The sequence below is a fragment of the Rathayibacter sp. AY1C6 genome (assembly GCF_002931535.1).
In the GTDB taxonomy this organism is placed as follows: Bacteria; Actinomycetota; Actinomycetes; order Actinomycetales; family Microbacteriaceae; genus Rathayibacter.
The window spans coordinates 1-55,094 of record NZ_PSWC01000019.1; the positions used below are offsets into that span (position 1 = coordinate 1).

A 55,094-nucleotide genomic window follows, 5' to 3' on the forward strand; every position below is an offset into this window, starting at 1 on the left:
GGCTCATGGGGGACCGTTCTCGAGGGGGAGGACGGTGGGGGAGCCGTCGGTGCTGACGCTAGGGGAGCGGCGCCCCGGATGACCCCGAACGGGTGACCCCAGAACGGGCTGGATGTGCGCGACGGCAGCGGATCCGGTCGTCCGGCGGGCGGAACCGACTGGAAGGCGAGCGTCCTCTCAGCCGCCTGCCACCGGCACGATCCGCAGCCGGCTCATCGCCCAGACCAGCGCCCCCGACGCGAGGAACGCGACCGCGATCCCGACGACGAACACCGACACCTGCCCGTACCCGGTCGCGGGATCCAGGAACGGATAGGGCACCCAGCCGTCCGTTGCTCCGCGGATCAGCACCACGACGAGCCAGACGATCGGGTAGACCACGACCAGCCAGAGCCTGCGCCACGGCAGCGGAGGGCGATCCGCGAGCAGCAGCCAGTCGAGCAGTCCGTAGACGGGGAACAGCACGTGCATGACGGTGTTGGCCCACGGCAGCGCCACTCCGCCCGCCACATCGGTGAGGAGGGTGTTGTAGACGAGGCCGACGACGATGATGTACCCGGTGAAGGCGCCCCTCACCAGCACGAGCCCGCCGGGCGCGGGACGGCGGCGGAGCGCGAGCACGGCGGTGGCTCCGAGCACGACGGCCAGCACGATGTTGCTCTGGATGGTGAAGAAGCCGAAGAAGTTGAACGGGTTCAGCGGCGTCCGAGAGGCGGTGTCGACGGCCGTCGCGATCACGGCCACCAGAACGGCGGCGGCCACGAGGAGGCGGAGGAGCGCGACCGGCACGCGGGCCGACTCCGCCCGGGAGGAGGGAGCGGGCGGCGTCATCGCTCGAGCGTAGCGCCGGAGCGCCTACCCTGTCCCCGTGCTCACGATCGGTGTCGACCTCGCTGCGGAGCCGGTGCGCACCGCTCTCGCCGCCCTCGAGTTCTCCGGCGGCCGGGCCGTCGTCCGCTCGCTCGTACTCGGCGCCGAGGACGCGACGATCGTCGATGCGTCACGGGACGCGGCGGTCATCGGGATCGACTGCGCGTTCGGCTGGCCGGTGGAGTTCGCGGCGTTCGTCTCCGCGCACACGCGACGGGAGGTCTCGCCGCGGACGCTCGCGGGACGCGACTGGCGCCGCCGCCTCGCGTACCGCGAGACGGACCGGGTGGCGCGCGAGGTCACCGGCCGCTGGCCGCTCAGCGTCTCGACCGACCGGCTCGGGATGACCGCGATGCGCTGCGCGGAGCTGCTCGACGCCTTCGCCGCGAGCGGGGAGGACGTCGACCGCTCCGGGCGCGGACGGCTCGTCGAGGCGTACCCGGCGGCGGCGCTGCGGCTCTGGGGAGTGGACACCACGGGGTACAAGACGCGACCGGAGGCCGTGGCGCTCGCCGTGGAGTCGCTGCGACGGGCCGCGCCCTGGCTCGATGTGCCGGCGCCCGCGCTCGCGCTGATGATCCGCTCCGACGACGCGTTCGACGCCGTCGTCGCCGCTCTCAACGCCCGCGCCCACGCCCTGGGCGCGACCCTGCCGGTGCCTCCCGAACTGCAGGAGGCGGCGGAGGCCGAGGGGTGGATCGCGGTGCCGACCGGATCGCTCGCGGAGCTCGCGGGCTGATCCGGCCGTCCCGACGGCTGCGCGCTCAGGCCGGGATCTTCGCCCCCAGCAGGCCGGCGGCGACCTCGGCGGCCCGCTCGGCCTCCTCGACGGTCGAGAAGGGTCCGGTGGGGACGAGGGAGGGCGCGGTGGTCAGTCGGGCGTCGATCTCGAGTCGGAACCGGGGCAGCTCCGCCCCGGGAACGACGACGATCCTGACTCCGTTCCGGCTCCATCGCGCGGGTTGGATAGAAGAAATCTGTGTCATGGTGCTCTCCGCTTTCGCGATCATCCGCACGGGTGGCTGACGCCTCGACCGTGCACGCTTCACGCTACGTCCGGTGCCCGTCTCTCCGAACGGGCTTGACCTCTCAGGCTCGTCGGGCGTAGCGGGTCACTGCAGCCGGTCGAGGGTGTCGCTGATCCGCCGCAGGCACTCGATGAGGACCGACACCTGCGCGGTGTCCAGGTCGGCGAGCACCTCGCCCTCGGCGGCGACGAGATTGCGCATCGCCTCGTCGACCCGCTTCGTGCCCCGCGGGGTGAGCGAGACGATCTTGCTGCGCGAGTCGGCGGCGTTCTGCTCGCGGACCACGAGCCCGCGAGCCCCGAGGCGGTCGACGCGGCTGGCCAGGTTGCCGCTGGACAGCGCGAGGTGCGTGGCCAGGGCCGAGGGCGTCATCCCGCCCTCTCCGCGCTGCCGCAGCAGCGAGAGGAGCTCGAACTCCCACGGGGCGAGATCGCTGACGGCGAAGGACTGCCGCCGCACCTCCTGCACGCGCGGGCTGAGGCGGCGGAGGCGGGAGACGACGTCCAGAGGCGCGAGATCGAGGTCGGGCAGGGCCCCGGCCCACGCGTCGATCACCAGATCGACATCGTCGTCTTCGCGCATGCCCCGATTATCCCCGGACGGCGCGGGCGCCGACGACGGGTGGTCCGGGGAGGCCGGCGGGCCTAGCCTGTGCGGACGACGGGCGGACCGGTCAGGCGCGGGCGGCCCGGACGTAGGCGACGATCGCGTTGGCGTGGCCGTGGCCCAGGCCGTGCTCGGTCTTCAGCCAGGTGACGACCTGCATGTGCGGCTCGGAGCGCAGACGCTCGTCGGCGAGGTCCAGCCAGTCCTGGACGGGACGGTCGTAGGTCTTCTCGATGCTCGGGAAGTACGAGGCCGGTCCCTTCGGCTTCGCACCGTCGGCGGGCGGTTCGGGAGCGAGCACGCGGTCGGTCATGCGGTCACGATAGCGAGCCGCGGTCAGGTCGTGTAGGCCGAGGGGTCGAACCGGCCGAGCTCCTCGCGGAAGGCGAAGGCGAAGTCGGGCCAGAGCAGGGTGAGTCGCCGGTTGTCGTCCAGGTACCAGCTCTCGCAGCCGCCGTTGGTCCAGACGGTGTCGGCGCTGAGGGCGTCGAGGCGGGCGACGGAGGCGGCCTCGGCCTCGGCGGTGACCTCGAGCCGGTCGGCGCCGGAGACGGCGAGGTGGTCGAGCGCGGCGAGCACGTAGTCGATCTGCGTCTCGATCATGTGCACTGCGGAGTTGTGGCCGAGGCTCGCGTTGGGGCCGTTGACGACGAAGAGGCTCGGGAACCCGTGGACCGCGGTCGACTCGTACGCGACCATGCCGTCGGCCCAGCGGTCGGCGAGGAGGACGCCGCCGCGGCCGCGGATGCGCCGGGCGAAGGGCGGCCGCGTGGAGTGGAAGCCGGTCGCGAAGACGAGCACGTCGACCCTGTGCGGGACGCCGTCGTCGCCGAGCGCGGCGCCCTCCTCGATGCGCCGGAGCGGACCGGGGACGACGCGGACGTGCGGCTGCGCGAGAGCGGGGTAGTAGTCGTCCGAGAGGAGCACGCGCTTGCAGCCGATCTCGTAGTCCGGAGTCAGCACGGCGCGGAGCGCGGGATCGATGATCTGCGCCTCGAGGTGGCCGAGCGCCTCCGCCCGCAGCCGATCGATGGCGTCGGGCACGGCGACGCGGCCGGCGAAGCCGAGCTCGGCGCGCCAGAACAGCTCCTCGCGGAGCCTCGCCAGGGCCCCGGGCGCGCGGGAGAGGGCTCGGCGCTCCTCCGGCGGGTACGGGCGGTTCCGGCGGGGGACGACATACGGGGCCGAGCGCTGGAAGAGCACCACCTCGGCGGCGCGCTCGGCGAGGTGCGGCACGATCTGCACGGCGGAGGCGCCCGAGCCGACGATGCCGATGCGCTTCCCGTCGAGGTCGACGTCGTCCCGCCAGCGTGCGGAGTGGAAGGCGGGACCCGCGAACGAACCCAGGCCCGGGACGGCCGGGAGGCGGGGCTCGGAGAGGCGCCCCGCGCAGACGAGGAGGACCGCGGCGGAGTAGTCGCCCCGGGAGGTGCGCACCCGCCAGCGGTGCGCCTCCTCGTCGAAGACCGCCTCGAGCACCTCGGTCCCCAGCCGGAGCCGCGGCGTCAGGCCCTCCTTCTCGACGACGCGCTCGAGGTAGGCCTGGATCTCGGCCCCGGGGGCGTAGAACGCCGACCAGTCGGCCTCGGGGGCGAAGGAGTAGGAGTAGAGGTGCGAGGGGATGTCGCAGGAGACCCCGGGGTAGACGTTGTCCCGCCAGGTCCCGCCGATCCGCTCGGCGCGCTCCAGCACGACGAACGAGGTCCCGCCGCGGCGCTCCAGGCGGACCGCGGCTCCGAGGCCGGCGAACCCGGCGCCGATCACGACGACGTCGACGTCCATCAGACCGTCGTCCTCGCCAGGACGCTGCCCGCCGGGTCGCGGTGCGGATCGGCGAGGAAGTGCTCGAGGACGGCGAGGAGCTCGGCGGGCCGCTCGGCGAGCACCGCGTGACCGGAGTCGAGGACGGCGTAGCGGGCGTCGTCGATCGCGCCGAGCAGGGACTCGGCGCCCTCGACGCCGGCGACGGCATCGGCGGAGCAGCCGACCACGAGGGCGGGAACCCGGCAGTCCGAGGCGGCCGCAGCGACGTCGGCCTGGGCGGAGGCGGCGAGCATCCTGGCGGCGTCGGCGCCCCACGGGGAGGAGGCGGTGGCCGAGCGGACGGCGAGGAGCCGAGCGGCCTCCTCCTGCGCGTCGGGCGGCAGCATCGGCCAGAGGCGCGCCGTGCGGAGGAGGCGCTCCGTCGGGCGCAGCCATCCGGCCACGAGGGCGAGGGCGCGCACCCGCCGATCGCCCGCGGCGAGGGCCACGGCGGCTCCGAGCGAGTGGCCGATCAGGACGGCCTCCTCGGCGCCGAGCGCGTCCAGGGAGGCGCGGACCGCGGCGGGTCCGTCGAGCCAGGGGTCGCCGAGATCGGCGAGCTCGAGCGCGGCGACGCGGTGGCGCCGCGCCAGCATCGGCAGCAGCAGCCCGGTGTCGCTCCGCGCGCCCCGGCCGACGCCGGTCAGCAGCAGGACCGCGCGCGGGCTCTCGGCGCCCGCGGTCAGCAGCCGCACGGTGGCGCTGTCCGACTCGATCCGCTCCTCCCGGACCAGCTCGGCCTGGCGCCGCAGGTACTCGGAGCGGGTCATGACGCCCGGCGGGTCCCGCGGACCGGGAGGCGCATCCGCTGCGGACCCGCCGCTGCGACGGGCTCCGCCCGCAGCGCCCTCTCCGGCGCGACCACGCCGTACGTCGTGGTGCGCTGGCGCCAGCCGCGGCCGATCTCGCCGCTCAGCCGGGCGACGGTCGCGATGTCGAGCGAGCGGTAGGCCTCCGCTCCGGCCTCGGGCCGCAGGGCGCCGTCGAGCAGCAGGCCGCCGAGGTCGTCCGCCCCGCCGCGGAGGAGGACCTGCGCCGCGTGCAGTCCGAGCTTGGTCCAGGCGGTCTGCACGTGGGCGATCCGGCCGTGGAGGACGAGCCGTGCGACGGCGTGCACGGCGCGGGTCTCGCGGAGGGTCGGCCCGCCCCGGCTCGCGCGCACCACGGCGGGAGGCGCCTCCGCGGGGACGAAGGGCATCGCGATGAACTCGGTGAAGCCGCCCGTCTCGTCCTGGATCGCCGCGAGCGTGCGCAGGTGCGCGAGCTGCTGCTCGGGGGTCTCGACGTGTCCGTAGACCATGGTCGAGGTGGAGCGGAGGCCGCTGCGGTGCGCGGCCGTGATCGCCTCGCGCCACTCGGCCACGGTCGGGTCCGTCCCCTCGCTCAGGACGGCGCGGACGTCGTCGTCGAGGATGCGGGCGGCGGTCCCCGGGACGGAGTCCACGCCGGCCTCGCGCAGAGCGTCGAGCATCGCGGGCAGGGTTCGGCCCGTGCGCCGGGCGACCTCGAGGATCTCGCCGGGCCGGTAGGCGTGCAGGTGCAGCGAGGGCTGCCGCTCCTTCAGCGTGCGGACGATCAGCAGCAGATCGTCGCCCGGGTGCTCCGGTCCGATCGCGCCCTGGAGGCAGAGCTCGGTGGCGCCGAGCGCGACCGCCTCGTCGGCGAGCTCCTCCAGCCGCTCGACGGTCAGCCCGCCGTCTCCCCAGAGGGAGGTGTCGATGTTGCGGTTGACGACGATCGAGACCTCGTCGCCGGCGGCGTCGTGCCGGAGGTCGTCCGCCAGAGCGGAGAGGGCGTCGAGGTCGTCGCCGTCGGCTGCGAGCAGGGCGAGGTAGTCGGCGTCCTCGAGACCGGCGGGGTCCGTCTCCGCCCGGGCGAGCACGGCGCCGAGGGCGGGCGCGACCGGTCGGGGCAGGGCGTCGAGCGAGTCGCGGTAGGGCCGGGGGAGGACCGCTGCCGCCTCGTCGGCGAGCCAGGTCCCGCGGTCGGCGAGCGCCTCGACGTAGGGAGCGACGCGCGGATCGATCCAGGTGGCCGAGTCGCGGAGGTACTGCGGGTGGGCGGTCAGCCGCTCGTGCAGCCGGTAGCCGGCCGCCGCGGTGAGCCGCGCGAGGTCGTCGATGTTCGGCCAGGGGCGCTCCGGATTCACGTGATCCGCCGTGAGCGGGCTGACACCGCCCCAGTCGTCGACCCCGGCGCGCAGCAGCAGCCCGAGCTCCTGCGCGTCGGTGAGGTTCGGCGGCGCCTGGATCGTCGCCTCGGCGCCCAGCACGAGGCGCGCGACCGCGACGTTGGCCACGTACTCCTGCAGCTCGAGGTCGACCTCGTTCTGCATGGCCGTCCGCGGCTTCGCGCGGAAGTTCTGAACGATGCACTCCTGCACGTGGCCCCACCGCTCGTGGGACTCGCGGATCGCGAAGAGGGCGTCCACCCGCTCCGCCGCGTTCTCGCCGATGCCCAGCAGCACGCCGGTGGTGAAGGGGATGCGGCTGCGTCCCGCGTCCTCGAGCACGCGCAGGCGCAGCGCCGGGTCCTTGTCCGGGGAGCCGTAGTGCACGCCGCCCTTCTCGGACCAGAGGCGCTCGGCGGTCGTCTCGAGCATCATGCCCATCGAGGGCGCGACCGGGCGGAGCCGCTGCAGCTCGGCCCATGACATCACGCCGGGGTTCAGGTGCGTGACCATGCCCGTCTCGCTCATCACCAGGACGGCCATCGCGCGCACGTACTCGAGCGTCGAGGCGTAGCCGTGCTCGGCGAGCCAGGCGCGGGCGACCGGCCACCGGTCCTCCGGGCGGTCGCCGAGCGTGAACAGGGCCTCCTTGCAGCCGAGCGCGGCACCGGCGCGGGCGACCTCGAGGATCTCCTCCGGCTCCATGAAGGTCGACTCGCGCTTGGCCGCGAGCCCGCCCGGTGTCTCCACGAAGACGCAGTAGTGGCACCGGTCGCGGCAGAGCTTGGTCAGCGGGACGAAGACCTTCCGAGAGTAGGTGACGACGCCGGGCCGTCCGCGGCGGGCGAGTCCGTCGTCGCGCAGGCGGCCGGCGGCCTCCAGCAGCAGGTCGAGGTCGTCGCCGCGCGCGCCGAGGAGCTCTTCTGCGGTCTCGCGCGTCAGCGCCTCGCCGTGGTCGAGCCGGGCGAGCAGGGTGGCCGTGGTCATGCGGGAGCGGCCCTTCCGAAGGGAGTCGTGGCGGAGGCGGAGGTCAGAGCGCGCGCAGCCGCGGCGCGAGGTCGCGCTCGAAGGCGTCGAAGAAGCGCTGCTGGTCGTCGCCCGGGGCGTGGAAGACCAGGTGGGTGAAGCCCGCGTCGACGTAGGGCTTGATCTGCGCGACCGTCTCCTCGGGGTCGGAGCCGACGATCCAGCGCTTCGCGACCTGCTCGATCGGCAGCTCGTCGGCGGCGCGCTCCATGTCGACCGGATCGGTCAGCGAGTGCTTCTGCTCCGGCGACAGCGAGAGCGGCGCCCAGAAGCGCGTGTTCTCGAGCGCGAGCGCCGGATCGGGATCGTAGGAGAGCTTGATCTCGATCATGCGGTCGATGGTCGAGGAGTCGCGATCGGCCGCCGCGGCGCCCTCCTCGACGGCGGGGAGCAGCTTCTCGGTGTAGAGCTCCATGCCCTTACCCGATGTGCAGATGAAGCCGTCGCCCGCGCGGCCGGCGTACTTCGCGACGACGGGGCCGCCCGCCGCGATGTAGACCGGCACGCCGCTCTCGGGCTTGTCGTAGATCGACGCCTCGTGCGTGGAGTAGTACTCGCCGTCGAAGGTGACGCGGTCGCCCGCCCAGAGCGCGCGCATCAGCCGCACGGCCTCGCGCAGGCGGGCGAAGCGCTCCTTGAAGTCCGGCCAGGTCTGCTCGCCCGCGCCCTGGTAGCCGGTGGCGACCTCGTTCAGCGCCTCGCCGGTGCCGACGCCGAGCATGATCCGCTCGGGGTAGAGCACGCCGAGCGTGCCGAACGCCTGGGCGATGACGGCGGGGTTGTAGCGGTAGTGCGGGGTCATCACGGAGGTGCCGAGGGTGATGGTGGAGGTGCGCTCACCGGCCGCGGCGAGCCAGGCGAGGGAGAACGGCGCGTGCCCGCCCGTGTGCCGCCACGGCTGGAAGTGGTCCGATACGACCGCGGTCTCGAAGCCGTGCCGCTCGGCGCCGACCGCGAGCTCGACGAGCTCCCGGGCGCCGAACTGCTCCGCCGATGCCTTGTACCCGAGCGTGATCGTCATCTGCAGCCTTCGTGAGAGGTGGGACGGCCCCCGGAGCGGGAGCGGCCCCTCCATTCTGCGCCCGCCGCGGCGCCCGGCGGGACGGGTGGACGCACCCGGGGGAGGCGTGCCCCGATCCCGTGCTGGGGAGGAGCGTCAGGCCGGCGGAGCGGCGATGTTCACCATCCAGCCGACGCCGTAGCGGTCGACCAGCATCCCGAAGCGGTCGCCCCAGGGCGAGACGACCAGCGGCTCGACGACCGTGCCGCCCTCGGCCAGGCCGTCCCAGTAGCCGCTCAGCTCGGCGTCGTCGTCGCCGAAGAGCGCGATCGTGATGCGGGCGCCGCTCTCGGCCGGGCTCGAGGAGGGGGAGTCGGAGCCCATCAGGATCATTCCGCTCGGCGTGACGAGCTGGGCGTGCATGATCCGGTCCTGGTCGGCCGGATCCGCGCTCATCTCGAAGTCGCCGAAGCGGCTGGAGCTGAGCTCGCCGCCGAGGACGTCCCGGTAGAACTCCATCGCCTCCTGCGCGGAGCCGTCGAAGCCGATGTAGGGGCTCAGTGAAGTGGGCACGGCACGCCTTTCCGTCGAGGTGCGCCCAGTATCTCCGCGTCCCGACGCGAGCACCAGGGGCGTCCTGCAGAAGGTCCGCCCCCGGCCCTCAGAGCTCGTCGCGGGTGGGCGGGTTCGCGCCGGAGCGGGAGGTCGTGATGCCGGCGACGTGCGCGGCGTGACGGCCGATCGCGTGCAGGGCGGGGCCGTCGAGGAGCATCCCGTTCGCGGCGCCGAGGCCCTGGCGGAACGCCTCGTCGAGGATCGCGCCCATCGCGGAGTCGCCGGCGCCGATCGTGTCCGCCACCACGATCCGGGCGGCGGGCACGGTCACCCGCGTCATGGCCGAGGCCAGCAGCAGTCCCTCCGCGCCGCGGGTGACGACCGCGAGCTGCGACCCGAGGGAGAGCAGCCTGCTGAGGACCTCGTCGAGCTGCATCGTCGGGTAGAGCCACTCCGCGTCCTCGTCGCTGAGCTTCACGACCTCGCACGCGGCGGCGATCCGCTCGAAGCGCGCGAGCGCCTCGGCGTGCGCGCCGACCAGAGCCGGACGGATGTTCGCGTCGACGCTCGCCGTCACTCCGGCGGGCAGAGCCTCGAGGAGCCCGAGCACGGCGGATCCGCCCGGCTCGAGGAAGATCGCGATGGAGCCGGTGTGGACGTGGGAGGCGCCCTCCGGGTCCGCCGCCGGCGGGTTCCAGGAGAGGTCGAAGACGTAGCGGGCCGACCCGTCCGCGGCGAGGACCGCCCGAGCGGTGCTGGTGCGCTCCGAGTCGCCGTGCCGGACCTCCACTCCGGAGGCCTCGAGGTGGGCGCTGATGCGGCGGCCGCGCTCGTCGTCGGCGATGTCGGTGACGAGGGTCGCGGGCCGCCCGAGGCGGGCGAGCGTGAGGGCGACGTTGGCCGGGGAGCCGCCGACGTGCTCCGTGGCGCTGCCGTCTCGCTCGACGATGTCGATCAGCGCCTCGCCGATGACCAGGGTGCGGGAAGCCGGGCTGACGCGCTCGTCTGTGGAGGACATGCCGACATCATGCCGGGTGACGGGGTCGCCCCGCGACGCGTGGGGCCGACCGGCGCAAGCGGCTCGCGTCCCGACCGCGGTCTCAGCCCCGGTCGCGCAGGTCCGCCAGCACCGCGTCCACGGTCGTGATCTCGATCAGCGGCGCGTACAGGGACATGGCGTCGAGCGCGCGCTGGTGGTCGGCCTCGGAGGCGCCCGCGCAGGCGTCCGCGGCGACCCTGACCCGCACTCCGGCGTCCGCGGCCGCCAGCGCCGTCGAGAGCACGCAGCAGTCGGTCGAGATGCCGGTGAGCACGAGCTCGCGGGAGTCGTCGAGCTCGGCCTCGAGCTCGGGCCCCCACTTGCCGAAGGTCGTGGCGGTGATCGTGCGGTGGCCCTCGAACCCGGCCACGAGCTCGTAGAGCCGGTCGCTCTCGGGGACGAGCGCGAACGGCCACTCGCGGTAGTAGGGGATCCACGCGCCGGCGGGCCGCTCCGGGGCGACGAAGCGGGTGGTCACGATCCGCTCGCCGAACGCCGGGAGGAGCCGGCGGGTCCCCTCGGCCGCGCGCTCGAATCCGCCGGATCCCCACGGCGACTCGGCGTCGGCGAAGACGTGCTGCAGGTCGATCGCGACGAGCAGGCTCACGCCGAGGCCTCCTGGCGGCGGACGGCCCCACGCGAGAGGGCGAGCGTCCCTGCGAAGCCGATCACGAGCGCCACGAGGACGCCGAGATTGGCGCCGGCCCAGTCGCCTCCTCGGCCGCCGAGCGGGCCGAGGAGGTAGCCCTCCCACTCGAACCCGGGGGAGTAGTTGACCACCAGGCCCCAGCCGACGACCGCGCCGATCAGCACGAGGGCCACGGGGACCGCCGAGACGCTGCCGTAGCGGCCGCGGGAGTCGTACAGGGCCTCCTGGTCGTAGTCGCGCCGGCGGAGGAGGAGGTCGGCGAGGAACACGCCGAGCCAGGCCGCGATCGGCACGCCGAGGGTGATCAGGAAGCCCTGGAACGGGCCGAGGAAGTCGCCCGCGACGAACACGACGTAGACCGCTCCGAGGACCATCAGCACGCCGTCGATCCCGGCGGCCACCGGCCGCGAGACCTTGAGCCCCGTGCTGAGCAGCGCCAGGCCCGAGGAGTAGATGTCCATCACGGCCCCGCCGATCAGGCCGAGCAGCGCGACGACGATGAAGGGGAGCAGGAACCAGGTCGGCAGGATCCCGGCGAGCGCTCCGATCGGGTCCGCGGCGATCGCGTCCGAGAGCTCCTGCGAGGAGCCGGCCAGTAGCAGGCCGACGACCACCAGCACGACGGGCGCGACCGCTCCGCCGATCGTCGTCCACGCGATCACTCCGCTCGTGCGGGCACCGCGGGGGAGGTAGCGGGAGTAGTCGGCCGCGGCGTTCACCCAGCCCAGCCCGAAGCCGGTCATCATGAACACGAGCCCGCCGATGACCGCGGCGGCCGAGCCCGCGGGCAGGGCGCCGACGGCAGCGAGGTCGATCCGGTCGAGGACGAGCACGACGTAGACCACGGTCAGCACGGCGGTCGCGACGGTGATCGCGAGCTGGAGCCGCATGATCAGGCGGAAGCCCGCGATCCCGGCGATCACGATGAGCGCGGCGACCACGATCAGCGCGACCACCTTGGTGAGCACGCCCCCGTCCCAGCCGAACTCCTCGAACACCGTCGCCGTCGCGAGCACCGCGAGGGAGGCCAGCACCGTCTCCCAGCCCACCGTGAGCAGCCAGGAGATCACCGAGACGAGGCGGTTGCCGTCGACCCCGAAGGCCGCCCGGCTGAGCACCATCGTCGGGGCGGAGCCGCGCTTGCCGGCGACGGCGACCAGACCGCAGAAGAGGAACGAGACGACGATCCCGATCACGCTGACGAGCGTCGCCTGCCCGAAGGAGAGGCCGAAGCCGAGGAGGAAGGAGCCGTAGCTCAGCCCCAGCACGGACACGTTCGCGGCGAACCACGGCCAGAACAGGTCGCGAGGGCGGCCGTGCCGCTCCGACTCCTGGATCGTGTCGAGGCCGTTGAGCTCGATGCCGCTTGCGGGGCGGGTGCTCGGACGATCGGGGGAGGTCATCGCGTCCTCGTTCTCACGGGTGCCGGCCCTGCGCCGGAGCTGTGACGAACCTACAGCGCCCCGCGCTCGAACAGCAGCCGGAGCGATTCGAGGTCGTCCGCGACCCGCGCGCAGTCCTCGTCCCAGTCGTCGAGGCTCATCCCGGGGCGCCGCCGCACGGTGAAGGCCACCTCGGCGCCGTCCCCGTTCACGAGCACCCGGAGCGGATTGTCCACCACCGTCCCGTCGGGGAGCGTGACCTGGTGGTCCGCGACGCCGAACGGGTTCTGCGGGGCGAAGCGCACCTCGACCCGGCCCATCGGCGAGTCGGCGAACCAGCGTCCGTCGACCTCTTCGAGCGCGGCGGAGGCGAGGCCCGCGGCCCACCGCGGGAGGTTCGCCGGGTCGGAGACGAAGGCGTACACCTCCGCGGCCGGAGCCTCGATCACGACGCCCACGGGGCGCGATTCGTACAGGGTCATCCGCTCGTCCTTCCTCTGCAGCCGGTCAGTGCTCGTCGCCGAAGCTGGCGACCAGCAGCGCGGCCAGCGCCGTCCGCTCCAGCATGCCCTCGATGCCGATCGCCTCGCTGCGCGCGTGCGCACCCTCGCCCGGGGCGCCGAGCCCGTCGAGGACCGGCAGGCCCAGCGCGGCGACGAGGTTGCCGTCGCTCGCCCCGCCGACCGCGATCTCGCGGAGGGGGACGTCGATCCGCTTCGCGACCCGCTCGGCCCTGCGGTAGAGCGCGGCGACGGAGGCGGTCCGCTCGAAGACGGGCCGCTCCCAGGAGCCGCGCACCTCCAGCCGGATGCGCGGGTCGGCGGCGGCGAGCGCGTCGAGCTCGGCCTCGACACGGGCGGCCTCGGCGGATCCGCGGATCCGCGCCTCCAGCTCCAGGCGCACGCGGGCCGTCGTCACGTTGACCCGCGAGCCGCCGGAGACCACTCCGATGTTGACCGAGGTGCCCTCCTCCTCCCGCGCGATCGCCAGCACCCGCGGGATCAGCGAGCCGAGCTCGTGGATCGCGCTCGCCCCCTTCTCCGGCTCGACCCCGGCGTGCGCCTCGACCCCGACCACGTCGATCACGAAGCGCCCGATGCCCTTGCGCGCCGTCTTGACCGCGTCGCCGATCGCGCCCTCGAACACCAGGACCGCGTCGGCGCCCGCGCACTGCCGCTCCAGGAACGGGCGGGAGGCGGCGCTGCCGATCTCCTCGTCCCCGCTCATCACCAGGCGGACGGCCGGATGCGGGACGCCGGCGTGGCGGAGCGCGGCCACCAGCCACACCATCTGCACCAGCCCGGCCTTCATGTCGTAGCTGCCCGGTCCGCTCAGGCGGTCGCCGTCGACGGCGAAGGGCCAGGAGCGGGTCGTGCCCAGGGGCCACACCGTGTCGTAGTGGCCGAGCAGCGCCACGAACGGACGCGTGCCCCGGTGCGGTCTCGCGCCGCCGCTCGCCGGGACGGTCCAGCTGGTCGCGGTCGGCGCGTCCTGCGCACGCCGGTGCTGCACGTCGGCGTCGTGCCCGAGCCGCTCTCCCACCCAGTGCACCAGGAAGGCGTGCAGCTCGCCGAGCGCCTCGAGGGAGTCGCTGGGGCTCTCGATCATCACGAGGTGCCGGACGTCGTCGAGCATCCGCGAGCGGTTGTCGCGGAGGAAGGAGCGCACGCGGGCGGCGTCGTCGGCATCGGGGAAGGTCATCGACTCCGGAGTACCAGAGTGCGGCCGCTCGCGCGAACCGGCTGAACCGTTCGGGCCCCCGTTACGTTGGTGCAGGAAGAGGTGGAGATGTCCGAGGATCAGGCCCAGATGCTGCGTGCGCTGCACGACGAGCACGCCAGCGCGCTCTGGCGGTTCGTGCTGCGCCTGACCGGCGACCGCCAGATGGCGGAGGACGTCGTGCAGGAGGCGCTGCTGCGCGCCTGGAAGCACCCCGAGATCCTCGCCCAGGGCGAGGCCGCCGCCCGCTCCTGGCTCTACACCGTGGCCCGGAACCTCGTCATCGACGACCGCCGCAGCGCCCGCTACGCCCGGGAGCTGGGCACGGACGAGGTCCCCGAGCGCCCGACCGCCGACCGCACCGACCAGGTGCTCGACGCCTGGCTGCTCTCGGACGCGCTCAGCGGACTGAGCCACGACCACCGCGCCGTCATCGTGCACGCCTACTACGGCGGCCGCACGGTCACCGAGATCGCCGCGCTGCTGGGGATCGCCCCGGGCACCGTCAAGTCGCGGATGCACTACGGGATGCGGGCCCTCAAGCTCGCACTGCAGGAGCGGGGGGTGACGGAGCTGTGAACCGCGACCCCTCCTCCGACGACCGGCACGACGACCCCTTCCGCGACTGGGACGCCGCGTACCTCCTCGGATCCCTGACCGCTGCCGACCGCCGCGAGTACGAGCTGCACCTGCGCGCCTGCCCCGGCTGCCGCGAGTCCCTCGCCGAGTTCGTCCCGCTGCCGGGCCTGCTGGCCCACCTGCCCCAGGACGAGGCGATGCGCCTGGTCGAGGAGCCGGAGGCGGCCGGCGATCCGGCTCCGGCGGCACTGCTGACCCGCCTCGCCGCGGCCACCGACTCCGTCCGCCGCCGGACGCGGCTGCGCATCGCGGGCCTGGTGCTCGCCGCCGCGGGCGTCTCGGCCGCCGCCGCCGTCGCCCTGCCGCTCGCGATCGGCCCGTCCCTCGCCCCCGTCGAGACCGTCGGCTCGACCGTCTCGCTCGCCGCGGCTCCGGGCGTCCCCGTCGAGGCCTCCGTGCGGTTCGTGCCGCAGCAGTGGGGCACGCGGATCGACATGGACTGCAGCTGGGCCGACACGGCCGAGCAGTACGCGGGCTCGGCCGGCTACGTCCTCTACGTCACGGACACCTCGGGCGGCACCGAGGCCGTCGGATCGTGGACGAGCGCGCCGGGGACGACGATGGAGCCCAGCCTCGCCACCGGGCTCCCGCTGTCCGAGATCGCCTCGGTCGAGGTGCGGCTGCAGGGAACGGACACCGTCGTGCTCACCGGCCGCCCCTGAGCGGGCCGCCGGATTCCCAGGTGCGCGCTCGGCGGACTGAGTAGCTTCTCAGTCATGACGATCGCGACCCTCGCCCTCGCCCCCGCCTCCGTGGCGACCGCCTCCTCCTCCGACAGCATCGACGAGCTCTCCGGACTCGTCGGCGTCGCCGCGCGGGTGATCGCCGCGCTCGGAGAGGCGGGCGTCGGCCTGCTGACGCTGATCGAGACGGTGTTCCCGCCGATCCCGAGCGAGCTCGTGCTGCCGCTGGCCGGCTTCCTCGCCCAGCAGGGCCGGATGAACCTGGTGCTGGTCGTGATCACGGCGACCCTCGGCGCCTACCTCGGCGGCCTGATCCTCTACGCGCTCGGCCACCGCATCGGCACGGAGCGCTCGATCCGCCTGCTCTCCAAGCTCCCGCTGGTCGACCGCGAGGACTTCGAGAAGGCGGTCGGCTGGTTCCGCCGGCACGGCACCTGGGCGGTCCTCTTCGGTCGCCTCATCCCGGGCGTGCGCAGCCTCATCTCGCTCCCCGCGGGGGCCGAGCGGATGAACCTGCTGCTGTTCTCGGGACTGACGATCCTCGGCTCCGGCGTCTGGAACGGCCTGCTGATCGGCCTCGGCGCAGCTCTGGGCACGCAGTACGAGCTCGTCGACCAGTACGCGGGCGTGCTCGACGCGATCATCTACAGCGCGTTCGGCGTGCTGCTGCTCGCGCTCGTTGTGCGCCGCGTGCGGCGGCACCGTGCCGCGGCGCGCACCGGATCGCGCCACTGACCTGCGTCCTCGGGCGGGCGGGCGCAAGGCCCCGCGCCACCCCGCCCCGGTGCCCTAACGTTCGAGGGGTCCGCACTCCCCGACGCGAAGGAACGCCATGTCCGAGACCGCCGCGCCCACGATGTCCCGCACCTCCGTCGAGCGCTGGTGGATCATCGCCGTCTCGCTGATCGCGATCGTGCTCGGCGTCATCGCCGTCCTGATCCCCGGTCCGACGCTGCTGACCGTCGCCATCGTCTTCGGCATCCACCTGATCGCCGCGGGCGTCTTCCGCCTGCTGCTGGCCTTCACCGCCTCGCGGCTCGATGCCCGGGTGCGCTGGCTCGCGGGCCTGCTCGGCGCCCTGATCCTGGTCGCGGGCATCCTGTGCCTGTCGAACCCGTTCGAGTCGCTGAGCGTCCTGGGCCTCGTGATCGGCGCGGGCTGGATCCTCGACGGCGTCTCGAGCATCACCAGCGGCCGCACCGTCGCCGGCCCCGCGTGGCTGCCGATCGCGGCAGGGATCGCCTCGGTCATCGCGGGCGTCCTGACGATCATCATGCCCGTGCTGGCGCTGGCCTCCTTCGTCACGGTCGCGGCCATCCTGCTGATCGTCGTGGGCGTCTCGGGCCTGCTCCTGCTCCCGGGCCGCACGAAGCGCCCCGAGAGCGCCGAGGCGTAGACCGCGCGGATGGCCGATCCCGATCTCGTCCCCGAGCTGCTCGTCGCCGACCTCGACCGGAGCCTGGGATTCTGGTGCGGTCCCTGCGGGTTCCGGATCCACTACGCCCGGCCCGAGGAGGGCTTCGCGTACCTGGTCCTCGGCTCCGCGCACGTGATGCTCGAAGAGGCGGGGCGGGGCCGCAACTGGATCGCTGCACCGCTGGAGCGCCCGCTCGGTCGGGGAATGAACCTGCAGCTGCACGTCGACGACGCCGACCGGACGGCAGCGGCGCTCGCCGAGGCCGGGACGCCGCTGTTCTCACCGCTCGAGACCCGCTGGTACCGGGTCGGAGCGGAGGAGGCGGGCGTCCGTCAGCTGGTGGTGGCCGATCCGGACGGGTACCTGCTGCGGTTCCAGTCGTCGCTCGGACGCCGACCGGCTCGAGCGGACGTCCCCGTCGCTCCCTGACCGGCCGACCGCCCCACCATCCGCTCGGCTCAGGACGTCATGCCAGCGAGTGACGACCGAGACACCGCGCGGCTGGTTGCCTCGGAGACATGACGCAGCACCCCGCCACCGCGACCCTCCCGCAGGTCTCGGCCGCCGCCCTCTCCGAGCCCGCGATCGAGCAGGCCGCCTCGGCGGAGCACGAGCCCCTCGTCCGTCCGGCGGACCTGGTGTCGGCGCTCACGGGCGTCGCGCTCTGCTTCTTCTCCCTCTTCGTCTACGCCATCGCGCACTGGCAGTACTTCGGCACGGACGTCGACGAGGTGAGCGTCCTCGGCTGGCTCGCGCCGCTGATCGCCGGCGTCGCCTGCCTGCTGTCGGCCGTCGTGTCCGTCGGGGTCCGCGCCTCCGGGCGCCGCGCCGAGCGGACCGCGGCATGATCCCCGTCCTCGCCGGGCCCGGCCTCGAGGCCGCGGAGCAGCTCCTCGTCCGCGCCGGATGCCTCCGCCCCGAGCACCCGTGGGCGGCCGGTGCCGCCACGGAGGCCGCGCCGCGGATCGACTTCGCCGTCCTCGCCGAGCAGGCGTGCCTCCTCGACCTCTCGGAGGAGGCGGTCGCCCGCATCGCCGTGTCGCTCGCCACCGGCCGTCCCGTCGATCTGCGGAGCGCCTTCGGGCATCTCGCGCGCGACCACGCCCGGCTCGTCATGACCGCGGTCGCCGCTGCCGCCGGGCACGACCGCGTGAGCAGCCGGATCCGCGTGGTCGGCGACGAGCGCCGGGTCGAGACGGCGCCGCCCCTGGCCGTCTGGCCCTCCTGAGCCCCCCGCCCGCCCCGATCGGGCGGGCGCGCTCGCCGATCCGACCCTGGGCTCCGCGTTCCTCCGATGCTCCGGCCCGGTGAGCCGTACGGAGGTGCCGTGCCGCCGACCCGCGTCGCTACGGCCTTTCGGAGGTGCCCGGTTTAGGGTGTCCGTGTGCAACGAGTCGACGATTTCCCAGGAGCCGGACCGGTGGCGACCTCACCCGAATCCGGTGACCAGGGGGAGGCGTCCGCGCATCGGCTCTCCCCGACGGCGACCTCTCCCGTGCAGGTGACGAGCGGCGAGGCCGGCTACCAGGGCGGCAACGTGGCCGATCCGGTGTGGCAGTCGTGGCGCGACGAGCTCGCCAAGGTCGGCGGTCCGTCGCCCCTGCTCCACTTCGTGGACTCGCCCCGGACGCGCATCGAGCTCTCGACCACGCACCCCGGCGGGCTGCCCCCGTTCATCTCGGGCAAGACGACGCTCCTCTCCTCGCTCATCCGCGACGAGCTCGCCCTGCGCACCGCGAAGAACGCCGCGGGTGCGATCACCGACAAGGGGATCGAGCTGCGCTCGGTCCGCGGCATCGAGGGCGTCCACCTCGCCATCGGCCTCGCCCAGTGGCGCGCCGGCGACACGGAGTTCACCGCACCCGTGCTCCTGCGCCCGCTCGCCATCCGCCGCTACGGCCGCGACTTCGAGCTCAAGCTCAAGGGCCAGCCCTACTTCAACCCGCAGCTCGCGCGTGCCCTCAAGCAGCAGTTCGGCATCACGATCGACCCCGAGCAGTTCGTCGAGCTGGCCGTGCAGAACGGCGTCTTCAAGCCGCAGCCGGTCATCGACCAGCTGCGCGGCCTGACCTCGCACCTGCCGTGGTTCGCCGTGCACCCGCGCCTCGTGGTCTCGAGCTTCGCCGACGTGGCGGGCGACATGCTCCGCGACGCCCGGATGCTCGAGCACCCCGTCCTCGACGCCGTCGTCGGGAACCCGGCCGCCAAGCGGGCGCTGCAGCAGTCGCAGAAGGTGGCGTCGATCATCCCGCAGGACGAGCGTCCTCCGGCGACCGACAACCTCCTCCTCGACGCGGACGCCGAGCAGGAGCAGGTGATCGCGAACATCGCGGCCGGCAACTCGCTCGTCGTGAAGACCCTCCCCGGCACGGGCGGCACCCAGACCATCGTCAACGCGATCGGCGCCCTGGCCGCCCAGCACAAGCGCGTGCTGGTCGTCAGCGCCCGCCGGTCGAGCCTCGACAGCATCCACCAGCGCCTGCTCTCGGCGGGCCTGGGCGGCATCGCGGTCGGGCCCCGCACGCTCCGCCGCGACCTCATCCAGTCGATCGGCCGCAACGAGAAGGCGGCGCGCCCCTCCGTCAGCGAGATCGACGACGCCCTGCTCCGGCTGCGGAAGGTGCTGCTCGACTACCGCGGCGCGCTCTCCCGGCGCGACGAGAGCTTCGGCGTCTCGGCGCTGCAGGCCCTCGAGGAGCTCGCCCGCCTCTCGCAGCTGCGGACGCCCCCGTCGACCGCCGCCCGCCTCGACCGCCGCTCCGTCACCGCTCTCGCGCACAGCCGCCCCGAGGCGACCCGGATGCTGATCGAGTCGGCGCGCCTGGGCGAATTCCGCTACGGCCCGGGCGACTCGCCCTGGTACGGGGCCCAGTTCGACTCCACCGCCGACGCCGAGATCGCCCACGAGCTGGCCAAGCGCCTGCACCTGCGCGACCTGCCGCGCCTGCTCGACCGCGCCCAGGACGTCATCGGCCAGACGCGGATGCGCCCGTTCGAGTCGGTCGCCGAGCTCGGCATCTACCTGCGCCTGCTGCAGGACGTCCGCGAGACGCTGGACAAGTTCCAGCCGGCCGTCTTCGACCGCTCGATCCAGGACCTCATCGTCGCCACCTCGCCGCGCCGCGAGGCAGCCGAGATGTCGTCCACCAACCGCCGGCGCCTGAAGAAGCTCGCCCGCGAGTACCTGCGTCCCGGCGCGCACGTCACCGACCTGAACGCGGCGCTCCGCCGGGTGCAGCAGCAGCGGACGCTGTGGCAGCGCTACGCGGTCGCCGGCACGATCCCCGAGGTCCCGGTCGGCGTCGCCGACGTGCAGGTGGCCTACCAGCAGGTGACCGACCAGCTGAGCCGTCTCGACGAGCCGCTCGGCCGACGCGGGACGAACCTGCAGCTCGCCTCGCTCCCTCTCGCCGAGCTGGCCTCGATGGTGTCCGGCCTCGCCGAGGACAGCGAGGTGCTCGCCAACCTCCAGGAGCGGACGACCCTCCTCGCCACCCTGCGCGACTGGGGCCTGGACCCGCTGCTCACCGACCTCTCGCGCCGCCACGTGCCGGCCGAGCTGGTCGCGGGCGAGCTGGACCTGGCCTGGTGGCGCTCGGCGCTCGAGATCATGCTGACCGACGAGCGTGCGCTGCTCGGCGGCAACACGAGCGTGCTCGACCGGCTCGAGGCCGACTTCAAGCTCGTCGACGAGGCGCACGCCGCCTCGAGCGCCGAGCTGCTGGCCTGGAAGCTCTCCGAGACCTGGAAGATCGGGCTCGTCGACTGGCCGCAGGAGCGCGACGCGCTGCGCGCGCTGCTGCGCACCGAGGCGGCGACGACCCCTCAGGAGCTGCAGAAGGCCGCTCCTCACCTCTCGCGCGTGCTCGCTCCGGCCTGGCTCGCCTCGCCGTACGAGGTGCACCGCATCGGCACCGAGACGACCTTCGACGCGGTGTTCCTCGTCGACGCCGGGGCGACCACGCTGGCCGAGAACGTCGGAGCGATCCGCCGGGCCAAGCAGGTCGTCGCGTTCGGCGACCCGGTCACGCAGACCCCCACTCCCTTCGGCCTGCGCGTCGACGAGACGCCGGAGTTCGGCTCCACCGCCTCGCGGACCGACGTGGAGGCGCTGCACGCCCAGTCGGCGCTCGCCCGACTCGGCGAGCTGCTCAACACCGTCACGCTCACCCGCAGCTACCGCGCGGGCGGCGAGGACCTGGCCGAGCTGGTCAACCGCCGCTTCTACGGCGGCCGCATCGACTCGCTGCCCTGGGCCGGCTCGTTCCTCGGACACGACTCGCTCCGCTTCCACTACATCGCGAGCGGGCACGGCATGCCCGAGAACGACTCCGGAGCCGTCGAGTCCGTCGACGCCGAGGTCGCGAAGGTGGTCGAGCTGGTGCTCGAGCACGCCGTGATCCGTCCGCGCGAGTCGCTGATGGTCATCACCGCGAGTCCTCGCCACGCCGTGCGGGTGCAGCAGGCGGTGCTGACGGCCTTCGCCAAGCGCACCGACCTGAGCGACTTCATCCTCGGCGACCGTCCCGAGCCCTTCGCCGTCGTGACGCTGGAGCAGTCGGTCGCGCAGAGCCGTGACCGCGTCATCTTCTCGATCGGCTACGGCCGGACGCCCCACGGCCGCCTGCTGTCGAACTTCGGCGCTCTCGCGGAGCCGGGCGGAGAGCGCCTGCTGGCGGTCGGGATGACCCGTGCCCGCCGCTCGATGGACATCGTCTCGTGCTTCCGCCCGGGCGACATCGACGAGTCGCGCATGCGCTACGGCATGGTCGCGCTCGCGCAGGTGCTGCAGGAGGCGGAGGACCGCGTCCAGCCGAGCGACCGCGACGACTATTCGGAGCCGATGCTGGTGGATCTCGCCGCGCGCCTCGAGCGCCGCGGACTCCGGGTCAACATCGGGCACAAGGGCAAGCTGGCCCTCGTCGCCGCGCACGGGACCCGTGCCGTGGTGGTCGAGACCGACCGCGACGTGAGCACGCAGAGCCTGCGCGTGTCGCTGCGCCTGCGTCCGGAGCTGCTGCGCCGGCTGGGCTGGCACTACCTGCGGGTGCACAACTTCGAGCTGTTCGCCGACCCCGAGGCCGTGGCCGCGCGGGTGGCCGGGCTGATCGGTGCGACCGCGGGGGAGGAGCAGACCCCTGTTCCCGCCGCCGGCGAGGCTCCTGCTGCTCCCGCCGCCGGCGAGGCTCCTGCTGCTCCCGCCGCCGGCGAGGCTCCTGCTGTTCCCGCCGCACCTGCCGCCGCCGCCGCTCCGGCATCGGGGGAGACGCAGCCCGTCGAGCCGCTGCCGCACGACTGATCGTGGCGCCGGATCCCGACGCCCCCGCGGGTGCCGACCGCCCGTTGCGGCGCACCCGCGGCGGCCGGCGGGCGACGCTCCCCGCGAAGCCCGGCACCGATCCGTCCCCGCACGACGCTCCGATCGCCGACCCCTCCGCACCGCCCGCGCGCCCCGACACCGGCCCGAACGACGCGCGCCTCCGCCAGGACGTCCCCCCGCACTACTGACGTCAGCCGGACCGGTCGGTGATCCGCGAGTCGAGACATGTCCCGTCGGCGACTTCGGACCTCCCCCCGGCGCGTCCCCGCTCGACGAGCGGATGGACGCGTGGAGACAGGGCCGGTCGGTCCCCGCCAGAGTTGCTCATGGTCCCGATCGGCGACCTCCCGAAGGTGCAGGTGCCGTCCGAGCCGCGTGCCAGCGTTTCGGACGCACCGTTCGCACAACGCTCTGCGAGCCGTTCCCCCATCGGGAAGACGACAGAGCGACTCAGTCGACGTGCTTGCCGGAGTTCGCGGTGGTGGCGGTGCCGTTGTTGGCGAGCAGGTCGCGGATGTCGGCGAGGAGCTCGAGCTCGGTGGGGGCCTTGTCCTCCGCGGCGGGGGCGTCGGCGGCCTTCTTGGCGAACGCGGCGTTCTTAAGGTGGTTGATCGGCAGGACGAACGCGAAGTAGAGGACGAAGGCGACGATCACGAACTGGATCAGGGCCGAGACGACCGAGCCGTAGGCGATGACGGTCGGGTCCTCGCCGTTCTCTCCCGGTCGGATGGTCCAGACCAGGGTCTCGAGGGAGGAGGCGTCGAAGATCACGCCGATGAGCGGGTTGAAGATCCCCGTCACGATCGCGTTGACGATGGTCGTGAAGGCGGCGCCGATGACCACGGCGACAGCCAGGTCGATGACGTTGCCGCGGAGGATGAACTCCTTGAAGCCGTTGATCATGATCGTTCCGTTTCTGCCGTGAGCGGTGGGTGGCGGGTCAGCTCCCGGAGGAGGAACCCGAGGAGGAGGACCCGGAGGAGCCCGAGGACGACGAGGAGGAGGACGATCCGGAGCCCGAGGACCCCGAGCCGGACGAGGAGCCGCTCGAGCCCGATGAACCCGAGGATCCGGAGGAGGAGCCGCCCGATCCCGAGGAGCCCGACGACGAGTCGGATGAGCCGGAGCCGGATGCGCCCGAGCCGGACGAGCCGGAACCCGAGGAGGAGGAGCCGCCCTCGCTCGACTTCCCGCCGGAGCGGGAGTCGGTGCGGTAGAAGCCCGAGCCGTTGAAGGTCACGCCGACCGCGCTGAACACCTTGCGCAGCGCCCCCTGGCAGCTCGGGCACTCGGTGAGCGTGTCGTCGGTGAACTTCTGCTGGATGTCGAAGGCGTTGCCGCACTGCGTGCAGCGGTAGGAGTAGGTGGGCACAGGGGGCTCCTCGGAGGCGGGTGGGGGAGAAGGAGGAAGGGGTCAGTGGCGCAGGTCGACGATGCCGGAGGGAGTGACGACTCCGTCGACGGCCTGGTCGTGGACCTCGCTGGGCACCCGGTCGACGAGCTCGCTGTCGAAGACGACGGCGTAGACCGGCGGGCACTTCTCCATCGAGCCGAGGGTCTTGTCGAAGTAGCCGCGCCCCCAGCCCATCCGCATCCCCTGCCGGTCGACGGTGGCGGCCGGGACGACGATGAGGTCGACGTCGTTGATCGCGATGGGGCCGAGCAGCTGCCCGACGGGCTCGGGCATGCCGAACAGGCCCTGGGTCTCGGTGTGGCCGTCGCCGACCGCCCAGTCGAGCAGGCCGTCCTGGCGCGAGACGGGGAAGAGGACGCGGATGCCGTGGCTCTCGGCCCAGCCCAGGAACGGCCGGGTGCTCGGCTCGTCCGGAGCGGAGAGGTAGCACGCGAGGGAGCGGGCCCCCACGCGGGTGGCGAGCTCGATCAGGTGGGCGGTGATCTGCTCCGCGGCCTGGTCGCGAGCGGTCGAGGTCTGCGTGCGGCGGCGCTCGCGCAGCTCGGCGCGCAGCGCCCGCTTCTCGTGCGTGATGTCGGCTGGCATGCGCTCAGTCTAGAACCGGGCCCCGCGCCGGCCTCCGCGCGGACGACCCTGAGGGACGCTCGTCCCGGACCGCCCCGGAACGGGGTCCGGCGCCTTCCGTCGCCGGTCCTGGCGCGAAACTCCCGCGACTTCCCCCGCCGCTAGGATGGCGCCCCATGGGCACTCGAATCCGCAAAGCAGTCATCCCCGCCGCAGGTCTCGGCACCCGCTTCCTGCCGGCGACGAAGGCCATCCCCAAGGAGATGCTGCCGGTCGTCGACAAGCCGGCGATCCAGTACGTGGTCGAGGAGGCTGCGGACGCCGGCCTCCAGGACGTGCTCGTGATCATCGGGCGCAACAAGAACGCGCTCGCCAACCACTTCGACTCGGTGCCCGAGCTCGAGCAGAACCTCTCCCAGAAGAAGGACGACAAGAAGCTCGAGCACGTCAAGTACGCCAGCGACCTCGCCGACGTGCACTTCGTCCGTCAGGGCGAGCCGAAGGGCCTCGGCCACGCGGTCTCCCGCGCGCAGCGCCACGTCGGCGACGAGCCCTTCGCCGTGCTCCTCGGCGACGACCTGATCGACGCCCGCGACCCGCTGCTCTCCCGCATGATCGACGTCGCCGAGCAGCGCGACACCACGGTGGTCGCGCTGCTCGAGGTCGACCCCGACCAGATCCACCTCTACGGCTGCGCGGCGGTCGAGGCGACCGACGAGGACGACGTGGTGCGGATCACCGGGCTGGTCGAGAAGCCCTCCAAGGAGGACGCCCCCTCGAACCTCGCGATCATCGGCCGCTACGTGCTGAAGCCCGACGTGTTCGGCGTGCTCGAGCACACCGCTCCGGGCAAGGGCGGCGAGATCCAGCTGACCGACGCGCTGGAGCGCATGGCGCAGGACCCGGCCGAGTTCGGCGGCGTCTACGGCGTCGTGTTCCGCGGCCGCCGCTACGACACCGGCGACAAGCTCGACTACATCAAGGCCATCGTGCAGCTCGCCTCCGACCGCGACGACCTCGGCAAGGACCTCAAGCCCTGGTTGAAGGACTTCGTCGCCGGCCTCTGAGCCCCGGCGAGCGCGCCTCCGGAACGGACGGGACCCCCTGCTGAGGCGGGGGATCCCGTCCGTTCCTCCGTTCCACGGAAGCACGGAACGCCCCGGAGTCCAGTCCCCCTCCCGCAGTGCGGTGGAGCAGTAGGGTCGCATCATGCCGCTCCCGATCCCGACGCTCACCGAGGGTCGTGTCACCGTCCGCCCCATCCGCGTGCGCGACGCCCGCCCTCTCGAGCGGGAGCTGATCGCGAACCGGTCGTGGCTGCGCCAGTGGGAGGCGTCCGACCCCCGGGGAGGCGCCGCGTTCGACGTGCGCGCCAGCATCCGCTCGCTGCAGCAGAACGCGCGGGCCGGCGGCGGAGTGCCGTTCCTCATCGACTGGGACGGCGAGCTCGCCGGGCAGCTCAACATCTCGAACATCGGGTACGGCTCGCTCTCCTCCGGGTCGATCGGCTACTGGGTGTCCGAGCGCTACGCCGGGCGGGGGATCACTCCGATCGCCGTGGCCCTCGCGGCCGACCACGCCTTCCTCGACCTGGGCCTGCACCGGATCGAGATCTGCATCCGCCCGGAGAACCGGCCGAGCCTGCGCGTGGTCGAGAAGCTCGGCTTCCGCTACGAGGGCCTGCGGCGGCGCTTCATCCACATCAACGGCGACTGGCGCGACCACTTCTGCTTCGCCCTCGTGGCGGAGGAGGTGCCCCGCGGCGTGCTCCGCCGCTACCTCGACGGGCAGGTCCCGTCGGAGGTCGGCGTGCCGACCGACGCGGACCTCCGCGCCTCGCGCCGCTCGGGTCTCTCCGGACCCTCCGATGGCGCCGGTGTCCCTCCGACGGGGCCCCGGCTGATCCGCGATCCGCACGGACACACCTACCCGTAATGACGGACGGGAGTGCCCGGTACTCCTAGCGTTGTCCGCATGAGTAGCGACTGGTTGGGCGGGGGCGTCGTCTGGGCGCTCGCCGCCGTTCTGTGGGTCGCCTACCTGATCCCCACGTGGATGCGCAGGCGGTCGTACAACGCGACCGAGCGCAACGCGGTGAGGCTGCAGCAGACGCTGCGGATCCTCGCCGAGACCGCGGAAGTGCCCGAGCACGTGCGTGCGGAGGCGACGGCCCGCGAGGTGGCGCTGCAGCAGCGCCGGCTCCGGGTGACCGAGACACGACGACGAGCCGAAGAGAAGGCACAGGCGATGGAGCTGGCACAGGCGGAGAAGGCGGCGCGCGACGCGCTGCGACGGGCGACCGCGAGCGCACGGCGGAGCACGCGGTCAGGGCCCTCGGTCCTGCGCTGGCGCCAGGGCGCCGCGCTGGCCGTGCTGGTCGGGGCGGTCGCCGCGCTGGTCGGGCTCGTGATGCTGCCCTTCGGCGGCACGGGTGCGGTGCCGCTCGTCGGCCTGCTCCTCGCCGTCGCGGGGCTCGGCACGCTGATCCTGCTGGCTCCGGGTCGCCGCCGCGCCGCCGCTCCGGCCGCAACAGCGATGACGGCCGCCGCGACCGAGCGCCGGCGCGCCGAGGTCTTCGAGGCCGAGCTCGCCGAGGAGGCGGCGGACGACGCCTCCGAGGAGCTCGCCGAGGACCGTGCGAGCTGGACGCCGCAGCCGCTCCCCAAGCCGCTCTACCTCTCCCGGGGCACGGTGGCCGCCTCCGCGATGGCGTCGATCGACGCCGTGGAGCGCCTGCGCACCGCCGCGGCGGAGGCGGAGCTCGCCCAGCGCGCCGCCGCGACCGCTCCCGAGGTGGCGCCGCTGCGCGTCCCGCGTGCCGCCGCTCCCGCTCCCGAGGCCCCGCGTCCCTCCTCCCGCTTCGCCGCGATGGGCGTCGTGGACGGCGTCGACGCGATCGACCTCGACCAGGCGCTGCAGCGCCGCCGCGGGGCCTGACGCGAGTGCGAGGCGCCTGCTCGTCCGTGCTAGTGTGGACGAGTTGTTCGGGCCGGTGACGGCTCGGAAGGCACGGGTCCGTGGCGCAGTTGGTAGCGCGCTTCGTTCGCAATGAAGAGGTCAGGGGTTCGAATCCCCTCGGATCCACCACAACGGAAGGCCCGCTCGAGAGAGCGGGCCTTCTGCTTTGTGCCGGCGGCCGGATCGGGAACCTCGCCTGTTCGGCGAGTCGACCGCCTCGCGGCCTCGACGCGCTCGTCGGCGGAGGAGTGGTCCGTTTGATCGGCACTCGGTACTAGGCGTCTCCGCCGATCCTGGCTCGACCGCCGAGGACGGCGACTCCTGTCGAGACTCCGGCGACTGCGACCATCGCGACGATGCCCAGTGCCCGGAGCACGAACGCCTTGTGCTCCGAATCCTTGAGCGCTTCGTCGTCGATCGCTTCTTTGAACAGCCGAAGGACCGAATAGCGGTCCGCCGCGCTCAGGGTGTCACGATCCAGTTCGCGGTTCAGGACGGCGCGGTACTCGGCGAAGGCCCTGTGAACCTTCTTCTGACTCTTCCAGTTGGCTCGAACGGCTGAACTCGCCTGATCTCGCACTTCACTGAACGAGTCGAGGACGAGATTCTTGAAATCCGGGAACTGCTCGACGACCTTCAGGGCGAGCTCCTCGCTCATGTTCGGCAGCTCGGATGCGAACGCGATGAACTTCTCTTTCGACAGATTCCTCCAGGAGTCGATGCCGATCCTCTGCTTGAGATCGTCCTCGTTCGAGTAGTCCATGCTGATCCCTCTTCCCTCCACGGCGACGGCCGATCGTCGCTTCAGAGTATCGAGGAGGAGCCGTCGGTCCACGTGCTCTCCGGGCGGGAGAGCGCGCGGGCCGGCCGTGCAGGTCCTGACGATCGGGCGCCCGAAGCTGTGGGCCGCTCGCCTCCGTGCGTCCTCCGTGTCCCCCATCCGGGCCGCGCCGGGCGGGAGCCGCCCTCCTCCGGTCCGTCGGGGGATCCGCGGCGACGTACGCTCGCCCCTCGTGCTCTCGCAGCACGCGAGGCACTCGAACGATGGACGACCAGGGGACGGGACGACATGGGGACCACAGCACACAGGGCACGGCGGAGAGCGGCAGGGGTCGGCGCGGGGGCGATCGCGCTCCTGGCGGGGCTCCTGGCGGCACCGCCGGCGCAGGCGTCCGGGACGCAGACGCTGCTCGCGCTCGGCGACTCGATCACGCGCGCGGCCACGACCTGCGGGGTGAACCGCGACTGCGTCGAGAACTCCTGGGCGACGGGATCGGCGCCCGCGGTCGACTCGATCGCGAACCGGATGGCGGCGGCGGATCCGCGGACGGCGGTCCGCGCGGTGAACTACGCGAAGTCGGGCGCGGTCATCAGCGGAGTCGAGTCGCGGATCGACGCCGCGGTCGCGGCCGGGGAGGAGCCGGACGTGGTCACGCTGCTGATCGGCGGCAACGACCTCTGCTCGCTGAGCCTCTCGCCCGACTCCCGCGACGGCTACGCGATGACGCCCGCGGCCTCCTTCGCCGCGTCGGCGACCCGGATCCTGCGCTCGATCGGCGAGGAGTGGCCGGAGGCGACGGTGCTCGTCGGCTCGGTCCCGGACATCGAGTCGGAGTGGGAGGCCGTGAAGCCGACGCCGGGCGCCGCGATCTGGGCCTGGGGCGGGGTCTGCCGGACCCAGCGCGGAGTCGACGCCACGACCGGAGCCCCGCTGACCGGCTCGGCCTACACCGCCTCGCTCGCGGCGGCGGAGGACCGGGAGGCCGACTTCAACGAGGCACTCGAATCGGCCTGCGCATCCGCCGCGAACGACTGCGTCTGGGACGGCGGCGCCCTCACGGCGGCTCCGATCTCGCTCGATCAGCTCTCGACGGACGTCGACTACTTCCACCCGAACGTCGCCGGCCAGGGGATGATCGCGGAGGAGCTGTGGACGGCCTGGGGCCTCGGCGACGAACCGGCTCCGGCTCCGACTCCGACTCCCACGTCGGCGCCCACCGCGGCTCCTGCTCCGGCACCCGCAGGCTCGCCCGCGCCGTCGCGCGACACCACGGCTCCGAAGATCGTCATCACCGCGCCGACGAGCGGATCGACGGTGCGCGGCTCTGTCACCCTGGTCGCCACCGCCAAGGACGACGTCGGCACGACGAAGCTGAGCTTCTGGAGCGGAGCCACGCGGCTGGGCGACGCGACGAGGGCGTCGGACGGCACGTGGCGCCTGACCGTCTCGGCCTCCTCCTACCCGGCCGGGCGGTACGCGATCGTCGCGCACGCCTACGACGCCGCAGGGAACCTCGGGCGGAGCTCTTCGATCACCCTCAAGCGCTGAGCGGCTGAGGGGGCCGTCCGTCACCGGCCCCCTCAGCCCCGCGCGACGAGCAGCACGTCGGGACGATCCCAGTTCTCGACGGTCTGCAGCACCCAGAAGATCCCGAAGAGGGCGAGCGCGACGGCCTCGCCGAGCAGGAGCCACTGCTCGCCGAGAAGTTCCGCTCCCCGCCCCGTGAGAAGCAGGAGCACCAGCGCCGCATCGACCGCGGCGATCAGCACCGCGAGAACGGCGTAGCAGCGGGAGTAGAAGCGCGGCGTCCCCGGCCCGCTCGCTCCCTCCTCGCGCACCGCGACGGCGTGCAGACCCGCGGTGACGGCGATGAGGAGGAAGAAGACGCCGGCGGCGGCGTAGTGGCCGAGCCGCAGGAACGACGGGAGCGTGCTCCAGGCCGCCAGGACGATCAGGAGGGCGGCGGCGATCGCGGTGCGGACGAGCGCCCAGCGGTCGAGGACCCCGTCGAGGGCGAGCAGGATCACGGAGGCGACGAGGACGGCCGCGGCCGTGACCAGGTAGGCGGGCAGGGAGGCGGCGACCTCACCCGCGGCCGTCGCGGGAAGGCACGACGCCCCTCCCGCCGGGCACACCGCTCCCTGGAGGCGCTGCAGCTCCTCCGAGGCGAGGGGCACCGGCACGATCGCGATGACCGGCGCCGTCATGCCCGCCAGCAGCAGGAGGAAGCGCCGCACGCTTCTCCCGGCGAGGACGACCAGCGCGACGCCGACCGCGAAGAGCGCCCCGGTGAAGAGGGAGCGGACCGGGGTGTAGTACGAGGCGCTGATCGAGCGCAGCGGGCCTCCGACGACGAGCTGGTGGACGAGGCCGGCCGTGAGGAGCACCACGGCCGCCACCAGGGAGAGGCGGACGTAGCGGTAGGTGCGGAGGGAGGAGACGGCACCGCCCCCGCCCAGCGCGTCGCCGCGGGCCACCCGGCTACTCCGCGCGCAGGCCGGAGGAGGCGAGGGCGAAGTCGACGTCGATGCGGATGGCGACGCGGAGGGGGTTCGGGCGCGGGGTGCGGTAGCGCTGGGAGTAGAGCTCGACGGCGTGCTGCACGGCGTCCGGCTCCTCCTCGATCGTCGCCGGACCGCCCAGGCTCAGCCACCGGATGCCGTCGACCTGCCCGACCGTCGCGGTGCCGCCCCGCCGGACGTTGAGCACCTTCTGGCTCTCGCGGGAGGTGATGACGCGGACGACGCCGTCCTCGTAGGTGAAGCCCACGGCGACCACGTGCAGGCGGCCCTGGCGGCCGGGGGTGGAGAGGGTGGCCAGGTGGCGCTCGGTGACGAAGGCGAGGCCGTCGGCGCTCAGGATGCTCATCCCGCGAGCGTAGCCGGAGGCGCCGACGCGCTCCTGGGGGCGGACCGCCGGTCAGCCCTCGAGGATCAGCGCCTCGCCCTGGCCGCCTCCGCCGCAGAGCGCGGCGACGCCCAGACCGCCGCCCCGGCGCCGGAGGGCCAGCGCCAGGTGCAGGGCCAGCCGTGCTCCGGAGGCGCCCACAGGGTGGCCGAGCGCGATCGCCCCGCCGTCGGGGTTGACCGCCTCGGGCTCGACGCCGAGATCGTCCGCCGACTGGAGGACGACGGAGGCGAACGCCTCGTTGATCTCGATCAGGTCCAGGTCGGACACCGCTGCACTGCGGCGGCTGAGCGCCCGGAGGATCGCCGCCGACGGCTGCGAGTGCAGGGAGTTGTCCGGTCCGGCGACCTGCCCGTGCTCGGCGACGGTCGCGAGCCAGGGCAGTCCGCGCTCGCGGGCCCAGCCGCGGGACACGACGACCAGCGCGGCGGCGCCGTCCGTGATCGGGGACGAGCTGCCCGCCGTGATCGTGCCCTCGGGCGAGAACGCGGGGGCCAGCCGGGCGAGCGTCTCGACCGTGCTGTCCTCCCGGATCCCGTCGTCGGCGGACACGACGAGGTCCGGTCCGCGCCGCTGCGGAACCGCGACCGGCACGATCTCCTCGGCGAGCACGCCGGTGGACCGTGCCGCGGCGGCCCGCTGGTGCGAGAGCGCGGCGAAGGCGTCCTGGCGCTCGCGGCGGATGCCCCGTGCGGCGTTGCCGTCGTCGGTCACCCTCCCCATCAGGCGGCGGTCAAACGGATCGAGCAGGCCGTCGTGGAGGAGTGCGTCCTCGAGCGGACGCGGACCGACACCCAGGCCCGAGCGGGATCCGAGCAGGAGGTGCGGCGCGTTGGTCATCGACTCCTGCCCTCCGGCGACGACCACCTGCGCCTCGCCGAGCCGGATCATCCGCGCCGCGTCGATCACCGCGGTGAGACCCGACAGGCAGAGCTTGTTGATCGTGACCGCCGGGACGTCCCAGCCCAGGCCCGCGAGGACCGCGGCCTGCCGGGCGGGGCCCTGACCGGCTCCGGCCTGGATCACCTGGCCGAGCAGGACCGCGTCGACGTCGGCCGCGGAGGCGCCCGAGCGCTCGAGAGCCCCTCGGATGGCAGCGGCGCCGAGCTCGACGCCCGAGAGCGGCGCGAAGGCTCCGGAGAAGCGGGCGAACGGGGTGCGGGCGCCCCCCAGGATCACGGGGGTGGTGTCGTCAGTGGACACGGGGACTCCTTCTCGACGGTGAGAGCGGGGGAAGCGGTGGGGAGACGGATGCCGGATGCCGGCCCGGGTCAGGGAACGAGCAGGATCTTCCCGCGGACGTGGCCGTCCTCGCTGACCCGGTGCGCCTCTGCGGCCTGCTCGAGCGGGAGGCGCGGACCTGTCGCGACCGCGAAGCGCCCCTCGCTCGCCAGCCGGGCGGCCAGCGGCACGCCCTCACGGCGGAGGCGCTGCTCCTCCTCGGTCAGCGGCACGGGACTGCCGCCGCTCCAGGCCCGGATGCCCAGCTCGGCCGCCCGAGGACCGGCGACCACCGTTCCGACGTGCTGCGGATCCTCCACCAGCGCGAGCGAGGCGGCGAGCGCCTCGTCCGTCCCGGCCGCGTCGAGCACACGGTCGACGCCCTCGGGCGCCGCGGCGCGCAGCCGCTCGAGCAGTCCGGGCCCGTAGGCGACCGGCACCGCTCCGAGCGCGCGCAGCGCCTCGTGGTTCGCCGGGCTCGCCGTGGCGATCACCCGGGCTCCGCGGTCGACGGCGAACTGGATCGCCGCCCGTCCTACCGCGCCGGCGCCCGCGTGGACCACGAACGTCGATCCCTCCGCGACGCCGAGCGAGACCACCGCCTGGTAGGCGGTGGAGACCGGGATGCCGAGCGCGGCCGCCTCCTCGAAGCCGAGTCCGTCGGGGAGCGGATCGAGGGAGTCGGGGGAGACCGCGACGGCGGTCGCGTAGGTGCCGGTGGCGCCGCTGACGATCACCCGGTCTCCGACGCTCCAACCGGTCACGCCCGGACCGACGGCGGAGACCACGCCGGAGCCGTCCGACCCGAGCCTCCGCGGACCGTCGAACGGCGGGCTCGGGCGCAGGCCGGAGCGCACCTTCCACTCGATCGGGTTCACGCCGGCCGCGCGGACGGCGACCACCACGGTGCCGGGCCCCGCCTCGGGCTCCGGCGCCTCGACGGTCTCGAGCACCTCGGGCCCGCCGATCCGCTCGTACTGCACGATCCTCGCCATGTCGTCCTCCTCCTCGCGGGCCACCGCCCGCTCCGGTCGCCTCAGTCCAGCAGACTCTCGCGCACCTGGCGGCGCAGCACCTTGCCGATCAGCGAGGTCGGCAGCTCGTCCACCGGGACGATCCGCTTGGGCACCTTGTAGGGCGTCAGGTGCAGCCGGCAGAAGTCGCGCAACGCCTCCGGATCCACGGCCGTCCCGGCCCGCAGGACCACGGCCGCCGCGACGCTCTCGCCGCCGTCCTCGCGGGGGAGCCCGACGACGGCCGCGCGCGTCACGTCCGGGTGCGACTCCAGCACTCCCTCGACCTCGGAGGGGGAGACGTTGAAACCGCCGGTGATGATGAGCTCCTTGGCCCGGTCGACGATAGTCACGAAGCCGTCGGCCGAGACGGTCGCGATGTCGCCCGTGCGCAGCCAGCCGCCGGGGAGGAGGGCCTCGGCCGTCTCCTCCGGCCGCTTCCAGTACCCCTGGAACACCTGCGGCCCCCGGAGCAGGAGCTCGCCGGACTCGCCCGGGCCGCGGTCGACCGACGGATCGGCGGGGTCGACGAGGCGGATCGTCGTGCTGGGGAACGGCACGCCCACGGTGCCGGGCCGGCGGGTCGGGCCGACCGGGTTCCCGAGGGCGACCGGCGAGCTCTCGGTCATGCCGTAGCCCTCGACCAGGAGTCCCCGGCTCGCGCGCTCCCAGCGGTCGACCGTCGCGACCGGCAGGCTCATCGCTCCCGAGATCGCGAAGCGGATGCCGCGCAGGTCGAGCTCGTGGCGCTCGGAGGCGCGGGCCAGCGCGTCGTACACGGGCGGCACCGCGGGGAGGAAGGTGGGCGGCGACGACTTCGCGGCCGCCTTCACGAGGCCGACGTCGAAGGTCGGGAACAGCACGACCTTCGCGCCGATGCTGATCGCGAAGGTCAGGCACAGCGTCAGGCCGTAGGCGTGGAACAGGGGGAGCACCGCGTAGAACGTCTCGTCGCCCTCGCGCAGGCCCGGCACCCAGGCGCGGCCCTGCAGGGCGTTCGCGCGGAGGTTCGCGTGCGAGAGGATCGCGCCCTTGGGCGTCCCGGTGGTGCCGCTCGTGTACTGCAGCAGGGCCGTGTCGCCGAGGACCGGGCGGGGGTGCGAGCGCGCGATGCGGCGGTTCTTCAGCAGCGACGCGAAGGGCACCAGGGAGCGGCTGCGGGGGGTCGCGGTGAGCTTCTCGCGTGACCGGCGCACCGACGGCAGGGGGAGCCGCAGCGCCAGGCGCTTGCCGAGCGGGAAGGAGCGGGTGAGGTCGACGGAGACGACGCGCTCGATGCCCAGGTCGGCGGGCATGGTCGCGACGACGTCGGCGATCTTGTCCCAGACGACCGCGAACCGGGCGCCGTGGTCCTCGAACTGCCGCCGCAGCTCGCGCGGCGTGTAGAGCGGGTTGTGCTCGACCACGATCGCTCCGAGGCGGAGAGCGGCGTAGAACGCCACCACGTGCTCCGGGCAGTTCGGGAGCACCAGCGCGACGCGGTCGCCGGCGCGCACGCCCAGGCGCCGCAGGCCCTCCGCCGCGCGCGCGACCCGCTCGCCGAGCTCGGCGTAGCTGGTCTCGGCGCCGAAGAACTCGAGGGCGGTGCCGCGGCGGTACCGCGCGACCGAGTCCTCGAGCAGGTCGACGAGGGTCTGGGTGGGAGGGTCGATCTCGGCGGGCACGCCCTCCGCGTAGGAGGTCAGCCACGGCTTCGTCGCCAGGTTCGAGGATCGGGAGGTCACGGGCCGAGTATCGGGCACCCGCCTCCGCACTTCCTCCGAGGCGCGCGGAGGGGGTGCCGCACCGGGCGCGGGAGCGGCAGGCTGGCGGCATGAGCGCAGCAATCGACCTCCTCCGCGACGCCTTCGGCCGGGTGCACGAGAACGTGCACGCCGTCCTCGACGACAGCACCCCCGATCAGCTCGCGTTCCGCGCGGACGCCCGCTCGAACTCGCCAGCCTGGCTCGTCTGGCATCTCGTCCGGGTGCAGGACGACCACCTCGCCCCGCTCGCCGGCCACGAGCAGGTGTGGACGGCCGACGGCTTCCACGGCCGGTCCGGCCTGCCCTTCGGGCCCGACGAGACCGGCTACGGGCAGGAGCCGGCCGAGGTGGCGGCGCTCGCCGCGGTGCCGGCCGCGCTGCTCGCGGAGTACGCCGACGCCGTGCACCGGCAGACGCTCGCCCTCCTCGACACGCTCGGCGACGAGGACCTCGAGCGCGTCGTCGACGAGCAGTGGGATCCGCCGGTGACTCTCGGGGTGCGGCTGGTCTCGGTGATCGACGACGACACGCAGCACGTCGGCCAGGCCGCGTACGCGAAGGGGCTCGCCGAGCGCTCGGCGCACTGAGCCCGGCCTCTACGCTGGCGGGATGCGCGCGCTCCGGACCCTGCCCGCGAGCGCGGTCCTCGCCCTCGCCACCGCGCTGACCCTCGTCGGATCCTGGATCCCCTCCTACTGGAACGACGAGGCCGCGACCCTCCGCCTGGCACGGCTCCCGGTGGGGGAGCTCCTCGGCTTCCTGCAGGAGAAGGACGCGGTGCACCTGGTCTACGGCCTGCTGATGCACGGCTGGATCGCGATCGCCGGGGAGTCGGAGCTCGCGGTGCGCGCGCCGTCCGCTGTCGCCACGGGAGCGGCGGCGGCGGGCGTCGTCGTCCTGCTGCGCTCGTTCGACCGGCCCCGGGCGGCACTCCTCGCCGCCGCGGTGCTCGTGCTGCTCCCGCGGTCCTCGTTCTCGGGGACCGAGGCGCGATCCTCCGCTCTGGCCACCGCGCTCGTGGTGGGAGCGGCGGTCCTCGTCGTGCGGGCGGCCCGCTCCGGAGGCGCCCTGCGCTGGATCGCGTTCGCGGTCGTCGCGGGACTGTCGAACGCCGTGTTCCTCTACTCCGTGCTGGTGCTGCCGGCTCTCGTCGCTCTCGCCGCGGCCGCGTCGCCCCGGGGTGCCGGGAGAGCTCTCACGGCGAGCGCCCTCTCGGCACTGGGCGCCGTGCCGGTGCTGCTCCTCGCCGCCGGGCAGAGCGGTCAGGTCGGCTGGCTCCGCTCGCAGCCCGTGACCGCGTTCACCGTCCTGGTCGAGCCGTTCTTCGGATCCGCGTGGTGGCTGGCCGGGACCGCCGTCGCGCTCCTCGCGGTCGCCGCGGTGCGGGGCGGCCTGCGCGGGCCGCTCCTGCCGGCACTCGTCCTCTGGATCGTGCTGCCGACGGCGGTGCTGGTGCTCGGGACCCTCCTCGTCGAGCCGATGTTCACCCCCCGCTACCTCGCGTCGAGCACGCCCGCCCTCGCGGTCCTCCTCGGCCTCGCGCTCGACTCGTTCAGGGCCCGGACGGGCGTCGCCCTCCTCGCCCTGATCGCGGTGGCCGCACTGCCGGTCCTCGTGCAGATGCGCACGGTCACCGGGAAGCCGGCCGGGCAGGACCTCCGCGGTCTGGCGGCCGCCGTCGAGGAGCGGGCCCGTCCGGGCGACGCCGTCCTCCTCGGCTCCTCCGGGACGGTCTCGCTCCGGCCCCGCCTGGCGCTCGCCGCCTACCCGGAGGCATTCGCGGGCGTGGACGACGTCGCCCTCGCCGCTCCGTACGGGACGACGGGGACGTACTCCGACGTGCTCCTGGAGGGCGAGGCCCTGCTCGCCGCGCTCGCCGGGGAGGACCGGGTCTGGCAGGCGCTGCCGGAGGGCGAGGCGGACACGGTGCTCGCGGAGGCGGGGTTCGTCGCGCGCGAGCGGATCCGGGTGCCGACGACGGTGCTGACGCTGTGGGAGCGCCCGGAGGGCCGCTGATCCGGAGCGCTCGGGGCGTCGCAGCCCCGGAGTGGAGAGACGCCGGAGTGCCCGGAGCCCCGCCGACGGGGAGCCGCTACCCTTGTCCCCGGCGCCGTCGCAGAGCGGTGGCGTCCGCGGAGCGAGGACCGCGCCACCGAGAGGACCCGAACGTGACGTTGCCCGAGACCACCACCACCGCCATCGCGAAGCGGAAGGGGCGCGACGTCGCCCCCGAGATCGCGCGCTCCTGGCTGCTGGTGAACGCCACCCGCACCGAGACGTTCGACTCCGCGCACGCGTCCCGCGCCGACCAGATCGTCCTCGACATCGAGGACGCGGTCGACCCCAAGGCGAAGCCCGACGCGCGGACCGACGTCGCGGAGTGGCTGACCGGCGAGAAGCGCGCCTGGGTCCGCATCAACGACCACTCCACCCCGTTCTGGTCCGACGACGTCGACGCGCTGAAGGGCCTGCCCGGCCTCGCCGGCGTCATGCTCGCCAAGACCGAGGCCGCCGAGCACGTCACCGAGACCTTCGACCGCCTCGGCGGCTCCACCCCGGTGCTCGCCCTGGTCGAGTCCGCCCTCGGCATCGAGGAGGCGGTCTCGATCGCCCGCGCCCGCGGCACCTTCCGCCTCGCGTTCGGCAGCGGCGACTACCGCCGCGACACCGGCACCAGCGCCGACGACCTCGCGATGGCCTACCCGCGCTCGCGCCTGGTCGTCGCCTCGCGCATCGGCGATCTGCCCGGCCCGATCGACGGACCGACCGTCTCGAACAGCCACCCCGTGCTGCGCGAGCAGTCCGCGCTCACGGTCTCGCTCGGCCTCACCGGGAAGCTCTGCCTCGACACCGAGCAGCTCGCCGTGATCAACGAGGTCATCAGCCCGACGCCGTCCGACGTCGCCTGGGCCCGCGACTTCCTCGACGACTTCGAGGCCCGCGGCCGCGTCATCCGCGACGGCAGCGACCTGCCCCGGCTGGGCCGCGCCAAGAAGATCGACAAGCTGGCCACGGCGTTCGGCGTCAACCCGCTGTGATCCGTCGCGGGGAGGGCGCCTCCGCGGCACACTGAGGGAGCCGCGGAGACCCTCCCGCGCAGGACGGAGACTCCGATGGGCGCGGTCAGCACCTTCCTCTGGTTCGACGACGGCGCGGGGGAGGCGGCGCGCTTCTACACGGAGCTGGTGCCGAACTCGCGGATCACCGGAAGCCAGGTGCTGCCGGAGGGCTCCCCGTCGCCCGGCGAGGTGCTGTCGGTGACGTTCGAGCTCGACGGGCAGCGGTTCCAGGCGATCAACGCCGGGCCGCGGTTCCCGTTCACCGAGGCCGTCTCGATCGTCGTGACCGTCGGCGGCCAGTCCGAGCTCGACCGGCTGTGGGACGCCCTGATCGCGGACGGCGGCGAGGAGAGCCGGTGCGGCTGGCTCCGCGACCGCTGGGGGCTGTCCTGGCAGATCGTGCCGGAGGTCCTCCCGCGTCTGCTCGGAGGCGCCGACCCCGAGGCGTCCGCGCGCGCTCTGCAGGCGATGCTCGCGATGAGCCGCCTCGACATCGCGGAGCTGGAGCGGGCCCATGCCGGCACGTGACTCCGCCCGCCCGCGCCGCTCGACCTCGCTGCGGCGCGCGTACCTCCGCGACTACCGCTACGCCTACGGCTCGCGCTTCGTGCACCTGCGGGAGGGCTGGGACGTGTCGCGGTACGCGTCCGGCGACGGCGCTCCGGTGCTGCTCATCCCCGGGATCTACGAGACGTGGCAGTTCCTCCGGCCCATCGCCGAGAGGCTGCACGCGGCGGGCCATCCGATCCACGTGCTGCCCGCGCTCGGCTACAACACGCGGCCGATCGTCGCGTCGGCCGGACTCGGCCAGGACTACCTGCGCGAGCACGATCTGCGCGGAGTCGTCGTCGTCGCTCACAGCAAGGGCGGCCTGATCGGCAAGCACATGATGGTCGTCGACGACCGCGAGGACGGGCGGATCGAGCGCATGATCGCCGTCTCGACCCCGTTCAACGGTTCGTCGCTCGCACGGATCGCCCCGGCGCGGGCGCTCCGGGAGTTCGCGCCCCACCGCCCGCTGATCCGCACCCTGCTGGCCGAGCGCGAGGCCGACGCGCGCATCACGTCGATCTACGGGATGCGCGACCAGTACATCCCCGGAGGGAGCCGCCTCGCCGGGGCGCGCGAGAACATCGCGGTCTCGGTGGTCGGCCACTTCGCGCTGCTCTCGAGCCCGAAGGTGCTCGACCTCATCGCGGCCCGGGTCTGAGGCCGGACCGGATCCGCTGGACTCGCCGCCCGCATGAGGCGCCTGCCGTGCGGCGCGTCCTCGACCGGAGGACGGCCGCCTCAGCGACGGGCCGAGCCGCCCGCCGCGCTCAGGACCAGGGAGTGAGCAGCACGAGCGGGATCTGCCGCTCGGTCTTCGTCTGGTATTCGGCGTAGTCCGGCCACGCGGCGACCGCGCGCTCCCACCAGGCCGCGCGCAGATCGCCCTCGAGCACGCTCGCGGCGTAGTCCTTCTTCACGGGCCCGTCCTGCAGCTCGACGTGCGGCTCCTTGAGCATGTTGCCGTACCAGACGGGGTGCTCGGGCGCGCCGCCCTTGGACGCGACGACCACGTACTCGCCCTCGTGCTCGACGCGCATCAGCGCGGTCTTGCGGAGCTTCCCGCTCTTCGAGCCGACGGTGGTCAGGACGATGATGGGGCGGCCGCGGAGGAGGTTCCCCTCGGCTCCGCCGGTCCGCTCGTAGAGCTCCGCCTGCTCGCGGGCCCACTCGGACGTGCTGGGTTCGTACTCTCCGGTCAGCGGCATGCCTCCGATCGTACGGCCGCGGCGGCCCCGGTGGCCGACCCGTGTGCAGGAGGATGGAGCGGTGTTCTCCGCAGACCCGTTCGACCGAGCCCGTATCGCCCTCCTGCGCGACGACCTGATCCGCGCCCGCTACGGCGTGGACGCCGTGCGGGGGCTCTGGGGCGACGAAGCGGCCGAGGCGCTGCACCGCGGCGACCGGGTCCCCGCCCGCCGCGCCCTCGAGCGCAGCGGCGACCACGACGCGCTGGCCACCCTCGCCCGCCTGTTCCTCCTGGCCGATCCCGTCTCGGCCGACGACGCGGACGAGGCGTTCGGCGCTCTCGCGCTGGAGGGGGCGGTGGAGCTCGGCCTGGTGCGCGTCGAGGCCGGAGCCGTCGTCACCGCGGCCCTCGACCTGCGCCCCTACGACGTGGTCGACCAGCGCGGCGCTGCCTCCTGGTGGATCGCCTCCGACCTCGGGGAGCTCGCCCTCGGCCGCGCGCTCGACGAGGACCACGTGCTCGGCGTCGGCGGCGCGAGCCTCACGCTGACCGGCCTGATGATCCAGCGGCCCGTCGGCCGCGTGCTCGACCTGGGGACCGGCTGCGGGATCCAGGCGCTGCACGCCTCCCGCCACGCCGAGCAGGTGGTCGCCACCGACATCTCGGAGCGCGCGCTCGCGCTCGCCTCCTTCACCGCGGCGCTCAACGGGATCGAGAACATCGAGTTCCGCCTCGGCAGCCTCTACGAGCCGGTCGCGGGGGAGCGCTTCGACCAGATCGTCACGAACCCGCCGTTCGTCATCACGCCGCGAGCCGAGGGCGTCCCCTCCTACGAGTACCGCGACGGCGGGCTGGAGGGCGACGAGATCGTGCGCCGCGTGATCCTCGGAGCAGCCGAGCACCTGGTGCCCGGCGGTGTCGCGCAGCTCCTGGGGAACTGGGAGTACCGGGAGGGCGCGGACGCCTTCGACCGGATCGCGGACTGGCTCGCCGACGCCCGCAGCCCGCTGGAGCAGGCGCTCGAGGCGGGGCCCGAGGGGCTCGACGCCTGGATGGGCGGGACCGCCTCTCCGCTGGACGTCTGGGTCGTGGAGCGCGAGCGTCAGGATCCGGCGGTCTACGCCGAGACCTGGATCCGGGACGGCGGCACGACTCGCGGCCCCGCGTTCGACGCGCTGGTCGACGCCTGGCTGACCGACTTCGAGCGGCGCGGGGTGACCGGCGTCGGCTTCGGCTACGTCACGCTCCGCCTGCCCGAGCAGCCCCGCCCGCCGATCCGCCGCCTCGAGCGCATCACCACGCCGGTCGCGACCGCGGGCCTGGGCGGCCACCTCGCCGCCTGCCTCGACGCGGCCGAGGCCCTCGCGTCGCTCGACGATCGCGCTCTGGCGGGTCTCGCCCTGGTCGTCGCCGGAGACGTCACGGAGGAGCGGCACTACTGGCCGGGCAACGACGATCCGACGGTGCTGCGGCTGCGGCAGGGCGGCGGCTTCGCCCGGGTCGAGGAGGTCGACACGGCGCTGGCCGCCGTGGTCGGCGCCTGCGACGGCGAGCTCTCCGTGGCGGCGATCGCGGCGGCGGTCGCCTCGCTCCTCCAGGTCGAGGAGGAGGCGGTGTCCGACTCGGTGCTGCCGCGGGTGCGCGAGCTGGTGGCGACGGGGCTGCTGCGGCTGCCCCAGGGGGAACGCGGCTAGAAGAGGGTGGCGGAGTCCTCGACGGGGGGCGCGGCGGCCGCGGCGGGCGCGGCGGCGGCCGTCGGCCATCCGGGTCCGGCGTCGACGGGCTGCCGGCGCTGGTAGGCGGTCGCGGCGCTCCGGGCGCGGACGTCGGCGGCCTCGTTCATCCGGTGGTTGGCGTGCCCCTTCACCCACTCGAAGGTGACGGCCCGGCCCTGCAGCTCCTCGTCGAGCGCCTTGATGATCTCGACGTTCATCACCGGCTTGCCGTCGGCCTTACGCCAGCCCTTCCGCTTCCAGCCCGGCAGCCACTCGGTGCAGGCCTTGATGGCGTACTGGCTGTCGCAGAGGATGTGCAGCGGCTCCTCCTCCTGCGCGGTCGCGCGCAGCAGCTCGAGCACCGCGGTGAGCTCGCCGATGTTGTTCGTGCCGTGCGACCAGCCGCCCGCGGCCCAGCGCTCGTCGTCGACGTACCAGGCCCAGCCGGCGGGGCCGGGGTTGCCCAGTGCGGACCCGTCTGCGGCGGCGATGATGCTCACGTGCGTCTCTCCTCGTGCTCTCGGTGCTCGCGCCGGTGCGGCGCCCTCCGAGGGTAGTCGGCGGGCGGGGCGGTCCGCGGCGCGCGGCGCGGAGTCAGGCGGAGGAGGAGCGGCGCGCGATCGTCACGCGCGTCGAGTACGGCATCGCGACGGTCCCGCTCCCGCCCGACTCCTCGTCCACCACGGCGTCGACCGCCGCGAGGACCGCGGCGCGCTCCTCCTCGGGCATCGCGATGATGTAGCTGCGGGACGCGAACATGTCCCGCACCCCGGCTCGGTCCAGCTCGAAGGACCACTCGAAGGCCGCGAACGCCACCCGCTCGAGAGCGGAGCCGAGCGGCGGCCGGAGCGTCTCGAAGCGCTCGGCGGTGGAGGCTCCGGCGACCTCGCCGAGCCGGCGCACCCAGGGGACCGACTCGTCGCGGATGTTCCACACCAGCGCGAGCACGCCCTCCGGCACCAGGACGCGGGCGACTTCGGCTCCCGCGCGCTCGGCGTCGACCCAGTGCCACGACTGCGCGGCGGTGACGAGCTCCGCGGAGGCGTCCGCGGCGGGGATCGCCTCGGCCGTCCCCTCCTCGGGGCGGACCCCCGGCAGATTCGAGGCGAGCCGCGCGAGCATCTCCGCGTCGGGCTCGACCGCGGTCACGGCGAGGCCGCGGGACGCGAGCGACGCGGTGAACTTGCCCGTTCCCGCGCCGAGGTCCACGGCGCGCAGCCGATCGGAGGCGTCGGCTCCCGCCGCGCGGGCCCGCTCCGGGAGGAAGGCGCCCGCCACTCGCGCGGGGGCGTGCCCCACGATCCAGTCGACGGCGTCGTCGGGGTAGCCGGGCCGCCCGCGGTCGTAGGCGTCGACCGCGCTGCCGAAGGAGCGTCCGAGGCCGCTCATCGCTTCTCCGCCGCTCGCGCGAGCACGTCCACCGCGTAGCCGTAGCCGGCGATCCCCGCGCCGACGATCACGGCGATCGCGACGTCCGAGAGGTAGGAGTGCTGCCGGAACGGTTCGCGCCGGTGCACGTTGCTCACGTGGACCTCGACCATCGGCAGCTCGGTCGCGAGGACGGCGTCGCGGATCGCGATCGACGTGTGCGTGTACGCCCCGGCGTTGAGCACCACTCCCGAGACGGAGCCGCGAGCCGCGTGCAGCCGGTCGACGATCGCGCCCTCCGAGCTGCTCTGGAAGGTCTCGACCGTGAAGCCGTGCCGCTCGGCCGCCTCCGCCGCCAGCGCCTCGGCGTCGACGAGGGTGTCCGAGCCGTAGAGCTCGGGCTCGCGGGTGCCGAGCAGGTTCAGGTTCGGGCCGTTGAGGACGAGGATCGGCAGCTTCACGCTCCGACCCTAGCGCCGGCCGTCCCCGCGAGCGGGAGCGGCGGCAGCGCCGCGCGCAGGAGGATCAGCTCGCGCGCATGGGCGTCCAGACGCCGGTCCTCCTCGGTTCGCAGCTCGAGAGGCGGGACCGGCTCGGCCGCCCCGTCGGAGCCCCGCACCACGAAGACGCTCCGGCACTGCGTGGTCAGCTCCAGCTCGCCGGTCCGCGGGTCCCCGGAGCGCACGTGCACCGCCAGGTGCATGCTCCGGGCGCTCGTGTGGATGAGGCGCGCCTCCACCTCGACGAGGTGCCCGATGCTCACCGGACGGTAGAAGTGGATCCCGCCGGAGTAGACGGCCACCGCGTCGCGGCCGGTCCAGCGCTGCGCGACCGCGTCGGCCGCCTCGTCGATCCAGCGCATCACGATCCCGCCGTGGGCGTTGCCGCCCCAGTTGACGTCGCCCGGCGCCGCGAGGAAGCGGAACACGATCCGCGGACCGGTGCCCTCCTCGGTGTACTCCTGGGCGCGCATCACGTCGTGCAGCCGTCGGCGGCCCTCGATGCGCGCGGCGGCGCCCTCGGCGAGGGACAGGTCCTCGATCGAGCGGGGCCGCCACTCCGGGACCGACCGCGGCCTCTTCTCGTCGTCGACGGCCACGAACACGAGGAGGCAGTGCGTGGCGTCCTCGTAGAGGCCGGTCCGCGGATCCGCCTGCGCGACCTGCACCAGCACGTGCATGCTCGTGCGCCCGGTGTGGATGACGCGGGCGGTCGCCTCGATCAGGTTGCCGACCGAGATGGGCCGGGTGAAGTGGACGTTGCCGACGTACGCCGTCACGCAGTAGCCGCCGCTCCAGCCCACGGCGCAGGCGTAGCCGGCCTTGTCGATCCACTCGAGGACGCGGCCGGCCTGGGCGCTGCGGCCGTCGGCGGTGGCGTCCTGCGGGGCGGCGAGGAAGCGGAGCGTGATGCGGTCGGTCATGGTGCCCGTCGTCGTGGGAGCGGAAGGGGGGAGTGGACCCGCGGGGGTGCGAGGAAAGGGGGATGATCCGCCCGCGGGCCACAGGGGTGTCCGGCAGGAGCCGGCTCGGTCAGGGGGATCAGGCCGCCAGCGGCAGCTTCTCGGCGAGGAGCCGGAGCCGCAGGGCCTGGAGCTCGGCGGACAGCTCGGGCGGCAGCCGGTCGCCGAACCGCGTGAAGAACTCCTCCGTGAGCGCGCACTCCTCCAGCCACGCCTCCACCGGGACGGAGAACAGCTCCTCCTTCTGGGCCGCGGAGAGCAGGAGCCCGTGCGTGTCGATCGCGACCGGCAGGTCGCCGAGGGGGCTCCGCCGCGCCTCCGCCAGCCCCTCCAGGCGGCGGACGAGCCACTGCAGCACCCGCGCGTTCTCGCCGAAGCCGGGCCAGAGGAACTCGCCGTCCGCGTCCTTCCGGAACCAGTTGACCTGGAACACGGCCGGCGCCGCATCGCCGAGCTCGGCGCCGATCGCGAGCCAGTGCGCGAAGTAGTCGGCCATGTTGTAGCCGCAGAAGGGGAGCATCGCGAACGGATCGCGGCGCAGCTCCCCGACCGTGCCCTCCGCGGCCGCGGTCTTCTCGGAGGCGACGGTCGCACCCAGGAAGACGCCGTGCTGCCACGAGGTGGCCTGCGTGACCAGCGGGACGTTGCTCGCCCGTCGGCCACCGAAGACGATCGCGTCCAGCGGCACGCCCTCGTGGGCGTCCCAGTCGGCGGAGAGCGACGGGCACTGCGCGGCCGGCGCGGTGAAGCGGGAGTTGGGGTGCGCGGCGGGCGTGCCGGACGCCGGCGTCCACGGCTGCCCGCGCCAGTCGGTCAGCCGCTCCGGGACCTCGTCGGTCAGGCCCTCCCACCACACGTCGCCGTCCTCGCGGAGCGCGACGTTGGTGAAGATCGTGTTGCCCCAGAGCGTCTGCACGGCGTTCGGGTTCGAGCTCTCCCCGGTGCCGGGAGCGACGCCGAAGAAGCCCGTCTCGGGGTTCATCGCCCAGAGGCGTCCGTCCTCCCCGCGGCGCATCCAGGTGATGTCGTCGCCCAGCGTCTCGACCCGCCAGCCGGGGATCGCGGGCTGCATCATCGCGAGGTTGGTCTTGCCGCACGCGCTCGGGAAGGCGGCGGCGACGTGGTAGCGCCGTCCCTCGGGCGAGACGATGCGGATCAGCAGCATGTGCTCGGCGAGCCAGCCCTCCTCGCGCCCCATCGCCGAGGCGATGCGCAGGGCGAAGCACTTCTTCGCCAGCAGGGCGTTGCCGCCGTAGCCGGAGCCGTACGAGACGATCTCGCGCGTCTCCGGGAACTGGGTGATGTACTTCACGGGGCTGCACGGCCAGGCGACGTCCTCGCGGGTGACGCCGTCCGCGTCGCGGAGGGGCAGCCCCACGGTGTGCACGCCGCGGACGAACGGGGTCTCCTCGGTGAAGGCGGCGAGCGGCTCGGAGCCCACGCGCGCCATGATCCGCAGGTTCAGCACCGCGTAGGCCGAGTCGGTGACCTGGACGCCCAGCTGCGAGAGCGGACCGCCGACGGGCCCCATCGAGAACGGGACGACGTACATCGTCCGTCCGCGCATCGCTCCGTCGAGGAGGGGAGCGAGCTCGGCCCTCATCGCGGCGGGCTCGCGCCAGTTGTTGGTCGGTCCCGCGTCGGCCTCGTCGGTCGTGCAGATGAAGGTGCGGTCCTCGACCCGGGCGACGTCGTCCGGGTCGGTGCGGGCCAGGAACGAGCCGGGCCGCCACTCCGGATTGAGCGGGAGGAGCGTGCCGGAGGCGACGAGCCGCTCGGTCAGGCGGTACCACTCCGCGGGGGAGCCGTCGCTCCACTCGATCGCGTCGGGCTGGAGGATCGCGGCGGTCTCGCGCACCCAGCGGCGGAGGGCGAGGGGCGCCGGCGGCACGACGGGCGCGGGGACGGACGTCGGCGCGGTCATGGTGCTCGGCTCGAGTCGGACGGTGTTGCTGTAGATGCTCATGCTGGCTCCGCTTTCGGTGGTCGTCGTCGACGGGGGTGGGGAGTCGCCGGCCGCAGCCGGGAAGAGGCCGGCCGGGCCGGGAGGGGCGCTCAGTGGCGCCTGAAGCCAGCATGGAGGAGGATCAGGACGTATTCCCGGCGCTCAGGCGGTCAAGAAACCGCCTTTTTGCGCTTCCGTCACAACCGACCGCTGGAGCTCGCCGTGACCGATCCCTCGACGCCCGCCCCGGGCTCCGACGCCGTGCTGCTCGGGCAGCGCCTGCGCCACTTCCGCACCCGGCGCGGACTGACCCTCGGGCAGCTCGCTGAGCGCGTCGACGTGTCGGGGAGCCAGCTCTCGCTGATCGAGACGGGGCGCCGCGAGCCGCGCCTCTCCCTCCTGCAGCGCCTCGCGGCCGCGCTCGGCGTCGAGCTGGCGGCGCTGCTCTCGGACGAGCCGCCGAGCGAGCGGGCCGCGCTCGAGATCGAGCTGGCGCGCGTGCAGAAGGGGTCGCTGTACCGCTCGCTCGGCCTGCCCGAGTTCAAGGTCAACAAGGGGCTGAGCACGCCCGTGCTGGAGGCGTTCCTCGGCGTCTACCGCGAGCTCGCCCGTCGCCGGAGCGAGGCGAGCGCCACGCCGGAGGAGGCACGCCGGGCCAACACCGCCCAGCGGCTCCAGCTGCGCGAGCGCAGCTCCTACCTGCCCGAGATCGAGGAGGTGGCGAGCGAGATGCTCCGCACCGTCGGGCACCGCGGAGGAGCACTGACCCACAGCTCCGTCTCGAAGATGGCCCGGCACCTCGGCTTCGAGATCATCCACGTCGGCGACCTGCCGCACTCCGCCCGCTCGGTGATCGACCTCGCGAACGGCAGGATCTACCTCCCGCCCGCCTCGATCCCCGGGGGCCACGGCCTGCGGGCGCTGGCGCTGCAGGCGATGGCGCACCGCCTCCTCGGGCACGAGCGGCCGGTGACCTACGCCGACTTCCTCCGTCAGCGCCTCGAGATCAACTACTTCGCCGCCGCGTGCCTGATGCCGCTGGAGCCGGCGGTCGCGTTCCTCCAGGAGGCGAAGCGCGAGCGGGACGTCTCGGTGGAGGACTTCCGCGACGGCTTCGGCGTCACCCACGAGGCCGCCGCCCTGCGCTTCACGAACCTGCTCACCTCGCACCTCGACATCCGGATGCACTTCCTGCGGGTGCTGGGAGACGGCTCGATCCAGAAGGCCTACGAGAACGACGGGCTGCCGCTGCCGACCGACGTCACCGGGGCCGTCGAGGGCCAGGTGGTCTGCCGCTACTGGTCGGCGCGCTCCGCGTTCACCCGGACCAACCGGACGACGGAGTACTACCAGTACGTCGACACCCCGGCGGGGACCTTCTGGTCGGCGTCGCAGACCGGCACGACCGCCACCGAGGAGTTCTCGATCACCGTGGGCGTCCCGTTCGCCGAGGCCCGCTTCTTCCGAGGCCGCGACACCGACCGCCGCGAGCTCTCCCGCTGCCCCGACGAGTCCTGCTGCCGACGCGCCCCGTCGGAGCTCGCCGCGCGCTGGGACGGCAACGCCTGGCCGAGCGCGCGCCTGCACGCGCACGTGCTCGCGCCGCTCCCGTCGGGGACCTTCCCCGGCATCGACGACGCCGAGGTCTACGAGTTCCTCGACGCGCACGCTCGCGAGTCCTGATCGCTCCCGCGAGACGCCGCTCCGGTGCGCCTGGGTCGGCGTGCCGCGTACCCGAGCGCGTCCCGCGGAAGGGCGGGAGTCGTCAGTCCGAGATGAGGGCGCGGGCCGTTCCCTCGTCGAGGATGAGGTCGGTGATGAGGCCGGCCGCCAGGGCGCCGCGCAGGCCCGGCAGCTTCGAGGCGCCCGACACGACGCAGATCCGGCGCGACGCGCGGCGCACGGTGGAGAGGTCCGGACCGCTTGCACGTTCGTTCATGGGGATGTCGTCCCAGCTGCCGTCGGACCGGTAGAACACCGTCGCGACGTCGCCGACGACCCCGGAGCCGCTGAGCGAGGTGAAGTCGCTCGGCTCCAGGTAGCCGCCGATGTAGACCTTCGAGGGGACCGCCGCGAACGGCGACCCGAGCCCGAACAGCGCCACGTCCATCCGCTGCTGCAGCTCCAGGACCCGTCGGGTGGAGCGCTCCCGCCACACCGCCTGCTTGGTGGTCGGGTCGTCGAAGAACGCCGGCACCGGGAACTGCTGGACCTTCGCCGCGTAGGCGTCGCCGAAGCGGCGGAGGATCTCGCTCGAGTAGTTGATGCCCGTGGTCTCGGTGTTGCCGGCGCCGTTCAGCTGCACGATCTGCGTGTTGTGCGTCTCCTTGGCGATCAGGTGGCGGCTGATCGCGCTCATCGTGGAGCCCCAGGCGATGCCGACGATCATGTTCGAGTCGATGAACTGCCCGAGGATCCTCGCTGCGGACAGGGCGACCCGCTCGAGCCGGTCGATCTCGCTGGTGTGGTCCGGCACCGGCACGATGTGCGCCGTGATGTCGAAGTGGGACCGCACCTCGGCCGAGAGGGCGCTCGCCCGGTCGAGGGGGGAGCGGATCTGGATGTCGACCAGGCCGGTCGCGCGGGCGTGCGAGAGCAGGCGCGAGACGGAGGAGCGCGACGTGTGCAGCTCGTGCGCGATCGCGTCCATCGTCAGATCCTGCATGTAGTACAGCTGGGCCGCACGCAGCGCGTCCCGCGTCTTGTCGGGATGGGTCGCGTGGGTCGTCTCGTCGAGTTCGACGACCGGTCTCACCGGGGTCATAGCGCTCCCTGCACGGATTTCCACCCGTCTTGACCGGATGTGTTGTCGGGTCAAGGATGGCTGTATTCCTCCGCGAAATCAATCGGTCATCTCCCCGGTGCACGCTGGTGCGGAGGCCTCGACGACACCCCTACGACACGAAGGCGAGTACGAAGTGGCACAGTCCGACGGAACTCCCGGAAACTCCGCTCTGCGCGAGAGCGTCGCTGCTCTCCGCGACAACCCCCGCGCCACGGTCCTGGTCATCGGCGGTGGCATCAACGGCATCGGGACCTTCCGCGAGCTCGCGCTCAACGGCGTCGACGTCGCCCTCGTCGAGCGCGGCGACTACGTCTCCGGTGCCTCGAGCGCCTCGAGCCACATGATCCACGGCGGCATCCGCTACCTCGAGAACGGCGAGTTCCGACTCGTCAACGAGGGCGTGCACGAGCGCAACGGCCTGCTGAAGATCGCTCCCCATTACGTGAAGCCGCTGCAGACGACGATCCCGATCTACTCGACGTTCTCGGGCATCCTCGCGGCTCCGCTGCGCTTCCTGACCCACAAGTCGGGCAAGCCGCAGGAGCGCGGCGCGCTGCTGATCAAGGTCGGCCTCACGATGTACGACTTCTTCTCCCGCGACGGCGGCACGGTCCCGCGCCACCAGTTCCACGGACGCAAGCGCTCGCTGAACGAGCTCCCCAAGCTCGACCCGAAGATCAAGTACACCGCCACCTACTTCGACGCCTCCGTGCACGAGCCCGAGCGCCTCGCGCTCGACGTGCTCCACGACGCGCTGATCGGCGGCAGGAAGGCCCGCGCGGCCAACTACGTCGAGGCCGTCGGCGCCGACGAGAAGGGTGTCGTCCTCCGCGACCGCGAGTCCGGCGAGGAGTTCACCTTCGCGGCGGACGTCGTCGTCAACGTCTCCGGACCGTGGACCGACTTCACCAACACGGCCCTCGGCACGTCCACGAAATTCATGGGCGGCACCAAGGGCTCGCACATCGTGCTCGACAACCCCGAGCTGGTCGAGGCCTGCGAGGGTCGCGAGATGTTCTTCGAGCACAGCGACGGACGCATCGTCCTCATCTACCCGCTCAAGGGCCGCGTGATGGTCGGCACGACCGACATCGACGCCGACCCCACGAAGCCGGCGGTGTGCACGGAGGAGGAGATCGACTACTTCTTCGAGCTCGTCAACCACGTCTTCCCGGCCATCCGCGTGGACCGTTCGCAGATCGTCTTCAAGTTCTCCGGCATCCGCCCGCTGCCCCGCCACGACGACGAGGCCCCGGGCTTCGTCTCCCGCGACTACCGCATCGAGCCCTCGACGCTCCCCGGCAACGGCTCGCCCGTGCTCAGCCTGGTCGGCGGCAAGTGGACGACGTTCCGCGCCCTGTCGGAGCACCTCTCGAACGAGGTCTTCAAGCGGATCGGCGTGACCCGTCGCGTCTCCACCGTGAAGACCCCCATCGGAGGCGGCAAGGGCTTCCCGCGCACCGACGCGTCCCGCGCGCAGTGGATCAGCCAGCACCGCTCCGGGCTCTCCTCGGCCCGCACGGGCCAGCTGCTCGAGCGCTACGGCACCCGCGCGCAGGAGGTCATCGAGGCCCTGGCCGACGGACACGACGAGGCGCTCGACTTCGACAAGGACTTCACCACCGGTGAGATCCGCTACCTCGCCCAGCGCGAGAGCGTGGTGCACCTCATCGACCTGGTGATGCGCCGCACCAACCACGCCTTCACGGGCGGCCTGAGCCGCGAGCTCCTCGAGGAGCTCGCCGAGCACACGGGCGCCGTGCTGGGCTGGGACGACGCCGCCCGCGCGTCGGAGGTCGACGCGACCATCGCGCACCTCAAGGAGTACAACGGCGTCGACGTCGGGGGCACCTCGGTGCAGACCCCGACGGCCGTGCCCGCCTCCTGATCGGCGATCAGGCGCGGATCGACGGAAGCCCCGGACCGAGGACCACCTCGACCGGGGCTTCCGTCGTGACAACGCACAAACGTGCACGCGCCGTTCCTTGTCGCTAGGACAGGGCGCCGATAACTTCACACCGTCGGGCATCGAAGCCCGCCGCGGACGCCTGTGCGCGTCCGTCTTACGAAAAGGAAAAGGTCAACGTGGACAATCTCGGAGTGGTCTTCCTCGCCGAAGTCGTGGGAACGGCCATGCTCGTGCTCCTCGGCTGCGGTGTCGTCGCCAACGTCGCGCTCGTGAAGAGCAAGGGTCTCAACGGCGGAACCCTCATGGTCAACATCGGCTGGGGCTTCGCGGTCTTCGCCGGTGTGATCGTCTCGTACAACTCGGGGGCGCACCTCAACCCCGCGGTCACCCTGGGCCTCGTCGCGAGTGGAGCGACCGAGTTCGGTTCCGGCGTGCCCGTCAACATCGTCTCGATCCTCGTCTACATCCTCGCCCAGATGATCGGTGCGATCCTCGGTGCCGTCTTCTGCTGGCTCGCCTACAAGCAGCACTTCGACGAGGAGCCCGACGCGGCCAACAAGCTCGGCGTCTTCTCGACCGGCCCGGCGATCCGCTCGTACGGCTGGAACTTCGTCACCGAGGTCATCGGCACCTTCGTCCTCGTCTTCGTCGTCATCGGCTTCGGCGGCGGACGTCAGGGCGACGGCGGTCTGGCCGCGCTCGGCGCGCTGCCCGTCGCCATCCTGGTGATCGCGATCGGCGCCTCCCTCGGCGGCCCGACCGGCTACGCCATCAACCCCGCCCGCGACCTCGGCCCCCGCATCGCGCACGCGCTGCTGCCGATCAAGGGCAAGGGCTCGAGCGACTGGAGCTACGCCTGGGTGCCCGTCGCCGGCCCGATCGTCGGTGGAGTGCTCGCGGGCCTCGCCTCGCTCGTGCTGCTCCCGGTCCTCTAGACCGCCGCGCTTCCTTTCACCCCCGTTACGAAGGAGTAATCATTCATGGCTGACTACGTCATCGCTATCGACCAGGGGACCACGTCGTCCCGCGCGATCATCTTCGACAAGAAGGGATCGATCGTCTCCACCGGCCAGAAGGAGCACGAGCAGATCTTCCCGCGCGCCGGCTGGGTCGAGCACGACCCGATCGAGATCTGGAACAACGTCCGCGAGGTGATCGGCCAGGCTCTCTCCCGCGCCGACCTGACCCGCCACGACATCGCCTCCGTCGGCATCACCAACCAGCGCGAGACCGCTGTCGTCTGGGACAGGACGACCGGCAAGCCGGTCTACAACGCCATCGTCTGGCAGGACACCCGCACCCAGTCGATCGTCGACCGCCTCGCCGGCGACGAGGGCGCAGACCGCTTCAAGTCGATCGTGGGCCTCCCGCTCGCGACCTACTTCTCCGGCACCAAGATCGTCTGGATCCTCGAGAACGTCGAGGGTGCGCGCGAGAAGGCCGAGGCGGGCGACCTGATCTTCGGCACGACGGACACCTGGGTCCTCTGGAACCTGACCGGCGGCATCGACGGCGGCGTCCACAAGACCGACGTCACCAACGCCTCCCGCACCCTGTTCCTCGACCTCGAGACCCTCGAGTGGCGCGACGACATCCTCGAGGCCTTCGGGGTCCCGAAGTCGATGCTCCCCGAGGTCTGCTCCTCCTCCGAGGTCTACGGCCACGTCGAGTCCTCGTCGCTGCTGCGCGAGGTCCCGATCGCCGGCATCCTCGGCGACCAGCAGGCCGCGACCTTCGGCCAGGCGGCGTTCGATCCGGGCGAGGCGAAGAACACCTACGGCACCGGCAACTTCCTGATCTTCAACACGGGCACCGAGATCGTCCACTCGAAGAACGGTCTGCTCACCACCATCGGCTACAAGCTCGGCGACGGCGAGGTGCACTACGCGCTCGAGGGCTCGATCGCGGTCTCCGGCTCGCTGATCCAGTGGCTGCGCGACAACCTGGGCCTCATCGGCTCGGCCCCCGAGGTCGAGGCGCTGGCCGCCACCGTCGAGGACAACGGAGGCGCGTACTTCGTCCCCGCCTTCTCGGGTCTGTTCGCCCCCTACTGGCGCTCCGACGCCCGCGGAGCCCTCGTCGGCCTCACCCGCTACGTCAACAAGGGTCACATCGCCCGGGCCGCGCTCGAGGCGACCGCCTTCCAGACCCGCGAGGTCCTGGACGCGGTCAACGCCGACTCCGGCGTCCCCCTGCAGGAGCTCAAGGTCGACGGCGGCATGATCGCCAACAACCTGCTCATGCAGTTCCAGGCCGACATCCTCGGCGTCCCGGTCGTCCGACCGGTCGTCGCGGAGACCACCGCGCTCGGAGCGGCCTACGCGGCCGGTCTCGCGGTCGGGTTCTGGGAGAACCTCGACGACCTGCGCCAGAACTGGCAGGAGGACTCGCGCTGGACCCCGCAGATGGACCAGGACGAGGCCGCCCGCCAGTACCGCCTCTGGAAGAAGGCCGTCACCAAGACCTTCGACTGGATCGACGAGGACGTGCAGTAGCCTCCGCCGCGGCAGTCCCTGCCTGCCGCGGCGCGGTCGGCTCATCGAGGTGGTCGCGTCTCGGGGAGCGGGTTCCGTCCGGTTAGGGGACGACGCTGACACGCGTTCTCCCCGTTCGCCTCGTGCGGCGAGCGGATGATGTGCGTCCGTTCACGGTGAAGCGCCCTGTCCGACCCTCGGGTCGGGTGGGGCGCTTCGTCGTTCCGACGACGGCGCAACGGGTATCGCAACGGGGTGGTTCGGGGACACCCATGCTGGTCGAGTGGTCGCCGCAGACGGCTCATCGAGACCCGGCAATTCGGACCTGCATGCTGGTCGCGTAGTCGCTGCAGGTGGCTTATCGAGACCCGGACCGGGCGGGGCCTCAGTCCGCCGACAGCCCCAGCTGCGCGTCCAGCTCGTCCAGGGAAGCGATCCGGCGCACGCCCAGCTCGACCGCCTCGGGCGGCAGCTCGCGGCCGTGCTCGGGACCGCCGACGCGGTCGAGCCAGACGCCGCGCAGGCCCGCAGCGGCCGCTCCGACGGCGTCGGTGCCGAGCCGGTCGCCGACGTAGAGGGCCTCCTCCGGAGAGACCCCGAACCGCTCGCAGGCGATCGCGAAGATCCGCGCGTCCGGCTTGGCGACGCCGACGTCGCCGGAGGCGATCACGTGCTCGAAGCGACCGGAGAGGCCCGTGCCCTCGATCTTCCCCCGCTGGAAGTCGAGCACGCCGTTGGTGATGACGCCGAGGCGGACTCCGGCGGCGCCGAGCCGGTCGAGGACGGGCAGCGCGTCGTCGTGGAGGGTCCAGGCGGCGACGTAGTGCTCGAGGTATCCGCGGAACCAGGAGCTCGCCTCCTCGGGAGTCAGCCCGACTCCGGCCTCCGCGGCGAAGTCCGTGGCGCGCGCCCGGCGCTGGCCCTCGTAGTCGAGCTCGCCCGCGAGGTAGCGGTGGTAGTGCTCCTCCTCGAGCAGGTGCCAGCGGCGCTGCACGTCGGCCGGCTCGCCGGCGTAGGCGGCGCCGAGCGAGGCGGCGTACGCGACGATCCCCTCCCGCACAGCGCGGGCATGGGCGAAGAGGGTGTCGTCGAGGTCGAAGAGCGCGAGCCGCAGCACGGCCGCCTCAGCGGACGCGGCGGAGGAGGCCGACGGAGTCGTAGACGGCGGCGAGCGTGAGCTCCGCGGTCTCGGACGCGCGGTCGGCGGCGAGGGAGAGGACCCGGTCGAGCTCGGCCGGGTCGGCGAGCAGCTCCGCGGTCCGCGCGCGGATCGGGTCGAAGGTGGCGGCGACCACCTCGACGAGGCCCTTCTTGAGGTCCCCGTAGCCGCGGCCCGCGTACTCCTGCTCCAGCGACTCGACGGAGCGGTCGGCGAGGACCGAGTAGATCGTCAGCAGGTTCGAGACGCCGGGCTTCGCCGCCCGGTCGAAGCGCACCTCCGACTCGGTGTCCGTCACGGCGCGCATGATCTTCTTCGCGGTCGCCTTCGGCTCGTCGAGCACGCTGAGCAGGCCCGCATCCGACTCCGCCGACTTCGACATCTTGGCGCCCGGGTTCTGCAGGTCGAAGATCTTCGCGGTCTCGCGCACGATGTGGGGCTCCGGCACGGCGAAGGTCTCGCCGAAGCGCGAGTTGAAGCGCGCGGCGAGATCGCGGGTGAGCTCCAGGTGCTGGCGCTGGTCCTCGCCGACCGGCACCGCGTCCGTCTGGTACAGCAGGATGTCGGCCGCCATCAGGATCGGGTAGGTGAACAGGCCCACCGAGGCGGCCTCAGCGCCCTGCTTCGCCGACTTGTCCTTGAACTGCGTCATCCGGCTGGCCTCGCCGAAGCCGGTCAGGGTGTTGAGGACCCAGGCGAGCTCGGCGTGAGCGGGCACGTGGGACTGGATGAAGAGGGTCGAGCGCGCGGGGTCGATGCCCGCGGCGATGTACTGCGCGGCGGTCGCGCGGGTGCGCTCGCGGAGCTGCTGCGGGTCCTGCGGGACCGTGATCGCGTGCAGGTCGACGACGCAGAAGTAGGCGTCGAAGTCCTCCTGCATCGCGACCCACTGGGTCAGCGCGCCGATGTAGTTGCCGAGGTGCAGCGACCCGGAGGAGGGCTGCATGCCGGAGAAGATGACGGGCTTGGCG

At 73.1% G+C, this 55,094-nt stretch carries 56 protein-coding genes and 1 tRNA gene (1 of these 57 running past the window's edge); 25 read left to right on the forward strand and 32 right to left on the reverse strand.

The genetic code is table 11. The features are described 5' to 3' along the window. Positions 1-177: 177 nt before the first annotated feature. Positions 178-831, reverse strand: coding sequence for a Pr6Pr family membrane protein (locus C5D36_RS11875; protein WP_104295911.1), 654 nt, complete (start codon positions 829-831; stop codon positions 178-180). A 37-nt stretch (positions 832-868) separates the two neighbouring features. Here C5D36_RS11875 and C5D36_RS11880 point away from each other — a divergent pair, with 37 nt between their 5' ends. Then, a complete protein-coding gene (locus tag C5D36_RS11880; RefSeq protein ID WP_104295912.1) occupies positions 869-1,609 on the forward strand; it encodes a DUF429 domain-containing protein in 741 nt (246 codons plus the stop codon). A gap of 25 nt (positions 1,610-1,634) precedes the next feature. Here C5D36_RS11880 and C5D36_RS11885 read toward each other — a convergent pair whose 3' ends face one another. From C5D36_RS11885 to C5D36_RS11945, 13 genes are all read right to left on the reverse strand, one after another. Beyond that, positions 1,635-1,856, reverse strand: coding sequence for a hypothetical protein (locus C5D36_RS11885; RefSeq protein WP_146076606.1), 222 nt, complete (start codon positions 1,854-1,856; stop codon positions 1,635-1,637). Between the two features lie 126 nt (positions 1,857-1,982). After that, positions 1,983-2,480 (reverse strand): MarR family winged helix-turn-helix transcriptional regulator, encoded by a 498-nt coding sequence (locus C5D36_RS11890; RefSeq protein WP_104295913.1) that lies wholly within the window; start codon positions 2,478-2,480, stop codon positions 1,983-1,985. A 91-nt stretch (positions 2,481-2,571) separates the two neighbouring features. Continuing rightward, the gene (locus tag C5D36_RS11895) at positions 2,572-2,817 is read right to left on the reverse strand and encodes a DUF4287 domain-containing protein (protein WP_104232872.1); all 246 of its coding nucleotides are present in this window, start codon (positions 2,815-2,817) and stop codon (positions 2,572-2,574) included. 23 nt (positions 2,818-2,840) lie between these two features. Continuing rightward, positions 2,841-4,286 (reverse strand): NAD(P)/FAD-dependent oxidoreductase, encoded by a 1,446-nt coding sequence (locus C5D36_RS11900; protein ID WP_104295914.1) that lies wholly within the window; start codon positions 4,284-4,286, stop codon positions 2,841-2,843. Then, positions 4,286-5,077, reverse strand: coding sequence for an alpha/beta fold hydrolase (locus tag C5D36_RS11905; RefSeq protein ID WP_104295915.1), 792 nt, complete (start codon positions 5,075-5,077; stop codon positions 4,286-4,288). Before C5D36_RS11905 ends, C5D36_RS11900 begins: the two co-directional genes overlap by 1 nt. After that, positions 5,074-7,464 carry a 7,8-didemethyl-8-hydroxy-5-deazariboflavin synthase CofG gene (cofG, locus tag C5D36_RS11910; RefSeq protein WP_104295916.1) on the reverse strand — a complete coding sequence of 797 codons (2,391 nt, stop codon included), beginning with the start codon at positions 7,462-7,464 and terminating at the stop codon, positions 5,074-5,076. The genes C5D36_RS11905 and cofG overlap by 4 nt, the downstream gene beginning before the upstream one ends. A 43-nt stretch (positions 7,465-7,507) precedes the next feature. Then, positions 7,508-8,524 (reverse strand): glucose-6-phosphate dehydrogenase (coenzyme-F420), encoded by a 1,017-nt coding sequence (gene fgd, locus C5D36_RS11915; RefSeq protein WP_181067747.1) that lies wholly within the window; start codon positions 8,522-8,524, stop codon positions 7,508-7,510. A 135-nt stretch (positions 8,525-8,659) separates the two neighbouring features. After that, positions 8,660-9,076 (reverse strand): VOC family protein, encoded by a 417-nt coding sequence (locus C5D36_RS11920; protein ID WP_104295917.1) that lies wholly within the window; start codon positions 9,074-9,076, stop codon positions 8,660-8,662. Positions 9,077-9,164: 88 nt separating this feature from the next. After that, on the reverse strand, positions 9,165-10,076 hold the full coding sequence (locus C5D36_RS11925; RefSeq protein ID WP_104295918.1) for a carbohydrate kinase: 912 nt from the start codon (positions 10,074-10,076) through the stop codon (positions 9,165-9,167). 82 nt (positions 10,077-10,158) lie between these two features. Beyond that, on the reverse strand, positions 10,159-10,704 hold the full coding sequence (locus C5D36_RS11930) for a cysteine hydrolase family protein (RefSeq protein WP_104295919.1): 546 nt from the start codon (positions 10,702-10,704) through the stop codon (positions 10,159-10,161). Then, complete coding sequence (locus tag C5D36_RS11935; protein WP_104255420.1) at positions 10,701-12,149, reverse strand: cytosine permease; 1,449 nt, start codon at positions 12,147-12,149, stop codon at positions 10,701-10,703. Before C5D36_RS11935 ends, C5D36_RS11930 begins: the two co-directional genes overlap by 4 nt. Before the next feature lie 50 nt (positions 12,150-12,199). Next, on the reverse strand, positions 12,200-12,610 hold the full coding sequence (locus C5D36_RS11940; RefSeq protein ID WP_104295920.1) for an SRPBCC family protein: 411 nt from the start codon (positions 12,608-12,610) through the stop codon (positions 12,200-12,202). Positions 12,611-12,635: 25 nt separating this feature from the next. Continuing rightward, positions 12,636-13,829 (reverse strand): M20/M25/M40 family metallo-hydrolase, encoded by a 1,194-nt coding sequence (locus C5D36_RS11945; protein ID WP_104225069.1) that lies wholly within the window; start codon positions 13,827-13,829, stop codon positions 12,636-12,638. A gap of 87 nt (positions 13,830-13,916) precedes the next feature. Here C5D36_RS11945 and C5D36_RS11950 point away from each other — a divergent pair, with 87 nt between their 5' ends. From C5D36_RS11950 to C5D36_RS11990, 9 genes are all read left to right on the forward strand, one after another. Further along, a complete protein-coding gene (locus tag C5D36_RS11950) occupies positions 13,917-14,426 on the forward strand; it encodes a sigma-70 family RNA polymerase sigma factor (protein ID WP_104225070.1) in 510 nt (169 codons plus the stop codon). Beyond that, positions 14,423-15,148: an anti-sigma factor gene (locus tag C5D36_RS11955; protein ID WP_104295921.1), complete on the forward strand. Its 726-nt coding sequence runs from the start codon at positions 14,423-14,425 to the stop codon at positions 15,146-15,148. Before C5D36_RS11950 ends, C5D36_RS11955 begins: the two co-directional genes overlap by 4 nt. Positions 15,149-15,202: 54 nt before the next feature. Further along, positions 15,203-15,904: a DedA family protein gene (locus C5D36_RS11960; protein ID WP_104225072.1), complete on the forward strand. Its 702-nt coding sequence runs from the start codon at positions 15,203-15,205 to the stop codon at positions 15,902-15,904. A 97-nt stretch (positions 15,905-16,001) separates the two neighbouring features. Continuing rightward, positions 16,002-16,565: an HdeD family acid-resistance protein gene (locus tag C5D36_RS11965; RefSeq protein ID WP_104225073.1), complete on the forward strand. Its 564-nt coding sequence runs from the start codon at positions 16,002-16,004 to the stop codon at positions 16,563-16,565. A 9-nt stretch (positions 16,566-16,574) separates the two neighbouring features. Beyond that, the gene (locus C5D36_RS11970; protein ID WP_104225074.1) at positions 16,575-17,015 is read left to right on the forward strand and encodes a VOC family protein; all 441 of its coding nucleotides are present in this window, start codon (positions 16,575-16,577) and stop codon (positions 17,013-17,015) included. Positions 17,016-17,104: 89 nt separating this feature from the next. Next, positions 17,105-17,434, forward strand: coding sequence for a hypothetical protein (locus C5D36_RS11975; protein ID WP_104283313.1), 330 nt, complete (start codon positions 17,105-17,107; stop codon positions 17,432-17,434). After that, positions 17,431-17,814, forward strand: coding sequence for a hypothetical protein (locus tag C5D36_RS11980; protein WP_104295922.1), 384 nt, complete (start codon positions 17,431-17,433; stop codon positions 17,812-17,814). Before C5D36_RS11975 ends, C5D36_RS11980 begins: the two co-directional genes overlap by 4 nt. A gap of 192 nt (positions 17,815-18,006) precedes the next feature. After that, positions 18,007-21,885, forward strand: a complete 3,879-nt coding sequence (locus C5D36_RS11985) for a DEAD/DEAH box helicase (protein WP_374953778.1) — start codon at positions 18,007-18,009, stop codon at positions 21,883-21,885. Positions 21,886-21,887: 2 nt separating this feature from the next. Beyond that, complete coding sequence (locus tag C5D36_RS11990; protein ID WP_104223221.1) at positions 21,888-22,094, forward strand: hypothetical protein; 207 nt, start codon at positions 21,888-21,890, stop codon at positions 22,092-22,094. Positions 22,095-22,356: 262 nt separating this feature from the next. Here the strand turns inward: C5D36_RS11990 and mscL are convergent, their stop codons facing one another. From mscL to C5D36_RS12005, 3 genes are read right to left on the reverse strand one after another with little or no spacing between them, the layout of a single operon-like run. Beyond that, positions 22,357-22,809 (reverse strand): large conductance mechanosensitive channel protein MscL, encoded by a 453-nt coding sequence (gene mscL, locus C5D36_RS11995; RefSeq protein ID WP_181072883.1) that lies wholly within the window; start codon positions 22,807-22,809, stop codon positions 22,357-22,359. Positions 22,810-22,846: 37 nt separating this feature from the next. Further along, the gene (locus C5D36_RS12000; protein WP_104295923.1) at positions 22,847-23,278 is read right to left on the reverse strand and encodes an FmdB family zinc ribbon protein; all 432 of its coding nucleotides are present in this window, start codon (positions 23,276-23,278) and stop codon (positions 22,847-22,849) included. A 42-nt stretch (positions 23,279-23,320) separates the two neighbouring features. Further along, positions 23,321-23,905 (reverse strand): 5-formyltetrahydrofolate cyclo-ligase, encoded by a 585-nt coding sequence (locus C5D36_RS12005; RefSeq protein WP_104223219.1) that lies wholly within the window; start codon positions 23,903-23,905, stop codon positions 23,321-23,323. Positions 23,906-24,060: 155 nt separating this feature from the next. Between C5D36_RS12005 and galU the strand changes: the two genes are divergently transcribed. From galU to C5D36_RS12025, 4 genes are all read left to right on the forward strand, one after another. Next, positions 24,061-24,951: a UTP--glucose-1-phosphate uridylyltransferase GalU gene (galU, locus tag C5D36_RS12010; protein WP_104223218.1), complete on the forward strand. Its 891-nt coding sequence runs from the start codon at positions 24,061-24,063 to the stop codon at positions 24,949-24,951. A 142-nt stretch (positions 24,952-25,093) separates the two neighbouring features. Next, positions 25,094-25,819 carry a GNAT family N-acetyltransferase gene (locus C5D36_RS12015; RefSeq protein WP_104223217.1) on the forward strand — a complete coding sequence of 242 codons (726 nt, stop codon included), beginning with the start codon at positions 25,094-25,096 and terminating at the stop codon, positions 25,817-25,819. A 39-nt stretch (positions 25,820-25,858) separates the two neighbouring features. Next, entirely contained in the window at positions 25,859-26,821 is a 963-nt protein-coding gene (locus C5D36_RS12020; protein ID WP_104295924.1) for a hypothetical protein, read from the forward strand. A 74-nt stretch (positions 26,822-26,895) separates the two neighbouring features. Then, positions 26,896-26,971 (forward strand) — tRNA-Ala (locus C5D36_RS12025). Between the two features lie 145 nt (positions 26,972-27,116). Here C5D36_RS12025 and C5D36_RS12030 read toward each other — a convergent pair. After that, complete coding sequence (locus C5D36_RS12030; RefSeq protein ID WP_146083738.1) at positions 27,117-27,677, reverse strand: hypothetical protein; 561 nt, start codon at positions 27,675-27,677, stop codon at positions 27,117-27,119. Positions 27,678-27,911: 234 nt separating this feature from the next. On the opposite strand from C5D36_RS12030, the gene C5D36_RS12035 reads away from it, so the two are divergent. Further along, positions 27,912-29,171: a GDSL-type esterase/lipase family protein gene (locus C5D36_RS12035; RefSeq protein WP_104295926.1), complete on the forward strand. Its 1,260-nt coding sequence runs from the start codon at positions 27,912-27,914 to the stop codon at positions 29,169-29,171. Positions 29,172-29,203: 32 nt separating this feature from the next. On the opposite strand, the gene C5D36_RS12040 is transcribed toward C5D36_RS12035, so the two are convergent. From C5D36_RS12040 to C5D36_RS12060, 5 genes are all read right to left on the reverse strand, one after another. After that, positions 29,204-30,100, reverse strand: coding sequence for a hypothetical protein (locus tag C5D36_RS12040; RefSeq protein WP_104295927.1), 897 nt, complete (start codon positions 30,098-30,100; stop codon positions 29,204-29,206). 4 nt (positions 30,101-30,104) lie between these two features. Beyond that, positions 30,105-30,491 carry a pyridoxamine 5'-phosphate oxidase family protein gene (locus C5D36_RS12045; protein ID WP_104223212.1) on the reverse strand — a complete coding sequence of 129 codons (387 nt, stop codon included), beginning with the start codon at positions 30,489-30,491 and terminating at the stop codon, positions 30,105-30,107. Positions 30,492-30,542: 51 nt separating this feature from the next. Then, positions 30,543-31,733 carry an acetyl-CoA C-acyltransferase gene (locus C5D36_RS12050; RefSeq protein WP_104295928.1) on the reverse strand — a complete coding sequence of 397 codons (1,191 nt, stop codon included), beginning with the start codon at positions 31,731-31,733 and terminating at the stop codon, positions 30,543-30,545. Between the two features lie 68 nt (positions 31,734-31,801). Further along, positions 31,802-32,746 carry an NADP-dependent oxidoreductase gene (locus C5D36_RS12055; RefSeq protein ID WP_104295943.1) on the reverse strand — a complete coding sequence of 315 codons (945 nt, stop codon included), beginning with the start codon at positions 32,744-32,746 and terminating at the stop codon, positions 31,802-31,804. Positions 32,747-32,787: 41 nt separating this feature from the next. Further along, positions 32,788-34,488, reverse strand: a complete 1,701-nt coding sequence (locus C5D36_RS12060; RefSeq protein ID WP_104295929.1) for a long-chain-fatty-acid--CoA ligase — start codon at positions 34,486-34,488, stop codon at positions 32,788-32,790. Positions 34,489-34,577: 89 nt separating this feature from the next. Between C5D36_RS12060 and C5D36_RS12065 the strand changes: the two genes are divergently transcribed. From C5D36_RS12065 to C5D36_RS12085, 5 genes are all read left to right on the forward strand, one after another. Continuing rightward, complete coding sequence (locus tag C5D36_RS12065) at positions 34,578-35,096, forward strand: DinB family protein (RefSeq protein WP_104295930.1); 519 nt, start codon at positions 34,578-34,580, stop codon at positions 35,094-35,096. Between the two features lie 22 nt (positions 35,097-35,118). Further along, positions 35,119-36,525, forward strand: coding sequence for a glycosyltransferase family 39 protein (locus C5D36_RS12070; RefSeq protein ID WP_104295931.1), 1,407 nt, complete (start codon positions 35,119-35,121; stop codon positions 36,523-36,525). A 158-nt stretch (positions 36,526-36,683) separates the two neighbouring features. Further along, complete coding sequence (locus C5D36_RS12075) at positions 36,684-37,547, forward strand: CoA ester lyase (protein ID WP_219812598.1); 864 nt, start codon at positions 36,684-36,686, stop codon at positions 37,545-37,547. Between the two features lie 75 nt (positions 37,548-37,622). After that, positions 37,623-38,096 carry a VOC family protein gene (locus C5D36_RS12080; RefSeq protein ID WP_104246703.1) on the forward strand — a complete coding sequence of 158 codons (474 nt, stop codon included), beginning with the start codon at positions 37,623-37,625 and terminating at the stop codon, positions 38,094-38,096. Continuing rightward, positions 38,083-38,778, forward strand: coding sequence for a triacylglycerol lipase (locus C5D36_RS12085; protein ID WP_104223206.1), 696 nt, complete (start codon positions 38,083-38,085; stop codon positions 38,776-38,778). Before C5D36_RS12080 ends, C5D36_RS12085 begins: the two co-directional genes overlap by 14 nt. Positions 38,779-38,887: 109 nt before the next feature. Here the strand turns inward: C5D36_RS12085 and C5D36_RS12090 are convergent, their stop codons facing one another. Continuing rightward, positions 38,888-39,325, reverse strand: a complete 438-nt coding sequence (locus tag C5D36_RS12090; protein WP_104223205.1) for a nitroreductase family deazaflavin-dependent oxidoreductase — start codon at positions 39,323-39,325, stop codon at positions 38,888-38,890. 61 nt (positions 39,326-39,386) lie between these two features. Here C5D36_RS12090 and C5D36_RS12095 point away from each other — a divergent pair, with 61 nt between their 5' ends. Continuing rightward, positions 39,387-41,000, forward strand: coding sequence for a methyltransferase (locus tag C5D36_RS12095; RefSeq protein WP_258062935.1), 1,614 nt, complete (start codon positions 39,387-39,389; stop codon positions 40,998-41,000). Here C5D36_RS12095 and C5D36_RS12100 read toward each other — a convergent pair. The 5 genes from C5D36_RS12100 to C5D36_RS12120 form a co-directional block, all read right to left on the reverse strand. After that, positions 40,997-41,521, reverse strand: a complete 525-nt coding sequence (locus tag C5D36_RS12100; protein WP_104223203.1) for a ribonuclease H — start codon at positions 41,519-41,521, stop codon at positions 40,997-40,999. The genes C5D36_RS12095 and C5D36_RS12100 overlap by 4 nt on opposite strands. A gap of 94 nt (positions 41,522-41,615) precedes the next feature. Beyond that, the gene (locus C5D36_RS12105) at positions 41,616-42,410 is read right to left on the reverse strand and encodes a class I SAM-dependent methyltransferase (RefSeq protein ID WP_104295933.1); all 795 of its coding nucleotides are present in this window, start codon (positions 42,408-42,410) and stop codon (positions 41,616-41,618) included. Further along, positions 42,407-42,850 (reverse strand): type II 3-dehydroquinate dehydratase, encoded by a 444-nt coding sequence (gene aroQ / locus C5D36_RS12110; protein WP_104226430.1) that lies wholly within the window; start codon positions 42,848-42,850, stop codon positions 42,407-42,409. Before aroQ ends, C5D36_RS12105 begins: the two co-directional genes overlap by 4 nt. Next, a complete protein-coding gene (locus tag C5D36_RS12115; RefSeq protein ID WP_104295934.1) occupies positions 42,847-43,812 on the reverse strand; it encodes an acyl-CoA thioesterase in 966 nt (321 codons plus the stop codon). Before C5D36_RS12115 ends, aroQ begins: the two co-directional genes overlap by 4 nt. A 118-nt stretch (positions 43,813-43,930) precedes the next feature. Then, positions 43,931-45,775: a phosphoenolpyruvate carboxykinase (GTP) gene (locus C5D36_RS12120; protein WP_104295945.1), complete on the reverse strand. Its 1,845-nt coding sequence runs from the start codon at positions 45,773-45,775 to the stop codon at positions 43,931-43,933. A 243-nt stretch (positions 45,776-46,018) separates the two neighbouring features. On the opposite strand from C5D36_RS12120, the gene C5D36_RS12125 reads away from it, so the two are divergent. Further along, positions 46,019-47,479, forward strand: a complete 1,461-nt coding sequence (locus C5D36_RS12125; protein WP_104295935.1) for a helix-turn-helix domain-containing protein — start codon at positions 46,019-46,021, stop codon at positions 47,477-47,479. 82 nt (positions 47,480-47,561) lie between these two features. Here C5D36_RS12125 and C5D36_RS12130 read toward each other — a convergent pair whose 3' ends face one another. Beyond that, entirely contained in the window at positions 47,562-48,560 is a 999-nt protein-coding gene (locus tag C5D36_RS12130) for a sugar-binding transcriptional regulator (protein ID WP_104223198.1), read from the reverse strand. A gap of 154 nt (positions 48,561-48,714) precedes the next feature. On the opposite strand from C5D36_RS12130, the gene C5D36_RS12135 reads away from it, so the two are divergent. The 3 genes from C5D36_RS12135 (at position 48,715) to glpK (ending at position 52,985) form a co-directional block, all read left to right on the forward strand. Further along, a complete protein-coding gene (locus tag C5D36_RS12135) occupies positions 48,715-50,469 on the forward strand; it encodes a glycerol-3-phosphate dehydrogenase/oxidase (protein WP_258061232.1) in 1,755 nt (584 codons plus the stop codon). A gap of 245 nt (positions 50,470-50,714) precedes the next feature. Beyond that, the gene (locus C5D36_RS12140; RefSeq protein ID WP_374952909.1) at positions 50,715-51,425 is read left to right on the forward strand and encodes an MIP/aquaporin family protein; all 711 of its coding nucleotides are present in this window, start codon (positions 50,715-50,717) and stop codon (positions 51,423-51,425) included. Between the two features lie 45 nt (positions 51,426-51,470). Further along, on the forward strand, positions 51,471-52,985 hold the full coding sequence (gene glpK / locus C5D36_RS12145) for a glycerol kinase GlpK (RefSeq protein ID WP_104226427.1): 1,515 nt from the start codon (positions 51,471-51,473) through the stop codon (positions 52,983-52,985). A 364-nt stretch (positions 52,986-53,349) separates the two neighbouring features. Here glpK and C5D36_RS12150 read toward each other — a convergent pair whose 3' ends face one another. Continuing rightward, complete coding sequence (locus C5D36_RS12150; protein ID WP_104295936.1) at positions 53,350-54,081, reverse strand: HAD family hydrolase; 732 nt, start codon at positions 54,079-54,081, stop codon at positions 53,350-53,352. A 7-nt stretch (positions 54,082-54,088) separates the two neighbouring features. After that, positions 54,089-55,094: the 3' portion of a tryptophan--tRNA ligase gene (gene trpS / locus C5D36_RS12155; RefSeq protein ID WP_104295937.1), read on the reverse strand. The gene runs 20 nt beyond the window's last position; only the last 1,006 of its 1,026 coding nucleotides appear in the window; its start codon lies beyond the right edge, outside the window — the gene reads right to left on this strand; the stop codon is at positions 54,089-54,091.

What these genes read in the sequence shown, in the direction of transcription:
- C5D36_RS11875 (WP_104295911.1), bottom strand. Translation starts at nt 831, where the DNA reads ATGACGCCGCCCGCTCCCTCCTCCCGGGCGGAGTCGGCCCGCGTGCCG.
- C5D36_RS11885 (WP_146076606.1), bottom strand. Translation starts at nt 1,856, where the DNA reads ATGACACAGATTTCTTCTATCCAACCCGCGCGATGGAGCCGGAACGGA.
- C5D36_RS11890 (WP_104295913.1), bottom strand. Translation starts at nt 2,480, where the DNA reads ATGCGCGAAGACGACGATGTCGATCTGGTGATCGACGCGTGGGCCGGG.
- C5D36_RS11895 (WP_104232872.1), bottom strand. Translation starts at nt 2,817, where the DNA reads ATGACCGACCGCGTGCTCGCTCCCGAACCGCCCGCCGACGGTGCGAAG.
- C5D36_RS11900 (WP_104295914.1), bottom strand. Translation starts at nt 4,286, where the DNA reads ATGGACGTCGACGTCGTCGTGATCGGCGCCGGGTTCGCCGGCCTCGGA.
- C5D36_RS11905 (WP_104295915.1), bottom strand. Translation starts at nt 5,077, where the DNA reads ATGACCCGCTCCGAGTACCTGCGGCGCCAGGCCGAGCTGGTCCGGGAG.
- cofG (WP_104295916.1), bottom strand. Translation starts at nt 7,464, where the DNA reads ATGACCACGGCCACCCTGCTCGCCCGGCTCGACCACGGCGAGGCGCTG.
- fgd (WP_181067747.1), bottom strand. Translation starts at nt 8,524, where the DNA reads ATGACGATCACGCTCGGGTACAAGGCATCGGCGGAGCAGTTCGGCGCC.
- C5D36_RS11925 (WP_104295918.1), bottom strand. Translation starts at nt 10,076, where the DNA reads ATGTCCTCCACAGACGAGCGCGTCAGCCCGGCTTCCCGCACCCTGGTC.
- C5D36_RS11935 (WP_104255420.1), bottom strand. Translation starts at nt 12,149, where the DNA reads ATGACCTCCCCCGATCGTCCGAGCACCCGCCCCGCAAGCGGCATCGAG.
- C5D36_RS11940 (WP_104295920.1), bottom strand. Translation starts at nt 12,610, where the DNA reads ATGACCCTGTACGAATCGCGCCCCGTGGGCGTCGTGATCGAGGCTCCG.
- C5D36_RS11945 (WP_104225069.1), bottom strand. Translation starts at nt 13,829, where the DNA reads ATGACCTTCCCCGATGCCGACGACGCCGCCCGCGTGCGCTCCTTCCTC.
- C5D36_RS11950 (WP_104225070.1), top strand. Translation starts at nt 13,917, where the DNA reads ATGTCCGAGGATCAGGCCCAGATGCTGCGTGCGCTGCACGACGAGCAC.
- C5D36_RS11960 (WP_104225072.1), top strand. Translation starts at nt 15,203, where the DNA reads ATGACGATCGCGACCCTCGCCCTCGCCCCCGCCTCCGTGGCGACCGCC.
- C5D36_RS11965 (WP_104225073.1), top strand. Translation starts at nt 16,002, where the DNA reads ATGTCCGAGACCGCCGCGCCCACGATGTCCCGCACCTCCGTCGAGCGC.
- C5D36_RS11970 (WP_104225074.1), top strand. Translation starts at nt 16,575, where the DNA reads ATGGCCGATCCCGATCTCGTCCCCGAGCTGCTCGTCGCCGACCTCGAC.
- C5D36_RS11975 (WP_104283313.1), top strand. Translation starts at nt 17,105, where the DNA reads ATGACGCAGCACCCCGCCACCGCGACCCTCCCGCAGGTCTCGGCCGCC.
- C5D36_RS11980 (WP_104295922.1), top strand. Translation starts at nt 17,431, where the DNA reads ATGATCCCCGTCCTCGCCGGGCCCGGCCTCGAGGCCGCGGAGCAGCTC.
- mscL (WP_181072883.1), bottom strand. Translation starts at nt 22,809, where the DNA reads ATGATCAACGGCTTCAAGGAGTTCATCCTCCGCGGCAACGTCATCGAC.
- C5D36_RS12005 (WP_104223219.1), bottom strand. Translation starts at nt 23,905, where the DNA reads ATGCCAGCCGACATCACGCACGAGAAGCGGGCGCTGCGCGCCGAGCTG.
- galU (WP_104223218.1), top strand. Translation starts at nt 24,061, where the DNA reads ATGGGCACTCGAATCCGCAAAGCAGTCATCCCCGCCGCAGGTCTCGGC.
- C5D36_RS12015 (WP_104223217.1), top strand. Translation starts at nt 25,094, where the DNA reads ATGCCGCTCCCGATCCCGACGCTCACCGAGGGTCGTGTCACCGTCCGC.
- C5D36_RS12020 (WP_104295924.1), top strand. Translation starts at nt 25,859, where the DNA reads ATGAGTAGCGACTGGTTGGGCGGGGGCGTCGTCTGGGCGCTCGCCGCC.
- C5D36_RS12035 (WP_104295926.1), top strand. Translation starts at nt 27,912, where the DNA reads ATGGGGACCACAGCACACAGGGCACGGCGGAGAGCGGCAGGGGTCGGC.
- C5D36_RS12045 (WP_104223212.1), bottom strand. Translation starts at nt 30,491, where the DNA reads ATGAGCATCCTGAGCGCCGACGGCCTCGCCTTCGTCACCGAGCGCCAC.
- C5D36_RS12055 (WP_104295943.1), bottom strand. Translation starts at nt 32,746, where the DNA reads ATGGCGAGGATCGTGCAGTACGAGCGGATCGGCGGGCCCGAGGTGCTC.
- C5D36_RS12065 (WP_104295930.1), top strand. Translation starts at nt 34,578, where the DNA reads ATGAGCGCAGCAATCGACCTCCTCCGCGACGCCTTCGGCCGGGTGCAC.
- C5D36_RS12070 (WP_104295931.1), top strand. Translation starts at nt 35,119, where the DNA reads ATGCGCGCGCTCCGGACCCTGCCCGCGAGCGCGGTCCTCGCCCTCGCC.
- C5D36_RS12080 (WP_104246703.1), top strand. Translation starts at nt 37,623, where the DNA reads ATGGGCGCGGTCAGCACCTTCCTCTGGTTCGACGACGGCGCGGGGGAG.
- C5D36_RS12085 (WP_104223206.1), top strand. Translation starts at nt 38,083, where the DNA reads ATGCCGGCACGTGACTCCGCCCGCCCGCGCCGCTCGACCTCGCTGCGG.
- C5D36_RS12090 (WP_104223205.1), bottom strand. Translation starts at nt 39,325, where the DNA reads ATGCCGCTGACCGGAGAGTACGAACCCAGCACGTCCGAGTGGGCCCGC.
- C5D36_RS12105 (WP_104295933.1), bottom strand. Translation starts at nt 42,410, where the DNA reads ATGAGCGGCCTCGGACGCTCCTTCGGCAGCGCGGTCGACGCCTACGAC.
- C5D36_RS12115 (WP_104295934.1), bottom strand. Translation starts at nt 43,812, where the DNA reads ATGACCGACCGCATCACGCTCCGCTTCCTCGCCGCCCCGCAGGACGCC.
- C5D36_RS12120 (WP_104295945.1), bottom strand. Translation starts at nt 45,775, where the DNA reads ATGACCGCGCCGACGTCCGTCCCCGCGCCCGTCGTGCCGCCGGCGCCC.
- C5D36_RS12130 (WP_104223198.1), bottom strand. Translation starts at nt 48,560, where the DNA reads ATGACCCCGGTGAGACCGGTCGTCGAACTCGACGAGACGACCCACGCG.
- C5D36_RS12140 (WP_374952909.1), top strand. Translation starts at nt 50,715, where the DNA reads ATGCTCGTGCTCCTCGGCTGCGGTGTCGTCGCCAACGTCGCGCTCGTG.
- glpK (WP_104226427.1), top strand. Translation starts at nt 51,471, where the DNA reads ATGGCTGACTACGTCATCGCTATCGACCAGGGGACCACGTCGTCCCGC.